The organism is Streptomyces pilosus, from assembly GCF_014649835.1.
GTDB classification, from domain to species: Bacteria; Actinomycetota; Actinomycetes; order Streptomycetales; family Streptomycetaceae; genus Streptomyces; species Streptomyces pilosus.
Genome location: NZ_BMTU01000005.1, coordinates 170029 through 227699, shown reverse-complemented (window position 1 = coordinate 227699; position 57671 = coordinate 170029). Strand labels below are relative to the sequence as shown.

The 57671-nt window shown below is 73.5% G+C and carries 47 protein-coding genes and 1 riboswitch (2 of these 48 only partly in view); of the genes, 31 read left to right on the top strand and 16 right to left on the bottom strand.

The window, feature by feature from the left end:
• Positions 1-92 carry the 5' end (the start) of a pyridoxamine 5'-phosphate oxidase family protein gene (locus IE118_RS14810; protein ID WP_189558359.1) on the bottom strand. It extends 388 nt beyond the left edge of the window, so only the first 92 of its 480 coding nucleotides appear in the window; its start codon is at positions 90-92; the stop codon falls past the left edge of the window.
• Between the two features lie 163 nt (positions 93-255).
• Between IE118_RS14810 and IE118_RS14805 the strand changes: the two genes are divergently transcribed.
• The 3 genes from IE118_RS14805 (at position 256) to IE118_RS14795 (ending at position 3176) form a co-directional block, all read left to right on the top strand.
• Positions 256-1050 (top strand): class II aldolase/adducin family protein, encoded by a 795-nt coding sequence (locus tag IE118_RS14805; protein WP_189558358.1) that lies wholly within the window; start codon positions 256-258, stop codon positions 1048-1050.
• A 146-nt stretch (positions 1051-1196) separates the two neighbouring features.
• Complete coding sequence (locus IE118_RS14800; RefSeq protein ID WP_189558357.1) at positions 1197-2483, top strand: hypothetical protein; 1287 nt, start codon at positions 1197-1199, stop codon at positions 2481-2483.
• A 174-nt stretch (positions 2484-2657) separates the two neighbouring features.
• The gene (locus IE118_RS14795; RefSeq protein ID WP_189558356.1) at positions 2658-3176 is read left to right on the top strand and encodes a DoxX family protein; all 519 of its coding nucleotides are present in this window, start codon (positions 2658-2660) and stop codon (positions 3174-3176) included.
• Here IE118_RS14795 and IE118_RS14790 read toward each other — a convergent pair.
• The 3 genes from IE118_RS14790 to IE118_RS14780 all read right to left on the bottom strand — a co-directional run bounded on the left by IE118_RS14790 (position 3148) and on the right by IE118_RS14780 (position 5992).
• Positions 3148-4248 carry an acyltransferase family protein gene (locus IE118_RS14790; RefSeq protein WP_229846816.1) on the bottom strand — a complete coding sequence of 367 codons (1101 nt, stop codon included), beginning with the start codon at positions 4246-4248 and terminating at the stop codon, positions 3148-3150. The two genes, IE118_RS14795 and IE118_RS14790, sit on opposite strands and share 29 nt — an antisense overlap.
• Positions 4249-4401: 153 nt before the next feature.
• Positions 4402-4629, bottom strand: coding sequence for a hypothetical protein (locus tag IE118_RS14785; protein ID WP_189558354.1), 228 nt, complete (start codon positions 4627-4629; stop codon positions 4402-4404).
• Complete coding sequence (locus tag IE118_RS14780; protein WP_189558353.1) at positions 4616-5992, bottom strand: PspC domain-containing protein; 1377 nt, start codon at positions 5990-5992, stop codon at positions 4616-4618. The genes IE118_RS14785 and IE118_RS14780 overlap by 14 nt, the downstream gene beginning before the upstream one ends.
• 179 nt (positions 5993-6171) lie before the next feature.
• Between IE118_RS14780 and IE118_RS14775 the strand changes: the two genes are divergently transcribed.
• Positions 6172-7464, top strand: a complete 1293-nt coding sequence (locus tag IE118_RS14775; RefSeq protein WP_189558352.1) for an ATP-binding protein — start codon at positions 6172-6174, stop codon at positions 7462-7464.
• On the top strand, positions 7461-8204 hold the full coding sequence (locus IE118_RS14770) for a LuxR C-terminal-related transcriptional regulator (protein ID WP_189558351.1): 744 nt from the start codon (positions 7461-7463) through the stop codon (positions 8202-8204). Before IE118_RS14775 ends, IE118_RS14770 begins: the two co-directional genes overlap by 4 nt.
• A gap of 34 nt (positions 8205-8238) precedes the next feature.
• On the opposite strand, the gene IE118_RS14765 is transcribed toward IE118_RS14770, so the two are convergent.
• Positions 8239-9273: a C40 family peptidase gene (locus IE118_RS14765; protein ID WP_189558350.1), complete on the bottom strand. Its 1035-nt coding sequence runs from the start codon at positions 9271-9273 to the stop codon at positions 8239-8241.
• 363 nt (positions 9274-9636) lie between these two features.
• Between IE118_RS14765 and IE118_RS14760 the strand changes: the two genes are divergently transcribed.
• Positions 9637-9990: a hypothetical protein gene (locus IE118_RS14760; RefSeq protein WP_189558349.1), complete on the top strand. Its 354-nt coding sequence runs from the start codon at positions 9637-9639 to the stop codon at positions 9988-9990.
• A gap of 34 nt (positions 9991-10024) precedes the next feature.
• Here IE118_RS14760 and IE118_RS14755 read toward each other — a convergent pair whose 3' ends face one another.
• Positions 10025-11200: a C40 family peptidase gene (locus tag IE118_RS14755; protein ID WP_189558348.1), complete on the bottom strand. Its 1176-nt coding sequence runs from the start codon at positions 11198-11200 to the stop codon at positions 10025-10027.
• Between the two features lie 9 nt (positions 11201-11209).
• A riboswitch (cyclic di-AMP (ydaO/yuaA leader) is annotated at positions 11210-11363 on the bottom strand.
• 279 nt (positions 11364-11642) lie between these two features.
• Between IE118_RS14755 and pcrA the strand changes: the two genes are divergently transcribed.
• A complete protein-coding gene (gene pcrA / locus IE118_RS14750) occupies positions 11643-14126 on the top strand; it encodes a DNA helicase PcrA (protein WP_189558347.1) in 2484 nt (827 codons plus the stop codon).
• Positions 14127-14231: 105 nt separating this feature from the next.
• Here pcrA and IE118_RS14745 read toward each other — a convergent pair whose 3' ends face one another.
• Positions 14232-15899 carry a M23 family metallopeptidase gene (locus tag IE118_RS14745; protein ID WP_189558346.1) on the bottom strand — a complete coding sequence of 556 codons (1668 nt, stop codon included), beginning with the start codon at positions 15897-15899 and terminating at the stop codon, positions 14232-14234.
• Between the two features lie 181 nt (positions 15900-16080).
• Complete coding sequence (locus IE118_RS14740) at positions 16081-16950, bottom strand: esterase/lipase family protein (RefSeq protein ID WP_189558345.1); 870 nt, start codon at positions 16948-16950, stop codon at positions 16081-16083.
• A gap of 395 nt (positions 16951-17345) precedes the next feature.
• Between IE118_RS14740 and icmB the strand changes: the two genes are divergently transcribed.
• Positions 17346-17762, top strand: a complete 417-nt coding sequence (gene icmB / locus IE118_RS14735) for a coenzyme B12-dependent isobutyryl CoA mutase small subunit (RefSeq protein ID WP_189558344.1) — start codon at positions 17346-17348, stop codon at positions 17760-17762.
• A gap of 218 nt (positions 17763-17980) precedes the next feature.
• Here icmB and IE118_RS14730 read toward each other — a convergent pair whose 3' ends face one another.
• Complete coding sequence (locus IE118_RS14730; RefSeq protein WP_189558343.1) at positions 17981-19609, bottom strand: DUF5691 domain-containing protein; 1629 nt, start codon at positions 19607-19609, stop codon at positions 17981-17983.
• 112 nt (positions 19610-19721) lie between these two features.
• Complete coding sequence (locus IE118_RS14725) at positions 19722-21077, bottom strand: SWIM zinc finger family protein (RefSeq protein ID WP_189558342.1); 1356 nt, start codon at positions 21075-21077, stop codon at positions 19722-19724.
• A 132-nt stretch (positions 21078-21209) separates the two neighbouring features.
• On the opposite strand from IE118_RS14725, the gene IE118_RS14720 reads away from it, so the two are divergent.
• The 5 genes from IE118_RS14720 to sucD all read left to right on the top strand — a co-directional run bounded on the left by IE118_RS14720 (position 21210) and on the right by sucD (position 29043).
• The gene (locus IE118_RS14720; RefSeq protein ID WP_189558341.1) at positions 21210-22307 is read left to right on the top strand and encodes an ATP-binding protein; all 1098 of its coding nucleotides are present in this window, start codon (positions 21210-21212) and stop codon (positions 22305-22307) included.
• Positions 22304-24661 (top strand): DUF5682 family protein, encoded by a 2358-nt coding sequence (locus IE118_RS14715; protein ID WP_189558340.1) that lies wholly within the window; start codon positions 22304-22306, stop codon positions 24659-24661. Before IE118_RS14720 ends, IE118_RS14715 begins: the two co-directional genes overlap by 4 nt.
• A 4-nt stretch (positions 24662-24665) precedes the next feature.
• Positions 24666-25877 carry a vWA domain-containing protein gene (locus tag IE118_RS14710; RefSeq protein ID WP_229846815.1) on the top strand — a complete coding sequence of 404 codons (1212 nt, stop codon included), beginning with the start codon at positions 24666-24668 and terminating at the stop codon, positions 25875-25877.
• 1081 nt (positions 25878-26958) lie between these two features.
• Positions 26959-28137 carry an ADP-forming succinate--CoA ligase subunit beta gene (sucC, locus tag IE118_RS14705; protein WP_189558339.1) on the top strand — a complete coding sequence of 393 codons (1179 nt, stop codon included), beginning with the start codon at positions 26959-26961 and terminating at the stop codon, positions 28135-28137.
• A gap of 21 nt (positions 28138-28158) precedes the next feature.
• On the top strand, positions 28159-29043 hold the full coding sequence (sucD, locus tag IE118_RS14700) for a succinate--CoA ligase subunit alpha (protein WP_189558338.1): 885 nt from the start codon (positions 28159-28161) through the stop codon (positions 29041-29043).
• A 95-nt stretch (positions 29044-29138) separates the two neighbouring features.
• Here sucD and IE118_RS14695 read toward each other — a convergent pair whose 3' ends face one another.
• Positions 29139-30326, bottom strand: a complete 1188-nt coding sequence (locus IE118_RS14695) for a helix-turn-helix domain-containing protein (protein WP_189558337.1) — start codon at positions 30324-30326, stop codon at positions 29139-29141.
• Between the two features lie 96 nt (positions 30327-30422).
• Here IE118_RS14695 and IE118_RS14690 point away from each other — a divergent pair, with 96 nt between their 5' ends.
• Entirely contained in the window at positions 30423-32000 is a 1578-nt protein-coding gene (locus IE118_RS14690; protein ID WP_229846814.1) for a cell division protein PerM, read from the top strand.
• Between the two features lie 10 nt (positions 32001-32010).
• Here the strand turns inward: IE118_RS14690 and IE118_RS14685 are convergent, their stop codons facing one another.
• A complete protein-coding gene (locus IE118_RS14685; RefSeq protein WP_189558335.1) occupies positions 32011-32808 on the bottom strand; it encodes a hypothetical protein in 798 nt (265 codons plus the stop codon).
• Positions 32809-33194: 386 nt separating this feature from the next.
• Here IE118_RS14685 and purN point away from each other — a divergent pair, with 386 nt between their 5' ends.
• Positions 33195-33833, top strand: coding sequence for a phosphoribosylglycinamide formyltransferase (gene purN / locus IE118_RS14680; protein ID WP_189558334.1), 639 nt, complete (start codon positions 33195-33197; stop codon positions 33831-33833).
• Positions 33830-35392 carry a bifunctional phosphoribosylaminoimidazolecarboxamide formyltransferase/IMP cyclohydrolase gene (gene purH / locus IE118_RS14675; protein WP_189558333.1) on the top strand — a complete coding sequence of 521 codons (1563 nt, stop codon included), beginning with the start codon at positions 33830-33832 and terminating at the stop codon, positions 35390-35392. The genes purN and purH overlap by 4 nt, the downstream gene beginning before the upstream one ends.
• Before the next feature lie 122 nt (positions 35393-35514).
• On the opposite strand, the gene IE118_RS14670 is transcribed toward purH, so the two are convergent.
• Entirely contained in the window at positions 35515-36105 is a 591-nt protein-coding gene (locus tag IE118_RS14670; RefSeq protein ID WP_189558332.1) for a hypothetical protein, read from the bottom strand.
• 293 nt (positions 36106-36398) lie between these two features.
• Here IE118_RS14670 and IE118_RS14665 point away from each other — a divergent pair, with 293 nt between their 5' ends.
• The 9 genes from IE118_RS14665 to IE118_RS14625 all read left to right on the top strand — a co-directional run bounded on the left by IE118_RS14665 (position 36399) and on the right by IE118_RS14625 (position 48716).
• On the top strand, positions 36399-37253 hold the full coding sequence (locus IE118_RS14665; protein ID WP_189558331.1) for a bifunctional methylenetetrahydrofolate dehydrogenase/methenyltetrahydrofolate cyclohydrolase: 855 nt from the start codon (positions 36399-36401) through the stop codon (positions 37251-37253).
• Positions 37243-37758, top strand: a complete 516-nt coding sequence (locus tag IE118_RS14660) for a DUF3017 domain-containing protein (RefSeq protein WP_189558330.1) — start codon at positions 37243-37245, stop codon at positions 37756-37758. Before IE118_RS14665 ends, IE118_RS14660 begins: the two co-directional genes overlap by 11 nt.
• Before the next feature lie 589 nt (positions 37759-38347).
• Positions 38348-39484, top strand: a complete 1137-nt coding sequence (locus IE118_RS14655) for a helix-turn-helix domain-containing protein (RefSeq protein ID WP_189558329.1) — start codon at positions 38348-38350, stop codon at positions 39482-39484.
• A gap of 536 nt (positions 39485-40020) precedes the next feature.
• Entirely contained in the window at positions 40021-41010 is a 990-nt protein-coding gene (locus IE118_RS14650) for a malate dehydrogenase (RefSeq protein WP_189558328.1), read from the top strand.
• A gap of 268 nt (positions 41011-41278) precedes the next feature.
• Positions 41279-42799, top strand: a complete 1521-nt coding sequence (locus tag IE118_RS14645; protein ID WP_189558327.1) for an aldehyde dehydrogenase family protein — start codon at positions 41279-41281, stop codon at positions 42797-42799.
• A 275-nt stretch (positions 42800-43074) separates the two neighbouring features.
• Positions 43075-44619, top strand: a complete 1545-nt coding sequence (locus tag IE118_RS14640; protein ID WP_189558326.1) for a GMC family oxidoreductase — start codon at positions 43075-43077, stop codon at positions 44617-44619.
• The gene (locus IE118_RS14635) at positions 44616-45803 is read left to right on the top strand and encodes a quaternary amine ABC transporter ATP-binding protein (protein WP_189558325.1); all 1188 of its coding nucleotides are present in this window, start codon (positions 44616-44618) and stop codon (positions 45801-45803) included. Before IE118_RS14640 ends, IE118_RS14635 begins: the two co-directional genes overlap by 4 nt.
• Positions 45803-47752, top strand: coding sequence for an ABC transporter permease (locus tag IE118_RS14630; RefSeq protein WP_189558324.1), 1950 nt, complete (start codon positions 45803-45805; stop codon positions 47750-47752). The genes IE118_RS14635 and IE118_RS14630 overlap by 1 nt, the downstream gene beginning before the upstream one ends.
• 1 nt (position 47753) lies before the next feature.
• Entirely contained in the window at positions 47754-48716 is a 963-nt protein-coding gene (locus IE118_RS14625) for an ABC transporter substrate-binding protein (protein WP_189558323.1), read from the top strand.
• 35 nt (positions 48717-48751) lie between these two features.
• Here the strand turns inward: IE118_RS14625 and IE118_RS14620 are convergent, their stop codons facing one another.
• Complete coding sequence (locus tag IE118_RS14620) at positions 48752-49270, bottom strand: carboxymuconolactone decarboxylase family protein (RefSeq protein WP_189558322.1); 519 nt, start codon at positions 49268-49270, stop codon at positions 48752-48754.
• Between the two features lie 46 nt (positions 49271-49316).
• On the opposite strand from IE118_RS14620, the gene pdxR reads away from it, so the two are divergent.
• The 6 genes from pdxR to IE118_RS14590 all read left to right on the top strand — a co-directional run bounded on the left by pdxR (position 49317) and on the right by IE118_RS14590 (position 55932).
• Positions 49317-50702, top strand: coding sequence for a MocR-like pyridoxine biosynthesis transcription factor PdxR (gene pdxR, locus IE118_RS14615; protein ID WP_189558321.1), 1386 nt, complete (start codon positions 49317-49319; stop codon positions 50700-50702).
• Positions 50703-50868: 166 nt separating this feature from the next.
• Positions 50869-51213 carry a hypothetical protein gene (locus IE118_RS14610; protein ID WP_189558320.1) on the top strand — a complete coding sequence of 115 codons (345 nt, stop codon included), beginning with the start codon at positions 50869-50871 and terminating at the stop codon, positions 51211-51213.
• 7 nt (positions 51214-51220) lie between these two features.
• Positions 51221-52405: a glutathionylspermidine synthase family protein gene (locus tag IE118_RS14605; RefSeq protein ID WP_189558319.1), complete on the top strand. Its 1185-nt coding sequence runs from the start codon at positions 51221-51223 to the stop codon at positions 52403-52405.
• Between the two features lie 168 nt (positions 52406-52573).
• Positions 52574-54055 (top strand): glycine hydroxymethyltransferase, encoded by a 1482-nt coding sequence (locus tag IE118_RS14600; RefSeq protein WP_373298343.1) that lies wholly within the window; start codon positions 52574-52576, stop codon positions 54053-54055.
• Between the two features lie 107 nt (positions 54056-54162).
• Positions 54163-55176, top strand: a complete 1014-nt coding sequence (gene trpS, locus IE118_RS14595) for a tryptophan--tRNA ligase (protein WP_189558317.1) — start codon at positions 54163-54165, stop codon at positions 55174-55176.
• Positions 55177-55353: 177 nt separating this feature from the next.
• Positions 55354-55932 (top strand): 2'-5' RNA ligase family protein, encoded by a 579-nt coding sequence (locus IE118_RS14590; protein WP_189558316.1) that lies wholly within the window; start codon positions 55354-55356, stop codon positions 55930-55932.
• Between the two features lie 25 nt (positions 55933-55957).
• Here IE118_RS14590 and dprE2 read toward each other — a convergent pair whose 3' ends face one another.
• Complete coding sequence (gene dprE2 / locus IE118_RS14585; protein ID WP_189558315.1) at positions 55958-56713, bottom strand: decaprenylphospho-beta-D-erythro-pentofuranosid-2-ulose 2-reductase; 756 nt, start codon at positions 56711-56713, stop codon at positions 55958-55960.
• A 30-nt stretch (positions 56714-56743) separates the two neighbouring features.
• Positions 56744-57671, bottom strand: partial view of a decaprenylphosphoryl-beta-D-ribose oxidase gene (gene dprE1 / locus IE118_RS14580; protein WP_189558314.1) — the 3' portion only. The gene runs 428 nt beyond the window's last position; only the last 928 of its 1356 coding nucleotides appear in the window; its start codon lies beyond the right edge, outside the window — the gene reads right to left on this strand; the stop codon is at positions 56744-56746.

The following is a 57671-nucleotide window of genomic DNA, read 5'->3' as shown; positions in this document are numbered from 1 at the left end:
AGGACGTGGTGGGTGTACGCGGCGAAGCGCTGCTCCACGGTCCTCGCCAGCTCCGGTTCCGCCGCGGTGAAGGCTGCCCAATTCGTGTGCATGGGCCGAGTCTGGCGGGGATACCGGACATCCTGTGTCGGGTATCGGCGGCGTCCCCCGGACGGAGCAGCGGCCGCGTACCGCATCTTTACGGAAGAGAGCTGTCGTACGGGGCGGCCCGCCGGTAACTTCCGCCCCGTACGCACACCCCCCGCGGGAGGACTCATGCACGGGCCCACGCCGCCCCTGCCGCTGCCCACCGACAAGCTGCGCTTCGCCATGCCGCCCATGCACGCCTCCGCCGAGGACGAACGCCGGCACCGCAAGGAGCGGCTCGCGGGCGCGCTGCGGCTCTTCGGGCGGCTCGGCTACGAGGACGGTGTCTCGGGGCACATCACCGCACGCGACCCGGAGTTCAGCGACTGCTTCTGGGTCAACCCGTTCGGGATGCCGTTCCGGTACGTCACCGTGAGCGATCTGGTGCTCGCCAACCGGGACGGCCAGGTCGTCGAGGGCGGCCACCACGTCAACCAGGCCGCGTTCACCGTGCACGCCCAGGTGCACGCGGCCCGGCCCGACGTCGTCGCCGTCGCCCACTGCCACTCCGTGCACGGGCGGGCCCTCGCCGCCCTGGGTGACCTGCTCGACCCCATCACCCAGGAGAGCTGCGCCTTCTACGAGGACCACGCCCTCTACGACGCCTACAGCGGCGTCACCGTCGACGCCGGGGAGGGGCGGCGCATCGCCGGTGTGCTCGGCTCCCACAAGGCGCTGGTGCTGCGCAACCACGGGCTGCTCACCGTGGGGGACTCCGTCGACGCGGCGGCCTGGTGGTTCATCACCATGGAACGGTCCTGCCAGGTGCAGCTCACCGCCCGTGCGGCGGGCCGGCCCGTCCTCATCGGTCACCGGCAGGCCGTCGCCACCCGGGAGCAGCTCGGCGGGGACCTCGTCGCGTGGATCAACTACCAGCCGATGTGGCAGGAGATCACCCGGAGCGAGCCGGATCTGCTGAGCTAGACGGCCCCTGTCAACCGGGTGCCTCGAAGTTCACCCGTACTGACCGGGCCTGCCGGACGGGGAGGCCGTGCGGTAGGGCACAATTCGCTGTCGTCGCGGGGGACTTGTGTCGTGAGTGTCGATGGCGGGGAAGGCGGGTTTCGGGCGTGGCGGTGCAGGAGGCGAGACAGGGCGGCGCCGACTCGGGCGCGGGTGCGCACGAGGGCGGCTGCACCTGCGGGGACTGCCCGCACGGGGCGCGTGAGGGGCATCGGCGCGCGGTCGCGGCGTTCCTCCTGAAGCGGGACGAGTTCGCGGCCGGACACGGAGTGCCGGCCGCGGTGGCGCACTCCGCGTCCGCCTCCCGGCAGTGGGTGTCGGAGGAGCTCACCCAGGCCGCGGAAGCCGTCGCCGTGCGGGGACGGGCCGAGGGCGAGGCCTGGCTGACGCGACTGTGGCGGTGGACGGCGGCCGTGGTCTGGGCGGGCGTGGTGCTGCTGCTCCTCGGGCAGGCGCTCACGGCGATCGGCGCCGGATGGACCGCCGCCCGCACCGCCGGGCTGCTGGCCGCGGTCGTCGTCGCCGGTGCGCTGACCGCCGCGTCCTGGTTCCACCGGGCCCGCGGGGGTGCGCTGGCGCCGGTGATCGGCGAGGACAACCGGCTCTCCACGTCCCGTGCGGTGGCCGCCTGCTGGGTGCTGCTCGTCGCGTTCGCCGTGCTCGTCCTGGCGGGGCGGCTGGCGGCCGCCTCCGGTCACCGGGAGCGCGACGCGCTGATCGACGGGCTCGAACTCGCCCGCGGCGCGGGTGTGGTGACCGTGCTGGCCGTGGTGTGCGGGATCGCCGTGCTGGTGCGGCGCGTGGTCGGGCTGCGCGTGCAGGGGCAGCGGCTGCAGAAGGTGCGGGCGCACCGGCCCAGGGCGGCGGATCTGCTGACCGACGACGCCGGGCGGGGGAGCTTCGCCGACATCCAGTACGTCGTGATCAGCGGGGTCGCGCTGGCGTTCGCGGCGGTGCGGCTGGCCCGGCGGCCGGACCAGTTGCCGGATCTGCCGTGGGGACTCGCGGTGGTGGTGCTGGTGTCGGCGGGGACGTACCTCGCCGGCAAGTACGCGGAGGGCGGGCGTCCGGTGATCCTGTCGGTGGTGCGGGCCCGGGAGGCGGGCGACCTGGACGCGCCGATCCGCACCGGGGACGACATCGAGATTCGGGGCGCGGGGTTCGTGCCGGCCGGGGCCCAGGGGGCCGACCGGTTGTCGCGGATGGTGGTGCGGGTCGGCGTGGTGAACGTCCACGTACCGCTGGTCCCGGTGGCCGGCGGCTTCGACAACCCCACGGACGCCCTGCTGACGGTGCCGGTGCCGGCCGAGGTGGAGCCGGGGCGGGTGGATGTCCAGGTGATCACCGCGGCGGGCGTGGAGACGAACCGGTACGCGATCGACGTGACGGACTAGCGGGTGCGGGGACCGGTGCCCTGCGAGCACCCGTCGCCCGCACCGGACCCCCGGGTACCGGCGCCGTCGTCCCGGGCGCGAAGAAATACCCGGCGCACAGGGTTGAGCCGTGGCAGTTCGTCGTACGTATGGTCTGTGGGGCCCCGGCACGGCGGTGAGAGGCGGCGGACGGCGATGACCCATGGCAGGCGCGCGAACACGTACTCCCCACACGCCGGCGGCGACCGGAACCGGCGGGACGCCGCCACCCGCTACGCCCTCCTCCCCCTGCGCCTCTTCCTCGGCGTCACCTTCGTCTACGCCGGCCTGGACAAGCTCACGGACAGCGCGTTCCTGCAGGACTCCGGCGCCGGTTCGATCGGCGACATGATGCGCGCCGTCCGGGACTCCGCAGCCATTCCCGCGATGGTCGACATGGCACTGGAGAGCCCCGTCGCGTTCGGCTACGCCATCGCCCTCGGCGAGCTGGCCGCCGGCATCGGCACCCTGCTCGGTCTGCTCACCCGCCTCGCCGCCCTCGGCGGGGCGCTGATCTCCCTCAGCCTGTGGCTGACCGTGAGCTGGGCGGCCGATCCGTACTACTACGGCAACGACCTGCCGTACCTGTTCTGCTGGGTGCCCCTCGTACTCGCCGGCTCGTCCCCGTGGTCGCTGGACGCCCTGATCAGGAACCGGCGCCGCTCCGGCGGCTGAGCGTTCGGGGCGCGCCGGGCGCGCCGGGCGAGGCGGGCTCGTCGCGCCGCGGCGGTGCCGGTACGCGCGGCCCCTTCGCGCGGAGCAGGCGCTCCAGAGGGTGCTCCACCCAGATGTACGCGCACGCGGACAGGAGCAGACTGACCGCGATCACCAGCGCCCAGAGGAGAGCCGTCGACGACACGGACTCCGGCCGGCCGTACTCCGCGAGACAGAAGCGGATCACGATCTCGTGGATGAGGTACCAGGCGAACGACCAGTGGCCCAGACGTATCGCCCACGGGCCGCCGAGCCCGGTCGCCCGCCCCTCCACATCGGCCACCGCCGCCGCCGCGACCAGCAGGGCGAACAGCGGAGCCGAGAGCAGCTGCGAGGCGCTGTACGGGCTGTACCACAGGCTGTCCGGGACGGCCCCGGACCAGGGGATGAGCGCGGCGTGCCAGCCGATCACCAGGGCGACGGCCGGCCACAGGCTCACCGGCGGCCGCCATCCCCGCTTCACGGCGAGCCCCGCCACCACGCCGAGCAGGAACTGCAGCGTGCGGGTGAGCGGCAGGTAGTCGAGGGCCCACGCCCGCACCGACGCGTCGGTGAGCAGCGAGCCGCCCAGCCACACCAGCAGCGCGCCACCGCAGGCGAGGACACCGATCCACCGCCGGCCGCGCGCGGACCGCACCGCGGGCAGCGCCATCAGCGCGGGGAAGATCAGGTAGAACCAGGCCTCGTCACTGAGCGACCAGGCGGCCGGATTGCCGCCCTGGAGGATGACCGGGTCCGGTATCCAGGCGTGGACGAGCAGCAGGGTGGCGACGACCGCCTTCGCCGACACGGCTTTGCCGAGCGCCAGCCACACCCCGACCGAGAAGACGGTGGTGACCGCCAGCAGCGGCCAGATGCGAGCGAAGCGCCGCCACAGGAAGACCGTGGCGGGAACGCGCGCACCGTCGTAGGTCCAGGCCAGCACGAACCCCGACAGCACGAAGAAGAAGGTCACTCCGCTACGGCCGTACCAGACCATGTCGCTGAGACCGGGCAGCGGGGCGACCTGGCGGGACAGATGGTAGAGAACCACGACCAGAGCAGCCCAGAAGCGCAGCCCGGTCAGGGACGGAAGCCGGTCCCTGCCCGTCCGGGCGGGGGAACCTGGGACGGCGGGAGAAGCCGCTCTGTGTCGCATCAGAGGATTATCAACTACTCCCTGACCTCCGCTCCGTCGGGAGTGCCGCTAGGTCCCGGGCGTCGCTCTCTCGCTGTCCGCTCCGGCCCGGCGGCGTAGGCGGCCGGTCAGGGAGCCCACCGCGCCGGCCAGGCAGAGACCGCCGGTCACGAGGGGGATCATCACGAACCACGGGGTGTCCCAGGCACCTCCCGCGTCACCGGCGTAGACCACCGCCGCGACGGTGAGGACGACGCCGGTCACCAGCCTGCCGGGCTGGAACTCATGACGCAGCACGGCTCACCTCCGCCTGCCCCACGCCCACATGGAGCTCGATCTCGAGGGTGCCCGCCTTCCCGGCGCCCGCGGGCGGCCGCAGGGTCACCTTCTCGCGCTTGCCCGGTGCCACGTCCACGTCCTTCCGCTCGTCGCCGGGCAACTGGATGTCGCCCACCCCCACGTCGATGGTCAGCCTCACGGTCGCGTCCCTGGGCACGATCAGGTGGATCCGGCCCAGACCGACGTGGGCCGCCGTCGAGGCGGTGCCGTTCTCGGGCACGCGTATCGCGGACAGGTCCAGTTCGCCCTCACCGGCGCCCAGGTCGTACTGGGGACGTATCTGTGCGACCGAGGTGGGCCCCCAGGCCGTGCGTGTCCAGTCGGTGCCGATGTTCCCGGGGACGGCGGTCGAACCGGCCAGCAGGCCCGCCGTGAGGACCGCCAGGACGACGGACCCCGCGCCGGTGCGGCCGAGGAACGCGCTGACGGCGATGCCGACGCCGAAGACGGCGAGCGCGCAGGCCAGACCGGTCTGCAGGCTGGTGCCGAGAGAATGCGCCTCCCAGGTGAGACCGGTGCCCAGACCGGCCGCGAGCAGGGCGAACAGGAAGACCCAGCCGCCGATCCGCCGGGGACCGCGCGGTCTCGCCTCACGGCGGGGTGGTGCGTACGGCTTGTCACGGGCGCCGGAGCCGAGGCCGATGGCGACGGCAGCGGCGATGTCCAGGTCGCGGGATTCCCTGGGCCCCCACAGATATCCCGTGCCGCCCACATGCGTGCCGTCCTTGACGATCGGGTCCCGCCACCACGAGGGGAAGGCGTCGGGCACCGGCGGCGCCTGGGGCTCCGGCGGGGCGTCGGCGGCGGCCTGGGCGGCGATGTGGTCGGGGCTGGGGGTGCCGCGCCGCCGCGACCAGTAACCGGCGCCGGCGAGCAGCAGGGAGAGTATGACGGCGAAGCTCAGCACGCCGTCGTTGCTCAGCATGCTGAGGAAGACGCCGCAGCCGACCAGCGCGAACAGCACGGCCGCCAGGGTGTGGCCGTCGACCCGGCCGGTCAGCAGCCGGCGGACCTCGTTCTCCTCGTCGTCGTCGTACGGGACGAAGAGCCAGGCGAACCCGTAGAAGATCAGGCCGATGCCGCCGGTGGCGGAGAGGACCGCGAGGGTGATCCGGAAGATCACCGGGTCCATGTCGCACTGCCGGCCGAGCCCCGCGCACACCCCGCCGAGCATCTGGTGCCGCCGGTTCCGGCGGAAGCGGTCGTCCGCGTCCTCCGGACCGGCTTCCCGGGGCGCGGCGTCCTGCGGCCCGGTGCCCCGGGAAGGGCGCGGGCCGGAGCCGGGCCCCGGGCCCGTCGCGGCGTGCTGGTGATCGGTCATGCGTCCATGGTGACGGGCGGGCCGCCGTCGCGGGAGTCGGAACGACCCTGGCCGGACCCTGATATCGGTCCCTGAGCCGGGCCCGGGAGGCGGGCGGGGAACCCGCGGCGCGGAGATCAGGGGAGTCTCCGGGACGGACCCTGATGCTCCGGCAACCCGCGCGTGTGACCATCATTGGCATGTCGGAAGCCGCAGCAGCGCCAGTCGTCGAGCCGCGGCCGCCGCGCAAGCTCTACCGCAGCAGCGACGGACGCTGGCTCGGTGGCGTGGCGCGGGGGCTCGCCGGACACCTCGGGCTGCCCGTGATCTGGGTGCGTCTCGTTTTCGTCGCCCTGTTCATGGCCGACGGTCTCGGCGCCCTGCTGTACGCCGCGTTCTGGTTCTTCGTACCGCTCGGCGTCGGGGGCGTCGACGCGCAGAAGCAGGCTCCGCCGGTGACGACCGAGACCGCGCCGGACGGCCGGCGCAGGCTCGTCACCCGCAGACCCGACAAGGGGCAGATCGTCGCCCTGCTGCTCATGGTCGTGGTGGCCATGGTCTTCGTGGGCAGCGTGGACCTGAACAACGGCACCCGCGCCTACCTCTGGCCGACCGTCCTGGTCGGCGCGGGTGTCGCCCTGGTGTGGCGGCAGGCGGACAACGCGCGACGGGCCCGCTGGATGGAGGTCGGCCGCCGCCGGCGCACCGTCACCCTGCTGCGCGCGGTGGCCGGTGTGCTGCTGGTGACGGCGGGCGCCTCGGGCATCTTCGTCCTGCGGGGGTCCGGCAGCCACCTCGGCTCCGTGCTCCAGGCGGCCCTCGCGGTCCTGGTGGGCATCACGCTCCTCGCCGGCCCCTACCTGGTGCGCATGACACAGGACCTCTCCGAGGAGCGTCTGATGCGCATCCGCGCGCAGGAACGCGCGGAGGTCGCCGCCCACGTGCACGACTCGGTGCTGCACACCCTCACCCTGATCCAGCGCAACGCGGACAACGCGGGCGAGGTGCGCCGGCTGGCCCGTGCCCAGGAACGCGACCTGCGGGCCTGGCTGTACAGACCCGAGGGCAACGGAAAGGACGAGGACGACGAACCCACCACCCTCGCCGAGGCCGTGAAGCGCAACGCCGCCGAGGTCGAGGACAAGCACGGCGTCCCCCTCGAGGTCGTCGTCGTCGGCGACTGCCCGCTCGACGAGAGGATCGGCGCACAGATGCAGGCCGCGCGGGAAGCAATGGTCAACGCCGCCAAGTACGGTGGCCAGGGAGGCGCGGTGCAGGTCTACGCCGAAGTCGAGGGGAAGAAGGTCTTCGTGTCGGTCCGTGACCGTGGCCCCGGCTTCGACCTGGAGTCGATACCCGCCGACCGGATGGGCGTCAGAGAATCGATCATCGGCCGCATGGAGCGCAACGGCGGCACGGCGCGGCTGCGCGCGGTGCCCGACGGCGGCACGGAGGTCGAGCTGGAGATGGAGAGGGCGGAGAAGACGTCATGAGCGAGCCGACCGAGGCGAACGCGACGGCGGGAGCGGGACAGGGATCCGAGTCCGGCGAGCCGGCCGGGAGCACCGCCGGACGTCATGTGCGGGTCGTCCTCGTCGACGACCACCGCATGTTCCGCACGGGGGTCCAGGCGGAGATCGGGCAGACCGCGCAGACGGGCGTCGAGGTGATCGGCGAGGCCGCCGACGTCGACCAGGCGGTCACGGTCATCACCGCGACCCGGCCCGAGGTGGTCCTGCTCGACGTGCATCTGCCCGGTGGCGGCGGGGTCGAAGTGCTGCGCCGCTGCGCCCCGTTGATGGCGGACACCGAGCAACCGGTCCGCTTCCTCGCCCTGTCCGTGTCGGACGCGGCGGAGGACGTGATCGGGGTGATCCGGGGCGGCGCCCGCGGCTACGTCACCAAGACGATCACCGGGACCGATCTGGTCGACTCGATCTTCCGGGTCCAGGAGGGCGACGCCGTCTTCTCGCCGCGCCTGGCGGGTTTCGTGCTGGACGCCTTCGCGTCGACCGACGCCCCGCCGGTCGACGAGGACATGGACCGCCTCACCCAGCGCGAGCGGGAGGTGCTGCGGCTGATCGCCCGCGGGTACGCGTACAAGGAGATCGCCAAGCAGCTGTTCATCTCGGTGAAGACGGTCGAGTCCCATGTCTCGGCGGTGCTGCGCAAGCTCCAGCTGTCCAACCGTCACGAGCTGACCCGCTGGGCGACGGCGCGCCGGCTGGTCTGAGCGGGTGCCGCGCGCGGGCCGTCCGGCCCGCGCGTCAGCTCACGCGGGTGGCGCCCGCGAAGGGCATCTCGTCGAGGGACGCCAGGCGTACGGGCGCCGAGGGGTTCGGGGCGTGGATCATCCTGCCGTCACCGACGTAGATGCCGACGTGACTGATGCCGGAGTAGAAGAAGACCAGGTCGCCGGGGAGCAGCTCGGAGCGGGCGACGCGGCGGCCGGCGTCGATCTGGCCGTAGGTGGTGCGGGGCAGGGACACGCCGGCGGAGCGGTAGGCGGCCTGGACGAGGCCGGAGCAGTCGAAGGCGTCCGGGCCGGTCGCACCCCAGACGTAGGGGCTGCCGATCTTCCCGTAGGCGTAGGCGACGGCCTCCGCGGCGCGGGGACCGGGAGCCCGGGCGGTGACGGGAGCCGCCGGGCCGTCACCGGCGTTTCCGGACGGGCGTGAGGCCTGGCCGGTGTCGCGCCGCTCGGCCGGCAGGCCGGACAGCAGACGGCGGGCGGCGTTCAGTTTGCCGGTGATCGTCTTCCGGTGCCGCTCCAGCTCGGCCCGGCGGGACGTCAGCGACTCCGTCTCCACGCGGGCCGCCCCGCGCAGCCGCTCGATCTCCCCCAGCTGTGTGCGGACCTGCCCCACCCGCGCGTTCTGGAGGCTGCCCACGCGCTCGGCGAGGGCGGCGCCCCGCAGATAGCCGTCGGGGTCCTCCGACAGGGCCAGTCGCAGCGCGGGGTCCAGGCCACCGCCCCGGTACTGCGCCGCCGCCACCGAACCCAGGGCCTCCCGCGCCTCGTTGAGCCGGGCCCTCCGGCGGGCGGTCTCGTCCTGCAGCCCGCGCAGCCGGTGCCGGGCCGCCTCCGCCTTCTCCTTCGCGCCGTTGTACTGCTCGGTGGCGGCCTCCGCCTCCCGGTAGAGCCGGGCGACATCCGCCCTGACCTGCTCCGGTGTCCGCCGGGGATCGGCGAGCGCCGGTCCGTCGAAGCCGGTCGCGGCGGCCGCGCCGGCGAGGGCGACGGTGAGGACCGTGCGGGCCGTGCCCGACGTGCGCTTCCGGGTCCTGCGGTGCGCTGCCACCTGGGCTCCCGTCCTCCCTCCGCGGCCGCCCGGGGCGGGCTGCCGTCCGTCGGTCCGGCGGCGGGAGTGCACAGGGGGAGCCGTCCGCCGCCGGACCTTTCTCGGCGGTGGTGTCCGGCTGCCGCCCTCGGTCGGGGCGGCGGATGGAGAGCCGGTCACCTGGGGCAGGACGCTAGGCCCCGCCCCCCGGCCCGGGCGACGGGTTGTGCGGAAGTGGCCTGAGCGGACCACCGGTGACCGTAAGTGACCGGAGGGCTGCTCCGGCTCCGGTGTTTTGACTCTCGGTGATGACCGATGTGGGGAAGGACGGCGGGGCGAGGGCGCCGGAGTGGTACGAGAGGCGTGTGGTTAGGCTCCGGCCTCATGGACGTACTCATCCACGTATTCGTCGGTCTGCACATCATCGGTATCGCCTCGCTGCTCGGTGGCTTCCTCACCCAGATGAAGGCGATGGGCGAGGGCACCGCCCGCTTCAGCCCCGCGATGCTGCACGGCGCGCTGACGATGCTCGTCACCGGTGTGGCCCTGGTCGGGCTGAACCAGGCGCAGGACTACTCCGTCGACAACATCAAGATCGGCGTGAAGCTGGCCCTGCTGATCGTCATCCTGGGCCTGGTCTACGTGAAGCGGGACGACGAGAAGGTGGACAAGGGCCTGTTCGGCCTGGTCGGCCTGCTGACCGTGACGAACATCTTCATCGCGGTGCTGTGGACCTGATCCTTCCCTCCCCGCCGGCCCGCCCGTGGGCAGGTCAGGCGGGGCGCACCACGCTGTGCACCGAGGACTCGCCGTCGTAGAAGATCGACTCCTCGCGGACGTAGGTGCCGGGCTTCGGGGCGTGGATCATCATGCCGTTGCCGATGTAGATGCCCACATGGGTGACGTCGTCGTAGAAGAAGACCAGGTCACCGGGCTGCGCCTGGGACACCGGGACCGTGGTGCCGGCGTTCACCTGGTCGTAGGTGGTGCGCGGGAGGGCGACCCCGGCGGCCTTCCAGGCGGCCTGGGTGAGGCCGGAGCAGTCGTAGGAGCCGGGCCCGGTGGCGCCCCACACGTACGGCTTGCCGATCTGGGCGCGGGCGAAGGCGATGGCCTTCTCGGCCTTGGTGCCGTACGAGGAGTCCGTCGAGGGGGACGGTGAGGTGGCCGTGCCGGAGGAGCCGGTGCCGTCCGAGCCGCCGGCGTCCTGCCGGGCCGCCTCCTCCCGGGCCTGCTGCTGCTCCGCCTGCTGCCGGGCGAGCTCCGCGGCCTGCCGGGCGGCCTCTTCCTGCTTCTTCTTCTCGATCGCCGCGAGCCGTGCCTTCTCCTCGGCGGTCAGCTGCGCCATCAGCTCACGCGCGTCGGTGAGCTTCTTCTGGACGGTGGCCTTGGCCGTCTTCAGGTCGTCCTGCGACTCGGTCAGCGTCCGGAGGCTCTCCGTCGCCTCCTGGCGCTTCTTCATCGTCTCGGACTGCTGGGTGACGTAGTCGTCGACCGCTTCCTTCTGGCGGCCGGTCATCCGGTCCATCACCTGGCGCTGGTCGAAGACGTCCTGCGGGGTGTCCGCGAGCAGGAAGGTCGCGGTGTCGGGGACGCCGGCGCCGGTCCGGTACTGCGCGGCCGCGTAGGAACCGAGCTCCTCACGGGCGTCGTTGAGCTTCTGGGCGCGCTGGGCCACGTCGTCCAGGAGGGTGTCGACGCGCTTGCGCTGCTTGGCGGTCTGTTCCTTGGCGGCGTTGTACTTCTCGGTGGCCGACTCCGCCTGGCGGTAGAGGTCGCCGACCTTCTTCTCGACCTCCTCCAGACTCGGCTTGCCGTCGTCCGTGGGAGCGGCGGTGGCCGTCTGGGAGAGCAGGGCCACGGAGGTCAGGGCGGCCGTGGCCAGGGCCGGGGTCCGTATGCCTGCCACGCGCGTGCCGGGGGTACGCGACTTGCGGTGCGACGCCAAGGGAGGCGACTCCTTCCACTGCTCCGCCTACCGGGTTAGCTGTCGGGTTCGGGCGGGGGTGCTTCGGAAGGGTTGCCCTACGGCCGCTCCGCGAAGGAGTGGGCCGATTCACCCCAGGGATTCGGTGGGTCCCCGGCTCCGGCTGTCGCGGCGGACAGTGACGGACTCGGCGGAGGCCGCGCGGTCCGGCGAGGTTCGCCGGCGGGGGACGAGCGGCCTGCCCGCACGGTAGCCAACTGGTGTGGCCCCTGTGAAGGTTGATGGGTGATATGCCCGATACATTTTTGTGACCTTGCGCGCGGGGTCACTCAGCGTGAGGGGGCGGTCCTCGTCGGTGCGCGTCCGCACGCCGGCCGCTGTGCGGAGCCGGGGTGCGCGGAAACCGGGCATGTTCCCGGGACGGCACCGGGTTGTCGGTGGGGCGCCCTAGACTCGGAGAGCGATGAGCAGCCTCTTTGACGACAGCTTCCTGGCGGACCTCCAGGCCCAGCGGGGCCCCGCGGACGAGCCCCCGCCACCGCCCGAGGACGAGCACGCGCCGGAGACCGTTCCGGACGACCTGTTCGGCGGGAGGTTCGACGTGCCGCCGGACCGGGACGGTTTCTACCGCGACGGCGCCCCGCGCCCCGTGATCGACGCCGCGGCGCTCCTGGAAGGGCTCAACGACAACCAGCGCGCCGCCGTCGTGCACTCCGGCTCCCCGCTGCTCATCGTGGCCGGCGCCGGTTCCGGCAAGACCCGCGTCCTCACCCACCGCATCGCCCACCTGCTGGCCGAGCGGCACGTCCACCCGGGCCAGATCCTCGCGATCACCTTCACCAACAAGGCCGCGGGCGAGATGAAGGAGCGCGTCGAGCAGCTCGTCGGCCCGCGGGCGAACGCGATGTGGGTCATGACGTTCCACAGCGCGTGCGTGCGCATCCTGCGCCGCGAGAGCAAGAAGCTCGGCTTCACCTCGTCGTTCTCGATCTACGACGCCGCCGACTCCAAGCGCCTGATGGCCCTGGTCTGCCGCGACCTGGACCTCGACCCCAAGCGCTTCCCGCCGAAGTCCTTCAGCGCCCGGATCAGCAACCTGAAGAACGAGCTGATCGACGAGGAGGACTTCGCCGCCCAGGCCTCCGACGGTTTCGAGAAGACCCTCGCCCAGGCCTACGCGCTCTACCAGTCGCGGCTGCGCGAGGCGAACGCGCTGGACTTCGACGACCTGATCATGACGACGGTCAACCTGCTCCGCGCCTTCCCCGACGTCGCCGAGCACTACCGCCGCCGTTTCCGGCACGTCCTGGTGGACGAGTACCAGGACACCAACCACGCGCAGTACGCGCTGGTCCGCGAGCTGGTCGGCACGCCCTCCGAGCACCCCGTCGACGTGCCGCCGGAGGCCGAGGTGCCGCCCGCCGAGCTGTGCGTGGTGGGTGACGCCGACCAGTCGATCTACGCCTTCCGCGGCGCGACGATCCGCAACATCCTCCAGTTCGAGGAGGACTACCCGGAGGCGACCACGATCCTGCTGGAGCAGAACTACCGCTCCACGCAGACCATCCTGAGCGCCGCCAACGCCGTCATCGAGCGCAACGAGTCGCGGCGCCCGAAGAACCTGTGGACCAACGCCGGCTCCGGCGCGCGGATCACCGGGTACGTCGCGGACACCGAGCACGACGAGGCGCAGTTCGTCGCCGACGAGATAGACCGCCTCACCGACGCGGGCGAGGCCAGGGCGGGCGACGTAGCGGTCTTCTACCGCACCAACGCCCAGTCCCGTGTCTTCGAGGAGATCTTCATCCGCGTCGGCCTGCCCTACAAGGTCGTCGGCGGAGTGCGCTTCTACGAGCGCAAGGAGGTCCGGGACGTCCTGGCCTACCTGCGGGTGCTCGCCAACCCCGAGGACTCGGTCCCGCTGCGCCGCATCCTCAACGTGCCCAAGCGGGGCATCGGCGACCGGGCGGAAGCCATGATCGACGCCCTCGCCCAGCGCGAGAAGATCAGCTTCCCGCAGGCACTGAAGCGGGTCGACGAGGCGTACGGCATGGCCGCGCGCTCGTCGAACGCGGTGAAGCGGTTCAACACGCTGATGGAGGACCTCCGTACGGTCGTCGAGTCCGGCGCGGGACCGGCCACCGTCCTGGAGGCCATCCTGGAACGCACGGGCTACCTGGCCGAGTTGCAGGCGTCCACCGATCCGCAGGACGAGACCCGGATCGAGAACCTCCAGGAACTCGCCGCCGTCGCGCTGGAGTTCGAGCAGGAGCGCGGGGAGGGCGAGTCGGTCGCGCTGTCCGACTTCCTGGAGCAGGTGGCCCTGGTCGCCGACTCCGACCAGATCCCCGACGAGGAGGAGGACGGCTCGGGCGTCATCACCCTGATGACCCTGCACACCGCCAAGGGCCTGGAGTTCCCGGTCGTCTTCCTCACCGGCATGGAGGACGGCGTCTTCCCGCACATGCGCGCCCTCGGGCAGACCAAGGAGCTGGAGGAGGAGCGGCGCCTGGCCTACGTCGGCATCACGCGTGCGCGGGAGCGGCTCTACCTCACCCGCTCGACCCTGCGCAGCGCGTGGGGCCAGCCGTCGTACAACCCGCCCTCCCGCTTCCTGGAGGAGATCCCGGCCGCCCACCTGGAGTGGAAGCGGACGGGGGCGAGCGGGCCCGTGTCCTCCGGGCCGGTGTCCTCGGTAGCGGCCTCGCTGTCGTCGTCCCGCTCCCGCTCGTCCGCCTCGGGCGCCTCCGGCTTCGCCACCCGGCGGACGGCGGAGAAGCCCGTGGTGTCACTGGCGGCCGGGGACCGGGTCACACACGACCAGTTCGGCCTCGGCACGGTGGTCGCGGTGAAGGGCACGGGGGCGAACGCGGAGGCGACGATCGACTTCGGGGACACCAAGCCCAAGCGTCTGCTGCTGCGGTACGCGCCGGTGGAGAAGCTGTAGCCGGAAGACGACGGCCCGCGCGCCCCGTCTCGGGGGCGCGCGGGCCGTCGGCTGTTCCGCGCCGGGGTTCGGGCCGGCCCGCGAGGGCCCGGGGCTTTCCGCCGACTACGAGGGTTCGAGGCCGTGGCTGCGCAGCCAGGCGAGCGGGTCGATCGCCGAGCCGCCGCCGGGGCGCACCTCGAAGTGCAGGTGCGGTCCGGTCGAGTTGCCGGAGTTGCCGGAGAACGCGATCTGCTCGCCGGCCTTCACGGTCGTACCGGAGGGGACCTGGTAGGTGGAGAGGTGGCAGTACCACGTCTCCGTTCCGTCCTTCGCCGTCACGATCATCATGTTGCCGTAGGCGGAGTTGTACTGCGTGCGCACGGTGCCGTCGGTCGCGGCCAGGATGGGCGTGCCGTAGGCGACGGGGAAGTCGATGCCGGTGTGGACGGACATCCAGTTGATGCCGGACTGCCCGTAGTAGGCGCTGAGGCCGTGCTGCGCGACCGGGAGGGAGAACTTCGGGCGCAGCCGCTCCTTGCGGGCCGCCTCCTCGGCCGCCCGCCTGCGCTCGGCCTCCTGCTGCGCCTTGAGGTCGATGCGCTCCTGGGTGCGGCTGGCCCGGTCGGCGAAGTCGTCGGCGCCGGCCGCGAGACTCTCCAGCTGGGTGTCCAGCTTGACGTTGGCGGCGGAGGGCTTCACCGGCTGGGCGTCGGCCGCGGTCGTCGCCGCCGTCGTCCTGTCCTGGCCGCTGTCCTCGGTCAGGTCACCGACCGAGGCGGCGGCGATACCGGCGACGCCCATCACGCACGCCGAGGGCACCGCCACCGTCAGCAGCGCGGAACGCTTGGCGGGGGTCCGGCGCCGGGAGCGGGACCCGGAACGCGAGGCGGCGCGCGGCGGCGGGACGGGCAGCGTCTCCTCCTGCCCGTCGAGCAGGACCACCGGGGGAAGCTCACCGGTGTCGCCCGCTTCCCCGTGGGCCGGCTCGCCGTCTGCGGGGTCCGGGTAGGCGTCCTGCCCGTACGTCTCCCCCGGGTGGCCGTCCTGGCCGTAGGCGTCCTGGTCGTAGGACTCGGTCTGCGGCTCGTACGCCTCGGTGTGCGGCTCGTAGGAGTCGGAGGCGGCGGCGTCGCCGGCGGAGTTCCACTGCGTGGCGTCGTAGACGCCGCTGTCGAAGGTCTGCGTGCCCCAGTCCCACTGCTGGGCCGGCTCGGCGGGAGTCCCGGCCGGGTCGGGCTGGAGCCAGGCACCGGCGTCCCACTGGCCGCTCGTCTCGGGCGAGCCTGCCTGCGGAGGGATCACCGCCATCGGCTGGTCGCCGGTGGTCCAGGCGGTCGCGTCGTAACCGCCGGTGTCGTACGAGGTGGCGTGCTGTGCCGCGTACAGGTCGTAGTGGCCGGTGTCCTGGCCGCTCGCGGGCCAGTGCCCGGTGTCGTACCCGCCCGTGTCGTGGCCACCGCCAGGGAGGTCCCCGAAGAGGGGATCGGCGGCGAAGCCGCCGGTGGTGTGACCACCGGTGCCGTAGTGCGTGGCGGCGAAGCCGGCGGTGTCGTAGGCACCGTAGGCGGTGAAGTCGCCGTACTGGGCTTCCTGGGTGCCGTACGACGCGTAGGGCGCCGAGTCGGCATCGGAAGCCGGGGCCGGGGTCATGGTCCCCGACGGGTGACGGTCGTTCACCAACTTCTCTTTCGCCTCGACAACAGGGGCTGGCAGAGCAGTGCGGCGACTGTACCCGGCGGTATGCGGGCGCGACAATCTTCCCCAGGTTTCGGCCGCGCAGGAAACGGGCATTCGGTCGTGTTTTGGGGGACGGCGGGCGCGGTCTTGGCTCTTTGTTCGAAACCTGTTCGAGGTTGAGGGCGGCCCGGGGGCCGTAAGTCGGCTCCGCCGGGCCGTTGTTGTTCGGACAGGGGGCGCTCGGGGCGCGCTCGTCACGGGGGAGCGGAGCCGGGCGTGTCGCGGACGGCGTGCCTCACGCCACCGTCAGGCCGCCCGTGCGGCCGGTGGACGGCTCTCCGGGGTGCGCCGTGTCCAGCGCCTCCCGGATGCCGGTCGCCACGGTCGGGTGCACCGGCAGGGCGAGATGGCCGACGCCGCTCACCCGGATGTTCACCGCGGTCAGGTCCGGGTGCTCGATGCACGCCGTCTCCAGCGGGTCCATGATGTGGTCGAGGTCGCTCCAGAAGGCGACGAAGTGCGTGCGGCAGCCCGGCGCCGGCCGGGCGAGCTCCTCCAGCACCGGCGAGCCGGGACGCATCTGGCGCACGATGGGATGCGCGTTGGCCAGCGGCGCGACCCGTGTGCCGGTGTGCGGGGTGCCGAGCGTGACGAGGGTCCGCACGCGGGTGTCACCGCCCAGCCGCTGCACGTAGTACCGGGCGATCAGCCCGCCGAGGCTGTGGCCGACCACGTCCACCCGGCGGCTGCCCGTGCGCTCGCACACCTGCTCTATGTGGCGGCCGAGGAGCTCGGCCGCGATGCGGATGTCGCAGGTCAGCGGCGAGTAGTTGAGCGATTCGATCTGCTGCCTGCCGTGCTGGGACAGGCTGCGGCGCAGCAGGAGGAAGACGGAACGGTTGTCGATGAAGCCGTGCAGCAGCACGACCGGGGGCTTGGCCTCCGTCGGCAACTGGGGGGCGCCCTTCGTCACAGGCAGCGCGGGACCCTCGGGGCCCCGCCGCTCCTGGATGATCCCGGCGGGATAGAGGAGGACGTGGCCGGCCAGGATGGCCAGCTCCAAGGCGGTCGCCTTCAGCAGGGCGAGGGAGAGATCCGCCAGCCGGGCCGGCAGAAGACGCCGGCAGAGCGGCAGGAAGGGAAGAGCTGCCTCGGTGACCTTCATGGCCGACCTCCTGTCGGCACGCGCAAGGACAGCCTCGTCCCCCGTGTGCCCTCATGGGATGTCGCTGCGAGAGCGGTCGACGGCGCGCGCGAACACAGGGTCGAGGGGGCGCGCTGGTACGACGACGTCGGTGCGAATCCCTTATGCGCATGTTCCCACCGATGCCCATGAGTCGCACGAGCACAGGGTGTGCGGGCCCGGGAGCCCGGGAACGCTGCGCGGTGAACGTGTCCCTCTGTGTGATTTCCCCCTCCCTGTGCACCGCGAAACTGCCGGTTGCGGGATGCTGGAGATAACGTTCGTTCACTTCCCCGGCCGGGTTCGGCCGGGATGTCCGTGCGATGTGTGCGGTACTGGTCGATACGGATGGATGTAGTCGCTTCATGGAGGCAGTGATGGGTGTGGCAGCCGGTCCGATCCGCGTGGTGGTGGCCAAGCCGGGGCTCGACGGCCACGATCGCGGGGCCAAGGTGATCGCGCGTGCGCTGCGCGACGCCGGTATGGAGGTGATCTACACCGGGCTGCACCAGACTCCCGAGCAGATCGTCGACACCGCGATCCAGGAGGACGCCGACGCGATCGGCCTGTCCATCCTCTCCGGAGCGCACAACACGCTGTTCGCGGCGGTCATCGAGCTGCTCGAGCAGCGCGACGCGGCGGACATCCTGGTCTTCGGCGGCGGCATCATCCCCGAGGCGGACATCCCCCCGCTGAAGGAGAAGGGCGTCGCGGAGATCTTCACCCCGGGCGCGACCACGGCGTCCATCGTGGACTGGGTCCGGGCCAACGCCCGCCAGCCCGCCGAGGCGTAACCGGCCGCACCCGGCGGGCGGCGTGCCGGCTTCCGCGGACGGGGGCAGTCCCGGGCCGGAGGCGGGAGGGCGGCGGGAGCCGCCGCGCGCCGCCACCGGTTCCCGGCGCCTGTGCCCGCCCCGCCCGGCGGGGCCGGTCGCCGCGGACACCGCGCACCGCCCGTCCGGCGGTGGAGTGCCGGTGTCACGGGACGGGGTTCCACCGTGGGCGGACCGGGTCAGGGGGCCGGCGGTGACAGCTCCGCCAGCATCGCCGCGCGCAGCCGCAGGGTGGTGACCAGCCGCTGGAAGGCCTCCGACCAGTAGCCACCGGCTCCCGGCGACGCGTCCTCCGGCTCGTCCGGCACCGCCAGGAGCGCGTCGAGGCGGCCTGCCTCGGACGGGTCCAGGCAGCGTTCGGCCAGGCCCATGACTCCGCTGAAACTCCATGGATAGCTCCCTGCGTCCCGCGCGATGTTGAGCGCGTCGACCACCGCCCGCCCGAGGGGCGCGGCCCAGGGCACGGCACAGACGCCGAGCAACTGGAACGCCTCGGACAGGCCGTGCGTCTCGATGAACCCGGCAACCCACTCCGCCCGTTCGGCGGGGTCCAGCGTGCCGAGCAGCTTGGCGCGTTCGGCCAGGGACACCGCCCCGGGCCCGCCCGCCTCCGGCGCGGAGGGCGGCCCGAGCAGTGCCCGGGACCATGCCGGGTCCCGCTGCCGCACCGCCGCCCGGCACCAGGCCGCGTGCAGTTCGCTCCGCCAGTCGTCCGCCACCGGCAGGGCGACGATCTCCCGGGGCGTACGCCCGCCGAGCCGCCGCGACCAGGTCCCGAGCGGAGCCGACTCCGCCAGCTGACCGAACCACCAGGAGCGTTCGCCGCGGCCCGCGGGGGCCTTGGCCACCACGCCGTCGCGCTCCATGTCCGCGTCGCACTCGTGCGGCGCCTCCACGACGAGCGCCGGCGTCTCCCGCGTGCGGTCCACGGCCACGCAGGCGCCCGCCCTGACCGCCATCCGCCCCGCCAGGGCCGACGCGGGCAGCGCCGACAGCAACTCCGCCGCCGTCGCCCGCACGTTGCGGCTGCGGTCGGCCAGGGCCCGCTCCAGGAACGGCTCGTCGTCCGGACCGAGTCCGCTGCGCAGCGAGTCCAGGAACATCAGCCGGTCCTCGGCCCGCTCCGTCGCCCAGGTCCCCGCGAGGAGTTCGCGCGCGGCGGCCGGGTCACGGGAGCGCAGGGCGGTGAGGAGGGCGACCCGTTCGGCGAACAGACCCTCCTGCCAGAGCCGCCGTGTCCCGTCCGGGTCGCGGCCGTCGGTGACGGACGTACCGCCGCCCGGGGCGGAACGCAGGGCGAACCGCCAGTCCGGGTTGAGCCGGGCCAGCCAGAGCGCGCGCGGCCCCGCGAACCTGAGCGCCGCCGGGCGCAGGTCCGTCCGTCCGCGCGCGGCGTCGAGCAGGGCGGGCAGGACAGCGGGAGGCGGGGCGTAACCGCGGGCGTTCGCCGCGGCCAGCCACTGGGGCAGCAACTCCATGAGATCCGGTGCCGTGCCCCGGCGGCCGCCGCCGGCGGCGCCCGGCCGGTCCGCGAGCAGCATCGCGAGCCGGCGGGCGGCGGCCGCCGGCAGCGCGGGGCGCGGGTCCTCGGGTGCGGGCTCGGGACGCTCCGCGGCCGGTGCGGGCCGCAGCCCGGCCCTGCGCCGTACGGTCGCCGCCGCCGCGGCGTCCAGCAGGGCCGCGGCCGCCTCCACGCCGCGCCCGGCGCCTGCCGGGGTGCGCCGCTCCGTGCCCAGCACGGCCGTGGTGACCAGCTCCTCCCAGTCGTCCGGGAGGGAGGCGTCCAGGGCGGCGGTCGTCCTGCTCATGAGCTTCCTTTCCGGCGGGGGCCCCGGTGCGGTCGGACACTCAGGGGGTCCGAGTGTCCAGTGATGTCCGAAAGATGCCTGGGGCGGAGGGCAGCGGTGCCGGGCGCACCGGTCAGCACAGCGGCACCAGCGCACCGGGCCCGTCGGGCCATGCCGCCAAAGGAGTGAATCCCTGGTGGCCGCATTCGCCGAAGACCCGGACCGGGGCACCGCCCGACAGGGCGACCAGGCGCCACAGGCCCGGCCGGGACCGCGCAATGGGGGAGAGCGGCAGGGCCGCGTCCTCGTCCGCGTCGGCCAGCTGCCAGCCGTCCCCGTCCGGGGCCGGTATCACCCGGTCCAGGGTCACCGGGACCGAGTCCAGCCAGGGGTCGTCGCGCAGCGCCTCGCCGTAGCGGGCCAGCGCCCGCGTCGTCGTCGAGCCCGCCGGCCGCACGGACGTCGGCGCGGGGGCCGCGAAGCGCTCCCCCAGGGCCGCCCTCGGCCCTGCCGCGCCCCGGTACGCGGACAGCTCCGCGTCCAGGGCCCACCCGGCCGGCAGTGCCGGCTCGGGAGCCCGGCCGGCCGCGCCGTAGGCCAGGAGCAGTGCCGTACGCCCCGAAGCGCTGCCGTGGAGCCAGATGCGGCGGGTCGTCAGCCGGCTGTCCGCGGTGTCGTACTGGGCGAGGACCAGCCAGTGGTCGCGCACCGCAGGGCCGTCCGCGGGGGCGGACAGGCCGATGCGGGTGCGGACGGTCGCGGCGAGTCCTTCCGGCAGCCGGTCACGGCGCAGCCAGCCCCGGGTCAGCAGGTGCAGGAGCGCGCACTCCTCCAGCAGCCGGACCGGTCCGTCCGGCCCGCCGCCCGGGAGCGCCCCCAGCTCCCGCACCCGGTTGGCGAGCCCCGGGGCCTGGGCGTCGACCATGCGGGCCGCGGTCTCCTCCCACATGCCGGGCCCCGCCTGTCCGGCCGAGGCCAGCCCGGCCCGGAACAGATCCGTCAGGCGCCGCTCCAGCTCCTGTGCTCCCGCCGTGACCCGCCCGGCCCGCCGCTCCGCCCTGCGCCGCGCGGCGTCGGCACCGGCGGCCGCGGGAGGGGAACCCGCCGCATCCGCGGTTCCTCCCTCCACGGTTTCCGTGCGCCGGCCCGCGACCCACCGCTCGGCCCACCCCGGCACCCGCGCCCGCGGCACCGTCCCCCCTCCGTCCGCCCAGAGCAGCAGCAGACCGAGCGCGTGCTCGCACGGGGCCGCACGGCGCGGGCAGCCGCACGAGTACGCGGGACCGTCGGCGCCCGCCAGGTCGACGACCGTGCGGTACGGCGCGGCGCCCCCGCCCCCGTACGTCCCCCACACCGTCCCCGCGCCGGAACTGCCGGTCTCCGACCACGGCCCGGCCGCGGCGACTTCGCCCCCCGCTGCCCGTGACGCGGCGTCAGGCGCCAGTGCCAGCACCCGCTCCGCCGTCCAGCGCACCTCCTGCTCAGTCATGCCACCGAAACTAGATCCCGCCACTGACAATCGACCCCGGGCGCGCATCCGCGCAGGCCGGAGCGATTGTCAGTGGCGTGGTGCACGGTTGGTGGCAGATCCGAACCGGCCGAGCTGGAGGGGGACTCAGCCATGACTGTGCCTGTCGAACGGGACACGCTGCGGCCGCACGCCGAGGACGCCTTCGCCGCCGAACTCGCCGCACTGGCCGCGCAGGACGACCGCCCGCGCCCCGCGCGCTGGAGACTCTCGCCGTGGGCCGTCGCCACCTACCTGCTGGGCGGCACCCTGCCGGACGGCACGGTGATCACCCCGAAGTACGTCGGCCCGCGCCGGCTCGTCGAGGTCGCGGTCACCACCCTCGCCACCGACCGCGCCCTGCTGCTGCTCGGGGTGCCCGGCACGGCGAAGACCTGGGTCTCGGAGCACCTGGCCGCGGCGGTCAGCGGCGACTCCACCCTGCTGGTGCAGGGCACCGCCGGGACCCCGGAGGAAGCCATCCGCTACGGCTGGAACTACGCCCGGCTCCTGGCGGACGGCCCCAGCCGGGAGGCCCTGGTGCCCAGTCCGGTGATGCGGGCCATGGCGGAGGGCATGACGGTCCGCGTCGAGGAGCTGACCCGTATCCCGGCCGACGTGCAGGACACGCTGATCACCCTCCTCTCGGAGAAGACCCTGCCGATACCGGAGCTGGGGCAGGAGGTGCAGGCGGTCCGCGGCTTCAACCTGATCGCCACGGCCAACGACCGCGACCGCGGGATCAACGAGCTGTCCAGCGCCCTGCGCCGCCGGTTCAACACCGTGGTGCTGCCGCTGCCCGAGACTCCGGAGGCGGAGGTCGACATCGTCTCGCGCCGCGTCGGCCAGATCGGCCGCTCCCTCGACCTGCCGGCCGTGCCCGACGGCATCGACGAGATCCGCCGGGTCGTCACCGTCTTCCGTGAGCTGCGCGACGGGGTGACGGCCGACGGCCGCACCCGGCTCAAGTCGCCCAGCGGCACGCTGTCCACGGCCGAGGCGATCTCCGTGGTCACGGGCGGACTGGCGCTCGCGGCGCACTTCGGCGACGGGACGCTGCGGGCCGGGGACGTCGCGGCGGGCATCCTCGGCGCGGTCGTCCGTGACCCGGCGGCGGACCGTGTCGTCTGGCAGGAGTACCTGGAGACCGTCGTCCGCGAGCGTGACGGCTGGCAGGACTTCTACCGGGCCTGCCGGGAGGCCGGCGCGTGAGCGGAGGGGACGCGGACGCCGCGGGGCCGCTGCTGCTCGGGGTGCGGCACCACGGTCCGGGGTCGGCGCGCGCGGTGCGGGCGGCGCTGGAGGAGGCCCGGCCGGGTGTCGTGCTGATCGAGGGGCCGCCCGAGGCCGACCCGCTGATCCCGCTCGCCGCCGAGGAGGACATGCGGCCGCCGGTCGCCCTGCTCGCCCATGCCGTGGACGAGCCCGGCCGCTCGGCGTTCTGGCCCCTGGCCGGGTTCTCCCCGGAGTGGGTCGCGATCCGCTGGGCGCTGGAGCACGGCGTCCCGGCCCGCTTCATCGACCTGCCGGCGGCGCACACGCTGGCCCGGGAGGAGGACGAGGGGCACGCTCCGCCGGCCGCGGCGGCCGGCGAGGGCGCCGTGCCGGAGCCGCGCGTGCGCACCGACCCCCTGGGCGCGCTGGCCGAGGCGGCCGGCTACGACGACGCCGAGCGGTGGTGGGAGGACGTCGTGGAGCACCGGGGAGTGGGGAAGGGGGACCCGGTCGCGCCGTTCACGGCGCTGGAGGAGGCGATGACCGCGCTGCGCGAGGAGTGCGGCGACGGGGGGGACGAGCGGGACCTCGTCCGCGAGGCCCACATGCGGCTGCGGATCCGCGCGGCCCAGCGGGAGTTCGGGGACGGTGTGGCCGTGGTCTGCGGCGCCTGGCACGTGCCGGCGCTGCGGCGCGGCAACCCGCTCGCGGCCGACCGGGCCCTGCTGAAGGGGCTGCCCAAGGTGAAGACGGACATGACCTGGGTGCCCTGGACCCACCGCAGGCTCTCCCGGGCGAGCGGCTACGGCGCGGGCATCGACTCCCCCGGCTGGTACCGGCACCTGTTCGATGCCCCGGACCGGCCGGTGGAGCGCTGGCTGACCGAGGTGGCCGGGCTGCTGCGGGCCGAGGACCGGATGGTGTCGTCCGCGCACGTCATCGAGGCCGTACGGCTGGCGGAGACGCTCGCGGCGATGCGCGGACGGCCGCTGGCCGGGCTGAGCGAGACGACGGACGCGGTGCGGGCGGTGATGTGCGACGGCTCCGACGTGCCGCTGGCCCTGGTGCGCGACCGGCTGGTCGTCGGCGACGTCCTGGGGGAGGTGCCGGCCGCGGCGCCCGCCGTGCCGTTGCAGCGGGACCTCGCCCGCATCCAGCGCCGGCTGCGGCTGAAGCCGGAGGCGGCGGAGCGGCAGCTGGAGCTCGACCTGCGCAAGGACACCGACGCGGAGCGCAGCAGACTGCTGCACCGGCTGCGGCTGCTCGGCGTCGGCTGGGGTGAACCCGCCGTCTCGCGCGGCAGCACCGGCACCTTCCGGGAGAGCTGGCGGCTGCGCTGGGAGCCGGAGCTGTCCGTACGGGTCGCCGAGGCCGGGGTGTGGGGCACGACCGTCCACACCGCGGCGACCGCCAAGGCGGAGACGGGCGCCGTCACCGCGCGGGGCCTCGACGGGGTCACCGGGCTCGCCGAGCACTGCCTGCTGGCCGGACTGACCGGGGCGCTGCCCACCGTGATGCGGGTCCTCGCCGACCGGGCGGCCCTCGACACGGACGTCGGCCACCTCGCCCGGGCGCTGCCCGCCCTGGTCCGTTCCCTGCGCTACGGGGACGTGCGCGGCACCGACACGGCGGCGCTGGCCGAGGTCGCCGCCGGGCTGGCCGGGCGGATATGCGTCGGGCTGCCCCCGGCCTGCGCCGGCCTCGACGCCGACGCCGCCGAGGAGATGCGCGACCACGTCGACGCCGTGCACGGCGCCGTGGGCCTCCTCGACGACGCGTCCGCACCGGGCCACGGGACACTCCGGGTCCGCTGGCAGACGGTCCTGCGGACGCTGTCCGCCCGGGACACCGTGCCCGGCGTCGTCCGGGGCCGGTCCGTGCGGCTGCTGCTGGACGGCGGCGCACTGGCGCGGGACGAGGCGGCGCGGCTCATGGGCCTCGCGCTCTCGCGGGGCACGCCCCCGGCGGACGCGGCCGCGTGGGTCGAGGGGTTCGTCGGCGGGGCGTCCGACGGCGGACTCCTCCTGGTCCACGACGAGCGGCTGCTCGCCCTGGTGGACGCCTGGCTGACGGGCGTACCGGCGGAGGCGTTCACGGAGGTGCTGCCGCTGGTGCGGCGCACGTTCTCCGCGTACGGGCCGGGGGTGCGGCGCACCGTGGGGGAACTGGTCCGGCGCGGGCCGGGGGCACGCGCCGGCGTGACCGGCACGGGGCGCGTCACACCCGGCTTCGCCCCCGGCCCCGACACCGCCCGCGCGGACGCCGTGCTGCCGGTGCTGCGGCTGCTGCTGGGCGGCCCGGGCGAGGAGGACGAGAGAGCGAACACCGGACCGGCCGGGGAGGCGGGATGACGGGATGACGGACACGCACCCAGAGACGGAGACGGACACGTACCCACAGGGGGAGACGGACACGGAGGACCCGGCGGCGCGGGAGCGGCTGCGCAGATGGCGTCTCGTGCTCGGCGGGGACGAGGCCGACGGGACCGGCCACGCACTGTCCGGGCAGGACGCCGCGATGGACGGGGCGCTCACCGCGCTCTACGGCAAGGCGGACAGACCGCGGCCGGGCGGGGACCGCTCGGCGGGGCTCGGGGCGTCGGCGCCCTCGGTGGCCCGCTGGCTGGGGGACATCCGGACCTACTTCCCCGCCTCCGTCGTCCAGGTGATGCAGCGCGACGCCATCGACCGGCTTGGGCTCGCCACGCTCCTGCTGGAACCGGAGATGCTGGAGGCCGTCGAGGCCGACGTCCACCTCGTCGGCACGCTGCTGTCGCTCGACAAGGCGATGCCCGAGACGACGAAGGAGACGGCGCGGACCGTGGTGCGCAAGGTCGTCCGGGACCTGGAGGAGCGGCTCGCCACCCGCACCCGGGCCACCCTCACCGGCGCCCTCGACCGCAGCGCCCGCGTGAGCCGGCCGCGCCACCACGACGTCGACTGGAACCGCACGATCGCCGCCAACCTCAAGCACTACCTCCCGGAACACCGGACGGTCGTGCCGGAGCGGCTCATCGGGTACGGGCGCGCCTCGCGGTCGGTGCGCAAGGAGATCGTCCTGTGCGTCGACCAGTCGGGGTCGATGGCGGCGTCCGTCGTGTACGCGTCGGTGTTCGGCGCGGTGCTGGCGTCCATGAGGGCGGTGGACACGCGGCTCGTCGCCTTCGACACGGCGGTCGTGGACCTCACCGACCGGCTCGACGACCCCGTCGACGTGCTCTTCGGCACCCGGCTCGGCGGCGGCACGGACATCAACCGGGCGCTCGCCTACTGCCAGTCGCGGATCACCCGGCCCACGGAGACCGTGGTCGTGCTGATCAGCGACCTCTACGAAGGCGGCATCCGCGACGAGATGCTCCAGCGGGTGGCGGCGATGCAGGCGTCCGGGGTGCGGTTCGTGGCGCTGCTGGCGCTCTCCGACGAGGGAGCGCCCGCCTACGACAGGGAGCACGCGGCCGCGCTCGCCGCGTTGGGCGTGCCGGCGTTCGCCTGCACACCCGATCTGTTCCCGGAGGTGATGGCGGCGGCGATCGAGAAACGGCCGCTGCCGGTGCCGGAGACGGGATGACCGCACGCCGCACCCGTCACCGGGGCCGACCGGACCGGGCCGGGCCGGCAGTGGGCCGGGGAGTACGGGCATGACCGCCCATCGGTGACCGGGGGCTTGCGGGGGCTCGGGAGGCGCGGGCGAGGATCGGCGCCGTTCGGCACGGACCCGGTCGGCGTCCCACTCGTCCCGCCGTCCGGGAGGAGTCCCGTCGGGAGCCGGTCCCCGGCCGTGTCCGGCGCCGCCGCGCACGCGATGCGCGTCGCGGCCCGGCGGCGTGCGGATCAGCCGGCGTGCCGATTCCGTTCCGGATACCCGTGACCTTCCCGATCCCCGGTGACCTTCCCGATGCCCCCGGCACCCTCGGGGCGAGGCGTCCCGGCGTCGCACCGGCCCGCCGGCCCCGGGGTCCTGCCCGGCGCGGCGGGTGCGGGCCCGGGGACCGGTGCCGGGAGGTCCCGCTCTCCGCCCGCACGGCGGGGACGGCAGAACGGCCCCTCCCTCGACGCCGCGGTGAGCGTGCGTGTCTGAGACGTGAGCGGGCGCGCGCTGGCGGACAGGTCCCCGCGCCCCGGCGGACAATCCCCCCGCCCCTGCGGAAAACATCGCGGACCGGCACCCCGCCCCGTGTGCTGGTGCCCACCCGCCTTCCGCCCTCACCTGACTCACCGGTAACAAGGACTGCGCAGGGCATCAGGACCCGGACAGCCGAAAGCCGTCGGCTCGTCCGGGCGCGACCTCGCGGAGGAGTGACCGGCCCCATTGGGGTGGGCCCGGTCACCCCGCCATCCCGGATGCCGGGCATCCGCCCGTCCCCTCCGGGGTGTGCGCAGGGCCTCACCGGGTCAACCCCAGCCCGGTGAGGCCCCTCACCCGCGGCACGCCGTGCCAGGGAGCGAGGCATCATGTGACAGGTATCACCGCTCACGTGTGACCCGCGATTTAGAGAGGTCACCCAAGCGGCGATAGCCTGCGAGATGGACATGCCGCGCGCTCGGACACCGTGTGCGCCTCCCTTGTGACACAGCGGACGTCACGTTGCCCTTCGCGGCACGCCCACGCATCCAACGAACCGCGAGATCACTGATAGGGACGGAAGCGCGTGGACCTGTTCGAGTACCAGGCGAGGGACCTCTTCGCCAAGCACGATGTACCGGTGCTGGCCGGTGAAGTCATCGACACGCCTGAGGCGGCCCGCGCAGCCACTGAGCGTCTCGGTGGCAAGTCCGTCGTCAAGGCCCAGGTGAAGGTGGGTGGCCGGGGCAAGGCCGGCGGCGTCAAGCTCGCCGCGACCCCGGACGAGGCCGTCGCCCGCGCGACGGACATCCTCGGCATGGACATCAAGGGCCACACGGTCCACAAGGTGATGATCGCCGAGACGGCTCCCGAGATCGTGGAGGAGTACTACGTCTCCTTCCTCCTCGACCGTGCCAACCGCACCTTCCTCTCCATCGCCTCCGTCGAGGGCGGCATGGACATCGAGGAGGTGGCGGCCACCCGCCCGGAGGCCGTCGCCAAGACGCCGATCGACGCCAACGAGGGCGTGACCCCCGCCAAGGCGCGCGAGATCGTCGAGGCCGCGAACTTCCCGGCCGAGGTCGCCGACAAGGTCGCCGACGTCCTGGTCACCCTGTGGAAGACCTTCGTCGCCGAGGACGCGCTCCTCGTCGAGGTCAACCCGCTGGCCAAGGTCGCCTCCGGTGACGTCATCGCCCTGGACGGCAAGGTCTCCCTGGACGAGAACGCCGAGTTCCGCCAGCCGGAGCACGAGGCCCTCCAGGACAAGGCCTCCGCCAACCCGCTCGAGGCGGCCGCCAAGGAGAAGAACCTCAACTACGTCAAGCTCGACGGCGAGGTCGGCATCATCGGCAACGGCGCGGGACTCGTCATGAGCACCCTCGACGTCGTCGCCTACGCCGGTGAGGCGCACGGCGGCGTCAAGCCCGCCAACTTCCTCGACATCGGTGGCGGCGCCTCCGCCGCCGTCATGGCGAACGGCCTGGAGATCATCCTCGGCGACCCGGACGTCAAGTCCGTCTTCGTCAACGTCTTCGGCGGCATCACCGCCTGCGACGAGGTCGCCAACGGCATCGTGCAGGCGCTGCAGCTGCTCGCGGACCGGGGCGAGGAAGTCACCAAGCCCCTCGTCGTCCGCCTCGACGGCAACAACGCCGAGCTGGGTCGCAAGATCCTCTCCGACGCCAACCACCCGCTGGTGCAGCGCGTGGACACCATGGACGGCGCGGCCGACAAGGCCGCCGAGCTCGCGGCTGCGAAGTAAGGGACGAGGGACACCACAGCCATGGCTATCTTCCTCAACAAGGACTCCAAGGTCATCGTCCAGGGCATGACCGGTGCCACGGGCATGAAGCACACCAAGCTCATGCTGGCGGACGGCACCAACATCGTCGGCGGCGTGAACCCCCGCAAGGCGGGCACGTCCGTCGACATCGACGGCAACGAGATCCCGGTCTTCGGCACGGTCGCCGAGGCGATGGAGAAGACGGGCGCCAACGTCTCCGTCCTCTTCGTCCCGCCGGCCTTCGCCAAGGCCGCCGTCGTCGAGGCCATCGACGCCGAGATCCCCCTCGCGGTCGTCATCACCGAGGGCATCGCGGTGCACGACTCCGCCGCCTTCTACGCGTACGCCGTGGAGAAGGGCGACAAGACCCGGATCATCGGCCCGAACTGCCCGGGCCTGATCAGCCCCGGTCAGTCGAACGCCGGCATCATCCCGGGCGACATCACCAAGCCGGGCCGCATCGGCCTGGTCTCGAAGTCCGGCACGCTGACGTACCAGATGATGTACGAGCTGCGTGACATCGGCTTCTCCTCCGCCGTGGGCATCGGCGGCGACCCGGTCATCGGCACCACGCACATCGACGCGCTCGCCGCGTTCGAGGCCGACCCCGACACCGACCTGATCGTGATGATCGGTGAGATCGGCGGCGACGCCGAGGAGCGGGCCGCGGCCTACATCAAGGACAACGTGACCAAGCCGGTCGTCGGCTACGTCGCGGGCTTCACCGCGCCCGAGGGCAAGACCATGGGCCACGCCGGCGCCATCGTCTCCGGCTCCTCCGGCACGGCCGCCGCCAAGAAGGAGGCCCTCGAGGCCGCCGGCGTCAAGGTCGGCAAGACGCCGACCGAGACGGCGAAGCTGGCGCGCGCGGTCCTCGCCGGCTGAGTCACCGGCACCGGCGCACCGCACGCGTGGGCCCGTCCCCCCGGCAAGGGGGGACGGGCCCACCGTCGTCTCCGCGCGGGTTCACCCGGCGCGGCTCACTCCGCCCGGGGCGTCAGCCGCTGCGTGCCCCGCGGCAGTTCCTCGCGCAGACTGTCCCGCAGCTCCCGCTGCTCCTCCGACAGCGGACCGGGCGCCACCCGCGGCGGAACACCCTGGACCGTCTCGCCCGGCGGTACCGGCGGCTCGTAACGGGTGGGTGCCGTGTGCAGGGTGACGGCCGTGGCGCCGATCAGGGCGACCGTGAAGGCGATGGCGGCCCGGGTCCAGAAGCGCGCCCGGCGCTCGCTGCCGCCGCGCACCGCGGGGGGCTCCGCCGCGCGCAGCCGCCCGATGGAGCCCAGCCCCGCCAGCCGGTGGTGCAGCTCCCGCGGGTCGGACAGGTCCGGCAGCCGGGCGGCGACGGCCTTCCGCGCGCACATCAGCCGGCCGGCCGCCGCCCTGGTGGTGGCCTCGGTCTCCGCCGCCGTCTCCGGCAGGCCGAGACCGACCCCGTCGTACAGCAGCAGCGTGCGGCGGTACGGCCGCGGCAGGGTCAGCAGCGTCTCCAGGAGTGCGCGGTCCCCGTCGTCGGCGGGCGGGGGCTCGGGTTGCCGGTAGCGGCGCCGGAAGCGGTGCCAGGGGGAGAGCGCCCACTCGTGCGCCGCCGCGCGCACCCAGCCGGCCGGATCCGGGTCGCGGGCCACCTCGGGCCAGCGGTCCCAGGCCTGCTGGAACGCACGCTCCACCGACTCGCGGGCGAGGTCGCGGCGGCCGGTGAGCAGGTACGCCTGCCGGACCAGGGCGGGGGCGCAGTAGGAGTACAGGGCGTCGAAGGCCTGAGCGGGTGTCAGGCCCCCGGTCTCCCGCGACGCCGGCGGGGGCGCCTGGGCGAACGCCGCCGGCTCCGGCGCGACGGCGCCCGCGGGCTCGCCGGCCGGTCCGTCCGGACACACCGTCACCACAGCGGACTCCTCCTCCTGCTGACGCCCCGGTACGCGATCGGCCCCGGCCTCGTCCCCGGGGCGGGCGGGTGTGTCCGCCGGGCCGGCCAGAGCGGCGAGCAGCGTGGCGTAGGCCTCCAGGTTCCGGCCTCGTGGCGTGCTGCGGCCGGACTCCCACGAACGCACCGTCTCGGGCCGTACGCCCACCCGCGCGGCGAGCTGAGCCCGCGTCAGGGCGCCCGCCTCACGCAGACGCCGGCGTTCCCTGGGCGGGGGGAGCGGGGTGGCAGGGCTCCGTGTCACTGGACGCCCCTCCGTCCAAAAAAGTACATAAACGTATATTGAGCGACACAGCGGAGCTTCGCCCGTTACACCGGGAAAGCGCGTGTCGTTGGGAGCATGGCGGGCGTGACGCAGATGACCGCTCGCCGTTCCGCACCGGCCGCCCTGTTCCTGCGGATCCGCGACCGCTCGCCCGGGCTGGCCGCCGGCCTCCTGGGCGGTGCCCTCGCGGCCGGGCTCGGACTCGCGGCGTTCACCGTGCTGGTGATGCTGCTGTGGGTCAGCTCGCCGTACCCGGACAGCGGACCCGGCGGGGCCCTGCACACCGCCGCGGCGCTCTGGCTGCTGGCCCACGGCGCCGAACTGGTCCGGGCCGGCACCCTCTCCGGGGACCCCGCCCCGCTGGGCCTCTCGCCGCTGCTGCTGCTCACGCTGCCGGTGTGGCTGCTGCACCGCGCGGCCCGGGACGCCGCGGACGGCGACGCCGGCGACGAGGCCCCGCTGGTGCCCGGCCGCACGGCACTGGCCGGCGTCGTCCTCGGCTACCTGGCCGTCGGCACGCCCACCGCCTGCTACGCCGCCGGCGGGGCGCTGCGGCCCGAGTGGACCTGGACCGTGGTGTGCGTGCCGCTGGTCGCCGTGCTGGCCGCCGGGACGGGCGTGTGGTCGGCGTACGGCCGTCCGAGCGGACCGCTCGAACGCGTGCTGGGCCGGGTCCTGCCCCGGGGCGCACGCCACCTGGTCCTCGGTCCCGACGGGCGCCCCGGTGTCGCGGCGCGCGCGGCGGCGGCCGGGGCGGCGGTGCTGGCCGGCGGCGGGGCGCTGCTCCTCGCGGTGTCGCTGGCCTGGCACGGCGACGAGACCCGCGGGGCGTTCCTGCGGCTGACCGAGGGCTGGTCGGGATGGCTGGCCGTGCTGCTGCTCTGCGTCACGCTGGTGCCGAACGCCGCCGTCTGGGCCGCCGCCTACGCCCTCGGCCCCGGCTTCCTGCTCGGCGACGGCACCCCGGTGACCCCGCTCGTCTCCGCCCCCGCCCCGCTGCTGCCGCCGTTCCCGCTGCTCGCGGCGGTACCGGACGCGGGGGCGGGAACACCGTGGAACTGGGCGGCCGGGACGGTACCGCTGGCGGCCGGGGCGGTGGCGGGGTGGTACGTGGGCCGGGGCGCCACGATCAGCGGACGGGCCCCCGCCCCCGTCTGGCCGGCCGGCCGCACCGCCGGGGCGGCGGCCCTCGCGGGCGCGCTCTGCGCGATGGCGCTGTCCGTCCTGGCCGCCCTCGCGGGCGGTCCGCTCGGCGGGGCGGCGCTCTCCCGGTTCGGTCCGGTGTGGTGGCAGGTGGGAGCCGCGACCCTGGTGTGGATCGGCGTCACGGCCACCGCGACGTCACTGGCGGTACGGGCCTGGCGTGCCCGCCCGCTCACCGGCACCCCCGTGGCGCACCTCCCGGCGCCGGCGGGGCGCTCCCCGCGCGGGGGCGGCGGGCGGTTCCGGGTCCCGCGCCACGGCGGGGTCGGACGGCCCGCCGCGGGCGGCCCGCCCCGGACACCGGACGCCGACGACCCGGCCGATCCGTACCTGTTCCTCGACCAGGAGTTTCCGGGCCCTGCCGGCCGCCCGGCGGCCGGTGCCGTGCCCGGCGGGGAGTCCGCCGTCCCGGACGCCGGCGAGGAGCCTCCGCCGGCGGGGCGTCACTGACCCCGTGCGGTCACTCGCCGTCGCCGAGGAGGCCGCGCAGTTCCTCCGGCAGGAGGTCGCTGCAGCCCTGGCGCGACTCCTGGGTGAGGGCGTCGTTGGTGCAGGTGTAGTAGTCGCGGTAGACCAGCTGGGCCGCGAACGACGCCGCGACCAGGGCGAGCGCCAGGGACGCCGTGACCAGGCCGCTCACCGCGGCCGTGGTCTGCGGGCGGCCCTTCTGCTCGGGCGCCGGGGCGTCCGGGTCCTGCGCGCGGGGCTTGGCGCGCAGCGCGCTGATGGCCCAGTACAGGGCGAGCGAGCCCAGCAGCAGCGCGACGTACGGCCAGTTGAAGAGGGCGAAGAAGAACGCCCACATACCGGACAGCAGCGCGTACCGCGCCCGGCGCTGGGCCGGGTCCGTGGGGTCCCAGCGCGGGCCCGGCGTCTGCGGGCCGCCGCCCTGCCCCTCGGGGCCGCGCGGACGGTCACCGAAACCGCCGGAGGAACGGCCGGGCTGCCGGTCGCTCCAGTTCCGGCCCCAGGGGGAGCGGCCCCCGCCCTCCCCGCCCGAGGGGTGCCTCGGCTGCCAGGGCCGGTCGGGAGTCCCCTCCGGCGGCGGCGCGAACGGATTGTCCTCCTGGGAACCCTGGGAACCCTGGGAACCCTGGGAACCCTGAGCGCCCCGGGAGCCGCGCTCGTCGTCACCGCCCCCGCCCCGCGGGGCGTCGGGCGGAGTGGAGGGGCGCTCCCGCAGCAGCACGGCGCCACGCTCCCCTCCCTGAGCCGACTGCTGGGGGAACATGAGGAATCGCAGGCTGCGGTCCGGCATCAAGTGAGCGTCTTCCCCTTAATGAAGCACGGCGTGGTCCGGCGCGGCCGCCTCGCACGACGTATCGACTACGACTGAGCTGTGAGCTGGTGCGTTCCCGTCAGCTCCGCGGCCCGGGCCCGTCCTCCTGTGAACGATCGGTGCGCGATGCGCGTTCCCGCGCCGCCACCGGCGATCCAGTACCGGCGTTCCCCGACCGGCTCGTCCCAGACGCTACCTCCCGGCCGCGCCCCCGTCCCGTGGGGGCCGCCCGGTGTGCCGGTATCGTTGCTGACGGTCGGCCGCTTCGTAGGCTTCCCCGTATCCGGGGGCCCGAAGCATTCGGAGGAATGTACAAAGCGCTGCGCCGCCGACCGTGCAGACGCTCCCCGAGAAAGGGCCCCACCGTGGCCGCCAAGCCCGTGGCCGAGCGCGCCAGGCGTCTCGTCGTGCTGGTCTCCGGATCCGGCACCAATCTGCAGGCGCTCCTCGACGAGATCGCCGCCACCGGCACCGAGGCGTACGGGGCCGAGGTCGTGGCCGTCGGCGCCGACCGCGAGGGCATCGAGGGACTGGCCCGTGCCGAGCGCGCCGGGCTGCCGACCTTCGTGTGCCGGGTCAAGGACCACGCGACCCGCGAGGAGTGGGACGCGGCGCTCGCCGGGGCCGTCGCCGCCCACGAGCCCGACCTCGTGGTGTCCGCCGGCTTCATGAAGATCGTGGGGAAGGAGTTCCTCGCGCGCTTCGGCGGGCGGTTCGTCAACACCCACCCCGCCCTGCTGCCCAGTTTCCCCGGGGCCCACGGCGTGCGGGACGCGCTCGCGTACGGCGCCAAGGTCACCGGTTGCACCGTCCACTTCGTCGACGACGGCGTCGACACCGGGCCGATCATCGCGCAGGGCGTGGTGGAGGTCCGGGACGAGGACGACGAGAGCGCTCTGCACGAGCGCATCAAGGAAGTCGAGCGAAGGCTGCTCGTCGAGGTCGTGGGGCTCCTCGCCCGCAACGGCTATCGCATCGAGGGACGAAAGGTAGTTATCCAGTGACCGCCGAGAGCAACAAGCGGGCCATCCGACGGGCGCTCGTCTCCGTCTACGACAAGACCGGCCTCGAGGACCTCGCGCGGGGACTGCACGAGGCCGGCGTGGAGCTCGTCTCCACCGGCTCCACCGCCGCGAAGATCGCCGCCGCGGGCGTCCCCGTCACCAAGGTCGAGGAGCTCACCGGCTTCCCCGAGTGCCTGGACGGCCGCGTCAAGACCCTGCACCCCAAGGTCCACGCCGGCATCCTCGCCGACCTGCGCCTGGAGGACCACCGGCGGCAGCTGGCCGACCTGGGCGTTCAGCCGTTCGACCTCGTCGTCGTGAACCTCTACCCGTTCCGCGAGACCGTCGCCTCCGGCGCGACGCCCGACGAGTGCGTGGAGCAGATCGACATCGGCGGCCCGTCCATGGTGCGCGCCGCCGCCAAGAACCACCCCTCCGTCGCGGTCGTCACCAGCCCGGCCCGCTACGGCGACGTCCTCGCGGCCGTCCGCGACGGCGGCTTCGACCTCACCGCCCGCAAGCGGCTCGCCGCGGAGGCCTTCCAGCACACGGCCGCCTACGACGTCGCCGTCGCCTCCTGGTTCGCCTCCGACTACGCCCCGGTGGACGAGTCGTCGTTCCCCGACTTCCTGGGCGCCACCTGGGAGCGCAAGAACACCCTGCGCTACGGCGAGAACCCGCACCAGCCCGCCGCCCTGTACGTCTCCGGGACGGGCGGCCTCGCCGAGGCCGAGCAGCTGCACGGCAAGGAGATGTCGTACAACAACTACACGGACACGGACGCCGCCTTCCGTGCCGCGTACGACCACGAGGCCCCGGCCGTCGCGATCATCAAGCACGCCAACCCGTGCGGCATCGCGACCGGCGCGGACGTCGCCGAGGCGCACCGCAAGGCGCACGCCTGCGACCCGCTGTCGGCGTTCGGCGGTGTCATCGCCGTGAACCGCCCGGTCAGCAAGGAGATGGCCGAGCAGGTCGCGGAGATCTTCACCGAGGTCATCGTCGCGCCGGACTACGAGGAGGGCGCCCTCGAAGCCCTCACCCGGAAGAAGAACATCCGCGTCCTGCGCGCCCCCGAGGCCCCGTCCGCCCCGGTCGAGGTCAAGCCCATCGACGGCGGCGCGCTCCTCCAGGTCACCGACCGCCTCCAGGCCGAGGGCGACGACCCGGCCACCTGGACGCTGGCCACCGGTGAGGCCCTCTCCGAGGCGGAGCTGGCCGAACTGGCCTTCGCCTGGAGGGCGTGCCGCGCGGTGAAGTCCAACGCGATCCTGCTCGCCAAGGACGGCGCCTCCGTCGGCGTCGGCATGGGCCAGGTCAACCGCGTCGACTCCGCGAAGCTGGCGGTGGAGCGGGCGGGCGCCGAGCGCGCGGCCGGCTCCTACGCCGCCTCGGACGCGTTCTTCCCCTTCCCCGACGGCCTGGAGATCCTCACCGGCGCCGGCGTGAAGGCCGTGGTCCAGCCCGGCGGTTCGGTCCGCGACGAGCTGGTCGTCGAGGCCGCGAAGAAGGCGGGCGTGACCATGTACTTCACCGGTACGCGGCACTTCTTCCACTGACGGCCCGTCCGCCCGGCCGCCCGCACGGGCGGCCGGGCGCACGCCGCAACGCAGCAGGGCCGTGCCCCCACACCCGGGGGGCACGGCCCTGCTGCGGTGAACGGCGTGGTCGCGCCGGCCGATCAGTACCTGGGGCGCCTGAACCAGTCCGCGCTGGCGCGCTTGGCCGCGAAGACGATCACCAGGATCGAGACGACCCAGATCAGCAGGCCGAGGCCGTACATGCCCAGGGCGAAGATGCCGCTGACGATCGCGAACGAGGCGTACACGATCGAGCAGACGCGGACGGCGGGGCCGCCCTTGGCGTACTGCAGCAGCAGCACCAGGCCGAGGATCGCGAAGACGGCGGCCAGGCCGACGAAGAAGACGATGACGCCCTTGCCCAGGTCGGCGAACTCCTCGGCGCTGACGTCACCGGAGATGCCGGCCTCGTCCACCAGCTCGTCCCACTGGGCCAGCGCCACGGCGTACACGGCTGCGATGATCACGTGGGCCACGGCGATCACGGCGAGCAGGATCTGCGCGGCGCGGGTGATGCCGGGCATCTGGGTGGGGGCGTAACCGCCGCCGTACGGCTGGGACACCGGCGGCGCCGCGGGGTAGCCGTAACCCTGCTGCGGGGCGCCGGGCTGCTGCGGGTAGCCGTAGCCGGGGCCGGCCGGGGGCTGCTGGGGCGGCTGCCCGTAGGGGTTGTTCGGGTCGCCGAAACTCATGGCGGTTCTTCCTCCGTTGCGCTTCAGGTGCGGGGACGACGCGAGGGCCGGCGCGGAGGAAGGTGCACCGATGCGGTCCGTCCCCCCGGTTCTGCCCGCGGCACTGCGCCACTCATCGTTCTTGACCGTTCCTTTCCTTGTCCAGGCGTACGCCGTATGTGTTGTGCAAGTGCAACATCACTGATCTTGGACCGGTTCGGGCGGAAGTCGATCGGTTCCGCGCAGGGGGCGTCCGGCGGCCGGATCGCGGGCTGATTGGAACCGGGGCCCGGTCATCCGCGAGGATGGGGGGCATGACCGCCCAGATTCTCGATGGCAAGGCCACCGCAGCAGAGATCAAGTCCGATCTGACCGCCCGCGTGGCGGCGCTGAAGGAGAAGGGCGTCACGCCCGGCCTCGGCACGATCCTCGTGGGGGACGACCCCGGCAGCCAGAAGTACGTCGCCGGCAAGCACCGTGACTGCGCCCAGGTGGGCATCGCCTCCATCCAGCGTGAACTGCCGGCCACGGCCACGCAGGAGGAGATCGAGGCGGTCGTCCGGGAGCTGAACGAGGACCCCGCCTGCACCGGTTACATCGTCCAGCTGCCGCTGCCCAAGGGCATCGACGAGAACCGCATTCTCGAACTCATGGACCCCGAGAAGGACGCCGACGGCCTCCACCCGATGAACCTCGGCCGTCTCGTCCTCAACGAGCCGGCTCCCCTGCCCTGCACCCCCAACGGCATCATCACCCTGCTGCGCCGCCACGGCGTGGAGATCAAGGGAGCCGAGGTGGTGGTCGTCGGACGCGGTGTCACCATCGGCCGCCCGATGCCGCTGCTGCTGACCCGGCGCAGCGAGAACGCCACCGTGACCCAGTGCCACACCGGCACCCGCGACCTGGCCGCCCACCTGCGGCGCGCCGACATCATCGTGGCCGCCGCGGGCAGCGCCCACCTGATCCGCCCCGAGGACGTCAAGCCGGGTGCGGCCGTCCTCGACGTCGGTGTCTCCCGCAGCGCCGAGGGCAAGATCGTGGGCGACGTCCACCCGGGCGTGGCCGAGGTGGCCGGCTGGGTCGCCCCGAACCCCGGTGGCGTCGGCCCCATGACCCGGGCCCAGCTGCTGGTCAACGTGGTCGAGGCGGCGGAGCGCAGTGCCGGCTGAGCAGAACGCCTCCGACGCGCCCGGAGCCTCCGGCAGCTCCGAGGCGCCGGAGCGGCCCGAGGACATCACCGTCCGCGACGCCGTCAGCGCGCCCGACGCCGAGGGCAGGCCGCGGCGTGCCACCCGCCGGTTCCCGCTCTTCACCCGGGACACCGCGCGTCCCGAGGGCGGCGGCAGGGCCGCCCCGGGGGACGCGCCCGCGCCCGCCCGCCAGTGGCCCATCCTCGCCGTCCTGCTCACGGTCGGGCTGGGGCTGCTGGTCACCGCGATGGACCAGTTCCGGCTCGGCACGCTGCTGATCGGCGTGGCCCTGGTGGCCGGGGCGCTGCTGCGCTGGCTGGTGCGCAACGTCGGCATGCTCGCGGTGCGCTCCCGCTTCACCGACATCGTCACGTACGGCGGGCTGGGCCTGGCGATCGTGCTGCTGGCGCTGATGGTCCAGCCGGAGCCGAAGCTCAGGATCCCGTTCCTGGCGGACCTGCTGCACTTCACGATCAGCGGCTGAGCCGCTCCTGATCGCTGCCGGCCACGGCCCGTCCTCACCCCCGTGAGAGGACGGGCCGTCGCCGCGCTCCACACTCCTGCACGGTGAAGCGCCTGATCAACGGCTGCCCGGCCGCTGTGGCACGGAAGTGACCGTTCCGCTACGTCGCCCGGAATCCGCGGACGGCACCGCGATGCGACTGCGACATGCTCGCGACAACCGTGCACGTCAGAACCGCCGGGGGCCCGGCAGGTGCCGCGTCGCGGCGCGCCGCGCACAGGTTCCCGCCGCCGTTCGGGTGGGGCGTACGGGATTCATGCGACAAGATGCGGGACGGGGGAACAAAGAGGAAGAACCGGGGCAGTGCGACACGTTCCACCCGCTTCTTCCGGGTTCTGTTCGGTCCGGGGTCCGACCGGTGGGACACTGGGGGGCGAGCGATCGGGCGTGCGACGTTGCACGCCCACGGCCCAGATGCTCCCGTGCGCCCCCACCCCGGGAACTGAGACCCTGGCTGGCGGCATCCCTGTGGGTAGCCAGACGGGGACTCGGCAGAGGGCACCATGCGCGAGGGAAGAACAGCACGAACCGGGGGGAAGAGGGGGAAGCAATGCCTCGTTGGAAGGCCTTGCCGGAGGAACTCGATCCGCAGATCAGGGAGTTCACGAGCCAGCTGAGGCGGGTCGTGGACCGCAGTGGCCTGAGCGTCGCGTCGGTCTCCGACCGCACGGGCTACAGCAAGACGTCCTGGGAGCGGTATCTGAACGGACGGCTGCTGGCGCCGAAGGGCGCGATCGTGGCCCTGGCCGAGGTCACCGGGACCAACCCGCTGCACCTCACCACCATGTGGGAGCTCGCCGAGCGCGCCTGGAGCCGCTCGGAGATGCGCCACGACATGACCATGGAGGCGATCCGGATCTCGCAGGCGCGTGCCGCGCTCAGCGAGGTCGCCGGGCCGTCGTCGGGCGGCAGGTCCCGCAAGGGCGGGGCCGCGGTCCGTCCGGGTGTCGCGGGACCGGCCGGTGTCGCGCCGAGCGTGCCGCCGCAGCCGACCGCCTCCGAGGTGCGCGACTCGGCGGGCGAGGGCGGCGGGAACTCCTGGGGTGTCTCTGGTTCCGCCGGGTCGCCGCAGCCGGGCGGGCGCGGCACCGCGTCCGCGCCGCCGGCCGGCGGCCGGGCGGCGGGGGCGCACGGCGCACCGCCCCGGGGCACCGCGGGTCACGGCCGCCAGGCCGGCTCCGGCCGTCCCGGCGGCAAGAAGCGCACGTCGACGCTGATCGCCGGAGCGGTGGGGGCGCTCGTGGTGATCGCCGCGGCGTTCTACGTCACCGGCATGGAGGACGGCAAGAAGAAGGACGACGCGGCCAAGTCCCCGTCCCCGACCGCCACCAGCGACGCGAACCTGCCGCCGGGCGTCGAGTGCAGCGGCGCGAGCTGCGACGGCAAGGACGCCGAGGCCATGGGGTGCAGCGGTGACCTCGTCACCACGGCGCAGACCGCGACCGTCGGCACCGCCACCGTCGAGGTCCGCTACAGCGAGATCTGTGGTGCGGCGTGGGGGAGGATCACCCAGGCCGGCCAGGGCGACACGGTGGAGATCAGCGCCGGCTCGTCGAAGCAGAGCGACACCATCTCCGCGGCCGGTGACACGGTCACGTACACCGCGATGGTGCCGGTCGAGAACGAGGCCGACGCCAAGGCCTGCGCGACGCTGGCCGCCTCCGGCGAGAAGGGCTGCACGGAGTAGCCCGGCCGCGAGGGCACCCGACCGGCCCGACGCCCCGGACACCCCGGGGCGGCCGGGCCGTCCGTTCTCCCGCCGCCCCTCCGCCCCGCCACATCACGCGTTCGGAACCCGGCGTCCGGTCCGGAGACCCGCGAGTAGGCCGTACGGGTTCATCTGTGTGGGGGAATGGTGGGGATGCGCATGGGCCCCCCAAAGGCGGGCAGGCGAAAAGTACCCCCACGGGAGTCCGACCCGGTCGGTCCCCGACGGCGGCCGCTCCGCCCCCACCTCTCCCGGGCCGAGCGGCCGCCCCTCGTACGCCCTGCCGGTACCCGCGTACGCGGGCCGTCACGCTGTGGGGCGGGCCACAGCGAACCCGGCCGTCCGTGCTCGCGGATGCGCGATAGCCTGACCGCTGGATCTCTCTTGACGCCAAGAGATCGATCATTCGATCCGATGATCGATCATCGTGGCGGACGCCGGTCACGAGCCGGGAGCGGGATCCAGCATCCCGGGGCAGGGACCGCCCCACCGCCAGCTGTCATACGGAGAACGCCATGACCCGCACTCCCGTGAACGTCACCGTCACCGGCGCGGCCGGCCAGATCGGTTACGCCCTGCTCTTCCGCATCGCCTCCGGCCAGCTGCTCGGCGCGGACGTGCCGGTCAAGCTGCGCCTGCTGGAGATCACCCCGGCGCTGAAGGCGGCCGAGGGCACGGCCATGGAGCTGGACGACTGCGCGTTCCCGCTCCTGCAGGGCATCGACATCACGGACGACCCGAACGTGGCGTTCGACGGCGCGAACGTCGGCCTCCTCGTGGGCGCCCGGCCGCGCACCAAGGGCATGGAGCGCGGTGACCTCCTCGAGGCCAACGGCGGCATCTTCAAGCCGCAGGGCCAGGCCATCAACGCCCACGCCGCGGACGACATCCGCGTCCTGGTCGTCGGCAACCCGGCCAACACCAACGCGCTGATCGCCCAGGCCGCCGCCCCGGACGTGCCCGCCGAGCGCTTCACCGCGATGACGCGCCTGGACCACAACCGCGCGCTGACCCAGCTGTCGAAGAAGACCGGCGTCCCGGTCTCCGAGATCAAGAAGCTGACGATCTGGGGCAACCACTCCGCCACCCAGTACCCGGACATCTTCCACGCCACCGTCGCCGGCAAGAACGCCGCCGAGGTCGTGAACGACGAGAAGTGGCTGGCTGAGGACTTCATCCCGACCGTCGCCAAGCGCGGTGCCGCGATCATCGAGGCCCGTGGCGCCTCGTCGGCCGCCTCCGCCGCCAACGCCGCCATCGACCACGTGTACACCTGGGTCAACGGCACCGCCGACGGCGACTGGGCCTCCATGGGCATCCCGTCCGACGGTTCCTACGGCGTCCCGGAGGGCCTCATCTCCTCCTTCCCGGTCACCGTGAAGGACGGCGCCTACGAGATCGTCCAGGGCCTGGAGATCAACGAGTTCTCCCGCGCCCGGATCGACGCCTCCGTCAAGGAGCTCGAGGAGGAGCGCGAGGCGGTCCGCTCCCTCGGCCTTCTCTGATCCGACCCGCGCCGGGTTCCCCCGCGCAGTACTTCAGGGCCCCGTACCGGTACCACCGGTACGGGGCCCGCCGCGTTCCCTCCCGTCTTGTCCCCGCATCCCTCCGCGCCTTCTCCCCGCCTTCCGTGACCCGGCGCACTCCCGCCCGCGGATTCGGCATGCATCCGGGGCGTCAGGGCAGGAGCTCCCGGTCCCGTGGATGACACGTGCGTGATGCACGGATGTGTGATGCGCGGACCGGAACAGGAACGGAAGGCAGTGACCGAACATGGCGGACAGCACAGCGCTCCGGGCGCGCGACACCATCCACGTGGGGGGCGAGTGGCGGGCCGCCGTCTCGGGGGCCACCCGTGAGGTCCTCGACCCCGCGGACGCCCTGCCGTTCGCCGTGGTCGCGGAGGGCGACGAGAAGGACACCGACCTGGCGGTGGCCGCCGCGCGCCGCGCGTTCGACGAGGGCCCCTGGCCGCGGACACCGGCCGCCGAACGGGCCGCGCTGCTGCGCCGCGTCGCCGAACTGCTCGTCCGGGACCGGGAGAAGCTCGGTCTGCTGGAGAGCCGGGACGCGGGCAAGACCGTCGAGGAGGGGCGTGTCGACATCGACTGCGTGGCCGACGCCTTCCGTTACTTCGCCGACCTGGTCGCCGGGGAGGCGCCCGGACGGGTCGTCGACGCGGGATCGCCCGACGTCCACAGCGTCGTCGTGCACGAGCCGGTCGGCGTCTGCGCGCTGATCACCCCCTGGAACTACCCATTGCTCCAGGCGAGTTGGAAGATCGCCCCGGCTCTCGCGGCGGGCAACACCTTCGTCGTCAAGCCCAGCGAGATCACCCCCCTCACCACTGTCGCCCTCGTCGACCTGCTGATCGAGGCCGGACTGCCCGCCGGGGTCGCGGGCGTCGTCACCGGCCCCGGCCACACCGTCGGCGCCCGGATGGCCGAACACCCCGACGTCGACCTGGTCTCCTTCACCGGCGGCCTGGCCAGCGGCACCAAGGTCGCCCAGGCCGCCGCGCCGGGCGTGAAGAAGGTGGCCCTCGAACTCGGCGGCAAGAACCCCAACGTGGTCTTCGCCGACGCCTGCGCCACCGAGGACGGCTTCGACACCGCCGTCGACCAGGCCCTCAACGCGGCCTTCATCCACAGCGGACAGGTCTGCTCCGCGGGCGCCCGGCTCATCGTCGAGGAGTCGGTACGGGACCGCTTCGTCACCGAACTCGCCCGCCGCGCCGAGCGGATCAGGCTCGGCCGGGGCACCGAGGACGGCGTCGAGTGCGGCCCGCTGGTCTCCGCGCAGCAGCGCGCGAAGGTCGAGGCGTACGTCGAGTCCGCGCTGCGGGAGGGCGCCGTGCTGCGCTGCGGCGGCAAGCGGCCCGCGCCGTCCGCCGAACGCCCCGAGGCCGGCTACTTCTACGAGCCGACCGTCCTCGACCGCTGCCACCGCGAGATGAAGGTCGTACGCGAGGAGGTCTTCGGACCGGTCCTCACCGTCGAGACCTTCCGCACCGAGGACGAGGCCGTCGCCCTCGCCAACGACACCGAGTACGGGCTGGCCGGCGCGGTGTGGACCGCGGACGCCGGCCGTGCCCGCCGGGTGGCCGGCAGGCTGCGCCACGGCACCGTGTGGATCAACGACTTCCACCCCTACCTCCCGCAGGCGGAGTGGGGCGGATTCGGCAAGAGCGGAGTGGGGCGCGAGCTCGGCCCGGCCGGTCTCGCCGAGTACCGCGAGACCAAGCACGTCTACCAGAACCTGGCCCCCAGGCCGGTGCGCTGGTTCGCCGGCTGACCCCACCACACCCGCGGCACCGACCCGCACACCGCGGAACCGACCCGCACACCCGCGGCACCGACCCGCACACCGCGGAACCGACCCGCACACCCGCGGCACCGACCCGCACACCGCGGAACCGATGGAAGTCCCGCGGCACCGAAGGAGAGAGGGCGAGGGGCACGGCACGCACGGCCGTACCCCTCGCCCCGGCCGTGCCGCACGACGTCACGCACGACGTCGCACCGCGACCGACCCACCCGCCCCCGAGTCCCCGGAGGAGTACCACCCCGATGCCCGCTCACACCCACGAACACGAAGAACACGTCTACGACTACGTCGTCATAGGCGGCGGCACCGCCGGATCCGTCATCGCCTCCCGGCTGACCGAGAACCCGGACGTGACCGTCGCCGTCATCGAGGGCGGCCCCAGCGACGTCGGCCGCGACGACGTACTGACCCTGCGCCGCTGGATGGGCCTGCTCGGCGGCGAACTGGACTACGACTACCCGACCACCGAACAGCCGCGCGGCAACTCGCACATCAGGCACAGCCGGGCCCGGGTCCTCGGCGGCTGCTCCTCCCACAACACCCTCATCGCCTTCAAGCCGCTGCCGTCCGACTGGGACGAGTGGGAGGCGGCCGGCGCCCGGGGCTGGGGCGCGGTGCGGATGGAGGCGTACTACGCGCGCCTGGAGAACAACATCGTCCCGGTCGACGAGAAGGACCGCAACGCCATCGCCCGGGATTTCGTGGACGCCGCGCGAACGGCCCTCGGGGTCCCCCGGATCGAGGGCTTCAACGACGAGCCGTTCACCGAGGGGGCCGGCTTCTTCGACCTGGCCTACCACCCGGAGGACAACAAGCGTTCCTCGGCGTCGGTGGCGTACCTCCACCCGGTGATGGACCAGCGCCCCAACCTCACCCTCCTGCTGGAGACCTGGGCGTACCGCCTGGAGCTGGACGGCACCCGCGCCGAAGGCGTCCACGTGCGCACCAAGGACGGCGAGGAGATCCTCGTCAGGGCGCGGCGCGAGGTCGTGCTGTGTGCCGGCGCCGTCGACTCCCCGCGTCTGCTGCTGCACTCGGGCATCGGTCCGAGGGCCGACCTGGAGGCGCTCGGCATACCCGTGGTGCTCGACCTGCCCGGCGTCGGCGAGAACCTGCTCGACCATCCCGAGTCGGTGATCGTCTGGGAGACGGACGGTCCCATCCCGGAGAACTCCGCGATGGACTCCGACGCAGGACTGTTCGTGCGCCGCGATCCCGGACACGCGGGCCCCGACCTGATGTTCCACTTCTACCAGATCCCGTTCACCGACAACCCGGAGCGACTGGGCTACCGGCGGCCGGAGTTCGGCGTCTCCATGACCCCGAACATCCCCAAGCCGAAGTCCCGCGGCCGCCTCTACCTCACCAGCGCCGACCCCGAGGCCAAGCCCGCCCTCGACTTCCGCTACTTCACCGACGAGGACGACTACGACGGCCGCACCCTCGTCGACGGCATCCGCATCGCCCGCGAGATCGCGAAGACCGAACCGCTGGCCCACTGGCTCAAGCGCGAGGTGGCCCCCGGGCCGGACGTCACCGGCGACGAGGAACTCGGCGAGTACGCCCGCAAGGCCGCCCACACCGTCTACCACCCGGCGGGCACCTGCCGGATGGGCGACGCCGACGACGAACAGGCGGTCGTCGACCCCGAGTTGCGCATCCGCGGACTGCGGGGCATCCGGATCGCGGACGCCTCCGTCTTCCCGACCATGACCGCCGTCAACCCGATGATCTGCGTCCTCATGGTCGGCGAGCGCGCCGCCGACCTGATCGGCGGTGCCGCGTGACCACCACCGCCACCCCCGCGACCGGCACCCCGGTCTTCGCCGTCGACGGCCTGTGGAAGGTCTTCGGACCCAAGGCCGACCGCGTTCCCGGCGACCCCGCCCTCGCCGCCCTCGACCCCGCCGAACTGCGCTCCCGCACCGGCTGCACGGCCGCCGTGCGCGACGTGGGCTTCGACGTCCGCAAGGGCGAGGTCTTCGTCGTCATGGGCCTGTCCGGCTCCGGCAAGTCCACGCTGGTGCGCTGCCTGACCCGGCTGATCGAGCCGACCGCGGGCACCATCGCCATCGACGGCGAGGACGTCCGCGCGATGGACGGGGCACGGCTGCGCGCCCTGCGCCGGCACCGTGCCGCCATGGTCTTCCAGCACTTCGGCCTGCTGCCGCACCGCACCGTCCTCGACAACGTCGCCTACGGCCTGGAGATCCAGGGCATGGGCAGGGCGGAACGCCGCGAGAAGGCCGCCGAGGTCGTCGCCAAGGTCGGCCTGGAGGGCATGGAACAGCGCAGACCCGCCCAGCTCTCCGGCGGCCAGCGGCAGCGCGTCGGACTCGCCCGGGCCCTCGCCGTCGACCCCGAGGTCCTCCTCTTCGACGAGCCGTTCAGCGCGCTCGACCCGCTGATCCGGCGCGACATGCAGGAGGAGGTGGTCCGGCTGCACCGCGAGGAGGGCCGCACCATGGTCTTCATCACCCACGACCTTCAGGAGGCCCTGAAGCTCGGCGACCGGATCGCCCTCATGCGCGACGGCCGCGTGGTGCAACTGGGCACCCCGGAGGAGATCGTGGGCTCGCCCGCCGACGACTACGTCCGCGCCTTCGTCCGCGACGTGCCGCGCGAACAGGTGCTGACCGTCCGCACGGCGATGCGCCCCGCCGCCACCTCCGAGGAGGCCGCCACGGGGCCGGGCGTCCGGCCGGACGCCACGGTGTCGGAGGCCATCGAGGCGGTGTCCCGGGCGGGCACCTCCGTCCGGGTCCTGGACGACGGCAGGTGCGTGGGCGTGGTGGACGCGGCAGCCCTGCTGAACGTGGTCGCCGGCGAGGTGGCCACAGGTGTGGGCAGTCATGCCGACGCAGCTGCGGGCAGTCGCGCCGCTGGGGCGGCACGGATGGGCGCGGCGGCACCCGCCGAGCGCCGCGAGCCGGATCCGGCCCCCGCCACCACCAGCGAGGAGCCGGTGTGATGGCAACGCTCACGGCAACGGCCGAGAAGACGTCCCCGCCGGGCATCCGGGCCAACCCCACCGCCCGCAAGCTCGCCGCCCTCGCCCTCGTCGCGGCCGTCCTCGTTCCCCTCGCCGCCGCCCGCTGGTCCAGCGGCACCTGGCCGGGCGCTCTGACCGTCGATGTCTCCGGACCGCTCGGCAGGACCAGCGACTGGATCATCGACAACCGCGACTCCCACCCCCTGTTCCTCCACTTCCTCGGCCACGTCAGCAACGCCGTCGTCATCTCCGTACGCGCCGTGTACCTCGCCCTCCTCGCCGTCGGCTGGGCGGGAGTGACCGGTGTGTGCGCCCTGGTCGCCTGGCGCGTGGCGGGCGTCCGCCTCGCCCTCGGGACCGCCGGCGCGTTCCTCGCCTGCGGCCTCCTCGGCATGTGGGTGCCGACCATGCAGACCCTCGCGCTCATGGTGGTCGCCGTGGCCGTGTCCGTCCTGGTGGGCATGGTCCTCGGCCTCGCCGCCGGCCTGTCCGGCCGCATGGACCGGATCCTGCGTCCGGTCCTCGACACCATGCAGGTCCTCCCGGCGTTCGCCTACCTGCTGCCCGTCGTCCTGGTGTTCGGCATCGGCGTCCCCGCGGCCGTCCTGGCCACCGTCGTCTACGCCGCCCCGCCCATGGCCCGCCTCACCGCGCTCGGGCTGCGCGGCGCCGACAAGGAGGTGCTGGAGGCGGTCGAGTCGCTCGGGACCACCGCCCGTCAGCGGCTGCTCACCGCGCGCCTCCCGCTGGCCCGCAGGGAACTGCTCCTCGGCCTCAACCAGACGATCATGATGGCGCTGTCCATGGCCGTCATCGCCTCCGTCATCGGCGCAGGCGGTCTCGGCGACCGCGTCTACCAGGCCCTCGCCTCGGTCGACGTCGGCGCCGCGCTCGCCGCCGGCGTCCCGATCGTGCTGCTCGCCGTCGTCCTCGACCGGGTGACCGGCGCGGCCGGCGCGCGGCTCGGGCAGGAGCCCGCTCCGCACGCCCGCGCGCTGTGGGCGGCCGCCCTGGCCGCCGCCGCGGCCGTCGCGGTCGCCGGACGGCTCACGGACCGCCTGGAGTGGCCCGACGGATGGGTCGTGGGCATCGCCGAACCCGTCAACCGGGCCGTCGGCTGGATGACCGACCACCTGTACTCGGGCGTGCCCGTCGTCGGCGGCACCGCCGACTGGGCGGGCCGCTTCACCACCTGGGTCCTCGACCCGCTCCGGGACGGCCTGCAGTGGCTGCCCTGGTGGTCGGTGCTCCTCGTCGTCGCCGGCCTGGCCTGGGTGATCGGCACCTGGCGCACCGCCCTCACCGCCACCTCGGCCATGGCCGCGATCGGCGTGCTCGGCGTGTGGAAGCCCTCGCTGGACACGCTCTCCCAGGTGCTCGCGGCCGTCGCCGTGACGCTCCTCGTCGGCTTCGCGACCGGTGTCGCCGCCGCCCGCAGCGACCGCGTCGAACGCCTGCTGCGTCCCGTGCTGGACGTGTTCCAGACGATGCCGCAGTTCGTGTACCTCATCCCCGTCGTCGCCCTGTTCGGTGTCGGACGTGCCCCGGCCGTCGCCGCCGCGGTCGTCTACGCGCTGCCGGCCGTCGTCCGCATCACCACCCAGGGCCTGCGCCAGGTCGACCCGGCAGCCCTGGAGGCGGCCCGCTCGCTCGGCGCGACCAGCGGCCAGCAACTGCGCCAGGTCCAGCTCCCGCTGGCCCGCCCGGCGCTGCTGCTCGCCGTCAACCAGGGTGTGGTGCTGGTCCTCGCCGTCGTCATCATCGGCGGTCTGGTCGGCGGCGGCGCGCTCGGCTACGACGTCGTCTTCGGCCTCGCCCAGGGCGACCTGGCGACCGGCCTGGTGGCCGGGGCGGCGATCGTCTGCCTGGGCCTGATGCTCGACCGGGTGACCCAGCCGACCGAACGCCGCGCACGGAAGGGAGCGTGACATGCGTATCCGTACGATCCCGGCGGTGGCCGCCGGCTCCGCCCTGGCGCTGCTGGCCCTGACCGGCTGCGGGGCCGCCGACATGACCCGGCAGGCGTCGCCCTTCGCGAACGCCCAGGGGGCCAGGACCGTCACCCTGTCCGTGCAGTCCTGGGTGGGCGCACAGGCCAACGTGGCCGTCGCCCGGTACCTGCTGGAGCACGAGCTCGGCTACCGCGTCGACACCGTCCAGGTCGACGAGGTGCCCGCCTGGGACGCGCTCAGCCAGGGCAGGGTCGACGCGATCCTGGAGGACTGGGGACATCCCGAGCAGGAACGGCGCTACGTCGAGGAGAAGAAGACCATCGCCCCCGGCGGCGACCTCGGCGTCACCGGGCACATCGGCTGGTACGTGCCGACGTACTTCGCCGAGCAGCACCCGGACGTCACCGACTGGAAGAACCTCAACAAGTACGCCGACCGGTTCCGCACCCCCGAGAGCGGCGGCAAGGGACAGCTGATGGACGGCTCGCCGTCCTACGTCACCAACGACAAGGCGCTGGTGAAGAACCTGAAGCTGGACTACCGGGTGGTGTTCGCCGGCTCCGAGGCGGCGCAGATCACCCAGATCAAGCAGTTCGCCAAGGAGAAGAAGCCCTTCCTCACCTACTGGTACACGCCCCAGTGGCTGTTCGAGCAGGTGCCGATGACCGAGGTGAAGCTGCCGCCCTACGAGGAGGGCTGCGACGCCGATCCGGCGGAGGTCGCCTGCGCCTACCCGGTCACGCCGCTGCAGAAGTACCTGAACGCGGACTTCGCCGAGAACGGCGGCGAGGCGGCGGAACTGCTCCGGAACTTCCGGTGGACGACGGAGGACCAGAACGAGGTCTCCCTGATGATCGCCGACCGGAAGCTGTCACCGGGGGAGGCGGCGAAGAAGTGGGTGGACAGCCACCCGTCCGTCTGGAAGAAGTGGCTGCCCTGACCCCCGGCGCGGCGGCGGGACGGCACCGGTGACCCTCACCGGTGCTGTCCCGGCCGGTAGTGGCCCGGCGTCATCCGGCACGTCACACCGAACCGGTTCCACGCGTTGATGACCGTGATCGCGGCGATCAGCTGGGACAGCTCCGCCTCGTCGAAGTGCCCGGCGGCCCGCTCGTACACCTCGTCGGGCACGAAACCGTCCGTCAGCACAGTGACGGCCTCCGTCAGCTCGATCGCCGCGAGCTCCTTCTCCGTGTAGAAGTGCCGCGACTCCTCCCACGCGGTGAGCTGCACGATCCGCTCGACGCTCTCGCCGGCCGCGAGGGCGTCCTTGCTGTGCATGTCCAGGCAGAAGGCGCAGTGGTTGATCTGGGAGGCGCGGATCTTCACCAGTTCGTACAGCGTGGGGTCGAGGCCCTTCCGGGCGGCGGAGTCCAGCCGGACCATCGCCTTGTAGACCTCGGGGGCGTGCCGGGCCCATTCCACACGGGCGGGCGCCTCGGCGGCGTACGCCGGGGTCGGGATCGGGGCCGGTGTCGTCTCGGTGGTGGTCATGTCCCGACCCTACGAGCGGTGCGGCCCAGGAGTATGGTCCATTCCCATGGCGGAACGCTGGGCCACTTTCGGCATCGACCTCCACCTCGACCCGGCCGGTCCCGGCCTGCGCCGCGGGCTCACCGACGCCCTGCGCGAGGCCGTCCGCACCGGCCGCCTCGCCCCGGGCACCCGTCTGCCCTCCTCCCGCTCCCTCGCCGCGGACCTCGGCATCGCCCGCAACACCGTCGCCGACGCCTACGCCGACCTGGTCGCCGAGGGCAGGCTCACCGCCCGGCAGGGCTCCGGCACCCGCGTCGCCGACCGCGTGGACCCCGGCCCGCCGGCCCCCGCCCCGGCCCCCCGCCGGACGCCCGGCCGCCTCCCCTACAGCCTGGTTCCCGGCACCCCCGACCTCGCCTCCTTCCCCCGGGCGGAATGGCTGAGGGCCACCCGCCGCGCCCTCGCCGCCGCGCCCCACGAGGCCTTCGGCTACGGCGACCCGCGGGGCCGCCCCGAACTGCGCACCGCCCTCGCGGACTATCTGGCGCGCGTCCGCGGCGTGCGCGCCGACCCCGAACACCTCGTCGTCTGCGCGGGTTTCGCCCACGGCCTCCGCCTCCTCTGCGAGGCCCTGCACGCCCGCGGCGCCCGCACCCTGGCCGTGGAGTCCTACGGTCTGGACGCCCACTGGAACCTGGCCACCCGCGCCGGCCTGACCACCACCCCGCTGCCCCACGACACCCTCGGCACACGCGCCCACGAGCCGGGGTCCGCCGACGCGGTGCTGCTCAGCCCCGCCCACCAGTTCCCCCTGGGCGGCGCCCTGGTCCCGGAACGCCGCGCCGCCGTCGTCGACCGGGCCCGCCGCACCGGCACCCTGATCCTGGAGGACGACTACGACGGCGAGTTCCGCTACGACCGCCAGCCCGTCGGCGCGCTCCAGGACCTCGACCCCGACCACGTCGTCTACCTCGGCACGGCCAGCAAGTCCCTCGCCCCGGGCCTCCGCCTGGGCTGGGCGGTCGTGCCCCCGTCGCTGCTCCCCGCCGTCACCGAGCAGGGCGGCGGCCTCCCGGTCGGTGTCGTCGAACAGCTCGCCCTCGCCGAGTTCCTCACCTCCGGCGCCTACGACCGTCACGTCCGCGCCGCCCGCCTGCGCTACCGCCGGCGCCGCGACGCCCTGGTCCGGGCCCTCGCCGAACGGGCACCCGACGTCCAGGTCACCGGCATCGCAGCCGGCCTGCACGCCGTCCTGCGGCTGCCGCCCGGCACCGAACGGTCCGTCGTCCAGGCGGCCGCCTGGCACGGCCTCTCCGTCCTCGGCCTCTCCCGCTTCCGCCACCCCGACGCCGGCGCCACCTCGCCCGACGCGCTGGTCGTCGGCTACGCCACCCCGCCCGACCACGCCTGGACGGCCACCCTGGAGGCCCTGTGCAGGGCGCTGCCCTGAGGAACGATGCGCGCATTCGGCGCCAAGGGGCGCAAAGGGCCGCCGCCGTGGCGCCGGCGGACGGGGGCTGTGGTGACCGGACGCGGGGCGGTCTCTAGGCTGTCCGCCGCGAGCCGGGAGCGGACAGGGCCCCGGCGGGCGGCGGAAGCGGCACACAGGGGGAGACATGGCGGAGTCACGGCGGCGGTTGCGGTCGAGCACGGTGGTGCTCGGCGGGATGGGGGTGCTCGCGGCGGCCCTGACCTCCTGCGGGTCGGACCCCGACCGGCGGTGCGTGGACCGGGACAGCTACGACTACGTCAAGGGCTACAAGGTCGTCGCGGACAAGAACTGCACGTCCTCCGGCTCCTCCGGTTCCTACGGCAAGAGCAGGTCCCGCGGCGGCGACGCCGACTGGTACTACGACGCGGACGTCCGGTCCGGCTACGCCGAGCGCGGCACGTTCAGCCGCAGCGAGGCGGTCGACCGGGGCGGCTTCGGCTGCTCGGGCTCCGGCAGCGGCGGCGGCTGAGCGGATCGTGGAACGGCGCACCATCGAGCCCCGCCCCGGCTGGCAGGAGACCGTCGAGGAGCAGGGGCTCGTCTACCCGCTCACCCGCTACCCCGACGGGTCGCTGCGCCCCTACTGGGACGAGAGCGCCTACTACGTCTTCTCCCTGGAGGAGGTCGAGGCGCTGGAGGAGGTCGTCGAGGAACTGCACCGCATGTGCCTCGCGGCGGCCGAGCACATCGTCACCGCCGACCGCTTCGCCGACCTCGGCATCACCGACCCGCGGATCGCCCGCGCGGTCGCCGAGGCCTGGCACCGGCGCGCCGAACTTCCCTCGCTCTACGGCCGCTTCGACCTCCGCTACGACGGCACGGGCCCCGCGAAGCTGCTGGAGTACAACGCGGACACCCCGACCTCCCTGGTGGAGGCCGCCTCGCCCCAGTGGTTCTGGATGGAGGACCGCTTCCCCGGCGCCGACCAGTGGAACTCCCTCCACGAGCGCCTCGTCGACGCCTGGCGGAAGCAGGCCCCCCTCCTGCCGCCGGGCAGCCCCCTGTACTTCGCCCACTCCTCCGCCGACGAGCTCGGCGAGGACCTGATGACCGTCGCCTACCTCAAGGAGACCGCCGAGCAGGCCGGTCTCGACACCGACTGGCTGTCCATGGAGGAGATCGGCTGGGACCGCCTCTCCGGCCGCTTCGTCGACAACGGGCTCCGCTTCATCCGCAGCATCTTCAAGCTGTACCCCTGGGAGTGGCTGACCACCGACCGCTTCGCCGGTCATGTGCTCGACACCCTCGACAACGGCGGCGGCACCGGCACCACCCTCTGGATCGAGCCCGCCTGGAAGATGCTGCTCAGCAACAAGGCCCTGCTCGCGATCCTCTGGGAGCTCTACCCCGGCCACCCCAACCTCCTCCCCGCCCACCTCGACGGCCCGCGGGAGCTGGCCGACACCACCGGCTGGGTCGCCAAGCCCCTGCTCGGCCGCGAGGGCGCGGGAGTGACCGTCCACCGGCCCGGCGCCGACCCGGTGCTCCGCGACGAACCCTGCTGCTATCAACAGCTGGCCCCGCTGCCCGACTTCGACGGCAACCACGTCGTCCTCGGCACCTGGGTGGTGGAGAACGAGGCGGCGGGACTCGGCATCCGGGAGTCCTCGGGCCTGGTGACCGACGACTACGCCCGTTTCCTTCCACACGTGATCCTCTAGGGGGTGCCGGCGCCCGTATGGTGGACGCCCTCCCGTGGCACTGCGTGCCGCCCGGTAACCTGACCGTGGGCCGTGACTGGCGCGCTGGGATGGACCAACCATCGGGAAGCGGCCCCCGGACCCGCACACCGCCGGGGCCGGCACCGTGCCGTGCGCCTGGGCCGTACCGTGAACGCCGAACGCCACGTCCGGAGGTCCTCCATGTCTGCCGAGCCCCTCTCCACCGCTTCCACCGCCTTCCGCTCCGCACTCGACGTGATCCGCACCGTCGAGCCGCGTGTCGCCGACGCCATCGGCCAGGAGGTCGCCGACCAGCGCGAGATGCTCAAGCTGATCGCCTCCGAGAACTACGCCTCCCCGGCCACCCTCCTCGCGATGGGGAACTGGTTCAGCGACAAGTACGCCGAGGGCACCGTCGGCCGCCGCTTCTACGCCGGCTGCCGCAACGTGGACACCGTCGAGTCGCTCGCCTCCGAGCACGCCAGGGAGCTGTTCGGCGCCCGCCACGCCTACGTCCAGCCGCACTCCGGCATCGACGCCAACCTCGTCGCCTTCTGGGCGGTCCTCGCCGACCGCGTCGAGGCCCCCTTCCTGGAGAAGACCGGCGCCCGCCAGGTCAACGACCTCTCCGAGGCCGACTGGGCCGAACTCCGCCAGGCCTTCGGCAACCAGCGCATGCTCGGCATGTCCCTGGACGCCGGCGGCCACCTCACCCACGGCTTCCGCCCGAACATCTCCGGCAAGATGTTCGACCAGCGCTCCTACGGCACCGACCCGGCCACCGGTCTGATCGACTACGAGGCCCTGCGCGCCACCGCCCGCGAGTTCAAGCCGCTGATCATCGTCGCCGGCTACTCCGCCTACCCCCGCCTGGTGAACTTCCGGATCATGCGCGAGATCGCCGACGAGGTCGGCGCCACGCTCATGGTCGACATGGCGCACTTCGCCGGTCTCGTCGCCGGCAAGGTGCTCACCGGTGACTTCGACCCGGTCCCGCACGCCCAGATCGTCACCACCACCACCCACAAGTCGCTGCGCGGCCCGCGCGGCGGCATGGTGCTGTGCGACGACTCGCTCAAGGACCAGGTCGACCGCGGCTGCCCGATGGTCCTCGGCGGCCCGCTCCCGCACGTCATGGCCGCCAAGGCCGTCGCCCTCGCGGAGGCCAGGCAGCCCGCCTTCCGGGACTACGCCCAGCGCATCGTGGACAACTCCCGCGCCCTCGCCGAGGGCCTGATGCGCCGGGGCGCCGCCCTGGTCACCGGCGGCACCGACAACCACCTCAACCTGATCGACGTCGCCACCTCCTACGGCCTCACCGGCCGCCAGGCCGAGGCCGCCCTCCTCGACTCGGGCATCGTCACCAACCGCAACGCGATCCCCGCCGACCCCAACGGCGCCTGGTACACCTCCGGCATCCGCATCGGCACCCCCGCGCTGACCACCCGTGGTCTGGGCACCGCCGAGATGGACGAGGTGGCCGGCCTCATCGACCGCGTCCTCGGCTCCACGGAGGCCGGCACCACCAAGTCCGGTGCCCGCTCCAAGGCGTCCCACGTCCTCGACGAGAAGATCGCCGACGAGATCTCCCGCCGCGCCACCGACCTGGTCGCCGGCTTCCCGCTGTACCCGGAGGTCGACCTCGGCTGAGGCGCCCCCCGCGCCGACCCGGCGGCCGGGCCACCCACCCGGCCGCCCGGGCGCACGGGGCCCGGTCGGTTCCGGACCGCCTCCCGGGACCTGAGAGAATGGTGAGCATGGCGACTGACCGACCTCGTGTGCTCTCCGGGATCCAGCCCACCGCAGGCTCGTTCCACCTCGGCAATTACCTCGGCGCCGTCCGCCAGTGGGTGGCCCTCCAGGAGACCCACGACGCGTTCTACATGGTCGTCGACCTGCACGCGATCACGCTCCCGCAGGACCCGGACGTGCTGCGCGCCAACACCCGCCTCGCCGCGGCCCAGCTGCTGGCCGCCGGGCTCGACCCGGACCGCTGCACGCTCTTCGTCCAGAGCCACGTGCCCGAGCACGCCCAGCTCGCCTGGGTCATGAACTGCCTCACCGGCTTCGGCGAGGCGTCCCGGATGACGCAGTTCAAGGACAAGTCCGCCAAGCAGGGCGCCGACCGCGCCTCCGTCGGACTGTTCACGTACCCGATCCTCCAGGTCGCGGACATCCTGCTCTACCAGGCCGACGAGGTGCCGGTGGGCGAGGACCAGCGCCAGCACATCGAGCTCACCCGTGACCTCGCCGACCGTTTCAACGGACGGTTCGGCCGGACCTTCACGATGCCGAAGCCGTACATCCTCAAGGAGACGGCGAAGATCTACGACCTCCAGGACCCGTCGATCAAGATGAGCAAGTCGGCGTCCACGCCGAAGGGCCTCATCAACCTCCTGGACGAGCCGAGGACGACCGCCAAGAAGGTGAAGAGCGCGGTCACCGACACCGACACGGTGATCCGCTACGACGTCGTCGAGAAGCCCGGCGTGAGCAACCTGCTCACGATCTATTCGACCCTCACCGGTACGGGCGTCCCCGAACTGGAGGAGAAGTACGCCGGCAAGGGCTACGGTGCGCTCAAGACGGACCTCGCCGAGGTCATGGTCGAGTTCGTGACCCCGTTCAAGGAGCGCACCCAGCAGTACCTCGACGACCCCGAGACCCTCGACTCGGTCCTGGCCAAGGGCGCGGAGAAGGCCCGCGCCGTCGCAGCCGAGACCCTCGCCCGGGCGTACGAGCGGGTCGGCTTCCTCCCCGCCAAGCACTGAACCGGCGCTGAACCGGTCCACGGCCGCGATCCGTACCACCGCACAGCGCTGCACATCACTCCGGTTGCGCCTGCCCGCATCCGGGTCGTGGTCGTACAGTCGATGACAGGGTGACCGCTCCGGCGGTCACCCGGTGCACCACCACCGCGCTTCACCACCACAACGACAGGAGACGACGTGGGGACCGTAACGATCGGTGTGTCGATCGCGGTCCCGGAGCCTCACGGCAGCCGGCTTCAGCAGCTGCGCGCGGGCTTCGGCGACGCCGCGGCTCACGGCATCCCCACGCACGTCACCCTGCTGCCGCCGACGGAGGTCGGCGACACCGACCTGGCGGCCGTCGAGGCGCACCTCGGCGAGGTCGCCGCGGCCGCCCGCCCGTTCCCCATGCGGCTCTCCGGCACCGGCACCTTCCGGCCCCTGACGCCGGTGGTGTTCGTCCAGGTCGTCGAGGGCGGCGCGGCCTGCACCTGGCTGCAGAAGCAGATCCGGTCCGCCTCCGGCCCGGTGGCCCGCGAGCTGCAGTTCCCGTACCACCCGCACGTCACCGTGGCGCACGGGATCGACGAGGCGGCGATGGACCGCGCCCACGCGGAGCTCGCCGACTACGAGGCCCAGTGGGCCTGCACCGGCTTCGCGCTCTACGAGCAGGGTGCCGACGGGGTGTGGCGCAAGCTGCGCGACTTCCCCTTCGGCTCCGTCGTGGTGCCCCCGCAGACCGGCCGCGCGGACCTGGGCTCCGTCTCCGCGCACTGACCCCGCCGCCGCCCTCCCGCGCCTCTCACAGCGGCAGCCGCCGGAACACCCCGCGCGGCAGGTGCCGCAGCGCCGACATCACCACCCGCAGCGCCCCCGGCACCCACACCGTCTCCGTCCGGCGCCGCAGCCCCAGCTCCACGGCCGCCGCGACCGCCTCCGGGGTGGTCGCCAGCGGAGCCTCGGGCAGCCCGTCCGTCATCCGTGTCCGCACGAACCCGGGGCGCACGACCATGACGTGCACGCCCGTGCCGTACAGCGCGTCCCCGAGGCCCTGGGCGAACGCGTCCAGGCCGGCCTTGCTGGAGCCGTAGATGAAGTTCGCGCGGCGGGCCCGCTCGCCCGCCACGGACGACAGCACCACCAGTGAGCCGTGACCCTGCGCCTGGAGGGCCCCGGCGCACACCAGGCCCGCCGAGACGGCGCCGGTGTAGTTGGTCTGCGCGACCCGCACCGCCGCCCGCGGGTCCCGTTCGTCGTGCGCCTGGTCGCCCAGGGTGCCGAAGGCGAGCAGCACCAGGTCGATGTCGCCCTCGGCGAACACCTTGCCGAGGGCGTCCTCGTGGGCGGCGGGGTCCAGCGCGTCGAAGGCGACGGTGCGCACCTCGGCGCCGAGCCCGCGCAACTGCCCGGCGGCCTCGTCCAGGGCGGGGGAGGGGCGGCCGGCGAGCCACACCACGCGGGTGCGGCGGGCGATCAGCCGCCGCGCGGTGGCGAGCGCGATCTCGGACGTGCCGCCGAGGACGAGCAGGGACTGGGGGAGGCCGAAGGCGTCCTTCACGGCAGCTCCTTGTCAGGAGGGTCGACGGTTTCAGAGGTGGAGCCGGCGGGACAGGTCGGAGGTGAACACCCCGCGCGGGTCCAGGGCGGCGCGCAGCGCACGGAAGTCACCCAGGCGGGGGTACATGGCGGGGAGCAGTTCCGGGCGCAGCCGGGAGTCCTTGGCGAGGTAGACGCGCCCGCCGGCGCCCGCCACCTCCTCGTCGAGTTCGTCGAGGAAGCTGCCCAGGCCGGGCAGTCCCGCCGGGACGTCCAGGGCGAGGGTCCAGCCCGGGAGGGGGAAGGACAGCCAGCCCGGGTCGGCGTCGCCGAAGCGTTTGAGGACGGCGAGGAAGGACGGGCAGCGCCGCTCGGAGATCCTGCGCACGATCCGGTGCAGGGCGTCCTCCCGGCCGTGCCCGACGACGAACTGGTACTGGACGAAGCCGCCCCGGCCGTACACCCGGTTCCAGTGCGGCACCCCGTCCAGGGGGTGGAAGAACGCCGGGATCCGCTGGAGCTGCCCGGTCCGCGCGCGGGGCGCCTTGCGGTACCAGAGCTCGTTGAACAGCCCCACGGTGGCGCGGCTGAGCAGGCCCTCGGGGACGAAGGAGGGGGCGGCCGGCAGGCGGGAGGTGCGGAAGGAGAGGGGGTCCCGGCGCGCGCGTGCGCCGCGCGGCAGGGCGTCCAGGGGCGCGTGGTCGCCGCGGGTGAGGACCGCGCGGCCGGTGGCCCGGCCGCGGGCCAGCAGGTCGATCCAGGCGACCGAGTAGCGGTAGCGGTGGTCGGTGCCGGCGAGACGGGCCATCAGGTCGTCCAGGTCGTCGGCGCGTTCGGTGTCGACCGACATCAGCGAGGTCTCGACCGGCTGGAGCCGGATCGTCGCGGTGAGGATCACCCCGGTCAGGCCCATGCCGCCGGCCGTCGCCTCGAACAGCGGCGTGCCCGGGACGACCGTACGGACCTCGCCGTCGGCGGTG

What these genes read in the sequence shown, in the direction of transcription:
- IE118_RS14650 (WP_189558328.1), top strand. Translation starts at nt 40,021, where the DNA reads ATGACCCGCACTCCCGTGAACGTCACCGTCACCGGCGCGGCCGGCCAG.
- IE118_RS14795 (WP_189558356.1), top strand. Translation starts at nt 2,658, where the DNA reads ATGACCCATGGCAGGCGCGCGAACACGTACTCCCCACACGCCGGCGGC.
- IE118_RS14770 (WP_189558351.1), top strand. Translation starts at nt 7,461, where the DNA reads ATGAGCGAGCCGACCGAGGCGAACGCGACGGCGGGAGCGGGACAGGGA.
- IE118_RS14775 (WP_189558352.1), top strand. Translation starts at nt 6,172, where the DNA reads ATGTCGGAAGCCGCAGCAGCGCCAGTCGTCGAGCCGCGGCCGCCGCGC.
- IE118_RS14610 (WP_189558320.1), top strand. Translation starts at nt 50,869, where the DNA reads ATGGCGGAGTCACGGCGGCGGTTGCGGTCGAGCACGGTGGTGCTCGGC.
- IE118_RS14665 (WP_189558331.1), top strand. Translation starts at nt 36,399, where the DNA reads ATGACCGCCCAGATTCTCGATGGCAAGGCCACCGCAGCAGAGATCAAG.
- IE118_RS14625 (WP_189558323.1), top strand. Translation starts at nt 47,754, where the DNA reads ATGCGTATCCGTACGATCCCGGCGGTGGCCGCCGGCTCCGCCCTGGCG.
- IE118_RS14805 (WP_189558358.1), top strand. Translation starts at nt 256, where the DNA reads ATGCACGGGCCCACGCCGCCCCTGCCGCTGCCCACCGACAAGCTGCGC.
- IE118_RS14630 (WP_189558324.1), top strand. Translation starts at nt 45,803, where the DNA reads ATGGCAACGCTCACGGCAACGGCCGAGAAGACGTCCCCGCCGGGCATC.
- IE118_RS14640 (WP_189558326.1), top strand. Translation starts at nt 43,075, where the DNA reads ATGCCCGCTCACACCCACGAACACGAAGAACACGTCTACGACTACGTC.
- IE118_RS14685 (WP_189558335.1), bottom strand. Translation starts at nt 32,808, where the DNA reads ATGCCGGACCGCAGCCTGCGATTCCTCATGTTCCCCCAGCAGTCGGCT.
- IE118_RS14620 (WP_189558322.1), bottom strand. Translation starts at nt 49,270, where the DNA reads ATGACCACCACCGAGACGACACCGGCCCCGATCCCGACCCCGGCGTAC.
- pdxR (WP_189558321.1), top strand. Translation starts at nt 49,317, where the DNA reads ATGGCGGAACGCTGGGCCACTTTCGGCATCGACCTCCACCTCGACCCG.
- sucD (WP_189558338.1), top strand. Translation starts at nt 28,159, where the DNA reads ATGGCTATCTTCCTCAACAAGGACTCCAAGGTCATCGTCCAGGGCATG.
- IE118_RS14655 (WP_189558329.1), top strand. Translation starts at nt 38,348, where the DNA reads ATGCCTCGTTGGAAGGCCTTGCCGGAGGAACTCGATCCGCAGATCAGG.
- trpS (WP_189558317.1), top strand. Translation starts at nt 54,163, where the DNA reads ATGGCGACTGACCGACCTCGTGTGCTCTCCGGGATCCAGCCCACCGCA.
- IE118_RS14745 (WP_189558346.1), bottom strand. Translation starts at nt 15,899, where the DNA reads ATGCCCGTTTCCTGCGCGGCCGAAACCTGGGGAAGATTGTCGCGCCCG.
- IE118_RS14710 (WP_229846815.1), top strand. Translation starts at nt 24,666, where the DNA reads ATGACGGACACGCACCCAGAGACGGAGACGGACACGTACCCACAGGGG.
- IE118_RS14720 (WP_189558341.1), top strand. Translation starts at nt 21,210, where the DNA reads ATGACTGTGCCTGTCGAACGGGACACGCTGCGGCCGCACGCCGAGGAC.
- IE118_RS14690 (WP_229846814.1), top strand. Translation starts at nt 30,423, where the DNA reads ATGGCGGGCGTGACGCAGATGACCGCTCGCCGTTCCGCACCGGCCGCC.
- IE118_RS14730 (WP_189558343.1), bottom strand. Translation starts at nt 19,609, where the DNA reads ATGAGCAGGACGACCGCCGCCCTGGACGCCTCCCTCCCGGACGACTGG.
- icmB (WP_189558344.1), top strand. Translation starts at nt 17,346, where the DNA reads ATGGGTGTGGCAGCCGGTCCGATCCGCGTGGTGGTGGCCAAGCCGGGG.
- IE118_RS14780 (WP_189558353.1), bottom strand. Translation starts at nt 5,992, where the DNA reads ATGACCGATCACCAGCACGCCGCGACGGGCCCGGGGCCCGGCTCCGGC.
- IE118_RS14645 (WP_189558327.1), top strand. Translation starts at nt 41,279, where the DNA reads ATGGCGGACAGCACAGCGCTCCGGGCGCGCGACACCATCCACGTGGGG.
- IE118_RS14740 (WP_189558345.1), bottom strand. Translation starts at nt 16,950, where the DNA reads ATGAAGGTCACCGAGGCAGCTCTTCCCTTCCTGCCGCTCTGCCGGCGT.
- IE118_RS14760 (WP_189558349.1), top strand. Translation starts at nt 9,637, where the DNA reads ATGGACGTACTCATCCACGTATTCGTCGGTCTGCACATCATCGGTATC.
- pcrA (WP_189558347.1), top strand. Translation starts at nt 11,643, where the DNA reads ATGAGCAGCCTCTTTGACGACAGCTTCCTGGCGGACCTCCAGGCCCAG.
- IE118_RS14670 (WP_189558332.1), bottom strand. Translation starts at nt 36,105, where the DNA reads ATGAGTTTCGGCGACCCGAACAACCCCTACGGGCAGCCGCCCCAGCAG.
- IE118_RS14725 (WP_189558342.1), bottom strand. Translation starts at nt 21,077, where the DNA reads ATGACTGAGCAGGAGGTGCGCTGGACGGCGGAGCGGGTGCTGGCACTG.